The sequence below is a fragment of the Streptomyces sp. NPDC054047 genome (genome assembly GCF_055585065.1).
The window spans coordinates 618,526-676,196 of record NZ_JBVJKV010000003.1; the positions used below are offsets into that span (position 1 = coordinate 618,526).

Sequence of the window (57,671 nt, forward strand, 5' to 3'; positions counted from 1 at the left end):
CCCACCATCGGAGGGCCGCAATCCGGGGCCCAGAAGCAATCGCTGCGGCCGGGATCAGTGCGCCGGGCGATGTCCTACATGAAGGCGCACAAGCCCGCGTTCGCCTTTCTGCTGCTCACCACCGTGGTGGATTCCCTCATCATTGTGTCGACGCCCCTGCTGCTGAAGACGATCATCGACGAAGGAATTCTCAAGGACGATGCGGGCGTCATCACGACCGTCGCCCTCGTCGTGGCCGGACTCGCCGTCGTCGACGCGCTGGCACAGCTCGTGCAGAGCTACTTCTCCGGGCGCATCGGACAGGGCGTCAGCCACGATCTGCGGGTCGAGGCCTTCAAGCACGTGCAGCGGCAGCCGATGGCGTTCTTCACCCGGACCCAGACGGGGCTGCTCGCCAGCCGCCTCAACGGCGACGTCATGCTGGCCCAACAGGCCCTCACCACGATGCTGGTCTCCGCGACCAGCGTGCTGACCGTCGCGCTCGTCCTCGCCGAGATGTTCTATCTGTCCTGGCTCATCAGCCTGATCGCCGTCGCCATGCTGCCCCTGTTCATCGTCCCCGGCATCTACGTGGGACGGCGCCTGCAGCACTACTCCAGGGCCCAGATGCAGGCCAACGGCGAACTGGGCGGCATCATCAACGAACGCTTCAACGTGGGCGGGGCGATGCTCGCCAAGCTCTTCGGACGCCCGCGCGAGGAAGCGGCCGCGTTCGAGGCCCGAGCGGGCGAGGTGCGCCAGGTCGGCATCGTCTGGACGGTCTACAGCAGGCTCTCCTTCATCTTCATGGCGCTGCTCGCGTCCCTGGCGACCGCCCTCGTCTACGGCGTCGGCGGCGGCCTGGTCCTCAACGACGTGTTCCGCATCGGCACACTGGTGGCCCTGGCCGCACTCCTGGGCCGCCTCTACGGGCCCATCACACAGCTGTCCAGCCTGCAGTCCAACGCGCTGACCGCGATGGTCAGCTTCGACCGCATCTTCGAGGTGCTCGACCTCAAGCCCCTCATCGAGGAGAAGCCGAACCCGGTCGCCCTCACCGCTCCGGGCGAAGGACCCGCACCGGAGATCGAGTTCGACCAGGTGTCCTTCCGCTACCCGCGCGCCAGCGACGTCTCCCTGGCCTCGCTGGAGTCCAACGCGCTGTCCGCGGCCGAACGGGCCAAGGAGACGGCGCAGGTGCTCCACGGCATGACCTTCCGGGTGCCGGCCGGCAAACTCACCGCCCTCGTCGGCCCGTCGGGCGGCGGCAAGACCACCACCACCCACCTCGTGTCCCGCCTCTACGACCCGACATCGGGAAGCGTCCGCATCGACGGCCACGACCTGCGCGACGTCAGCCTCGACTCCCTGCGCGACGTCGTCGGCGTGGTCAGCCAGGACGCGCACTTCTACCACGACACGATCCGCGTGAACCTGTCCTACGCACGCCCCGACGCCACGCAGCGCGATCTGCTCCGGGCCTGCGACGCGGCCCAGATCGGCGACCTGATCCGCTCCCTGCCCAGCGGCCTCGACACCGTGGTCGGCGACCGCGGCTACCGGCTCTCCGGCGGCGAGAAGCAACGCCTCGCCCTCGCCCGACTGCTCCTGAAGGCGCCGTCCATCGTGGTGCTCGACGAGGCCACCGCGCACCTGGACTCCGAGTCCGAGGCGGCCATCCAACAGGCGCTGACCACCGCCTTGCGGGACAGGACGTCCCTGGTGATCGCCCACCGCCTGTCCACCATCCGCGAGGCGGACCAGATCCTCGTCATCGACGAGGGCGAGGTCCGCGAGAGCGGCACCCACGACGAACTCCTCGCGGCAGGAGGCCTCTACGCCGAGCTCTACCACACGCAGTTCAACCGCCCCAGCACCAACGGAGCGGGCCCGGCCGCCCCCAAGGAACCGGTGCTCCAGGGCCCGGTCCTCGGAAGCGGCCCCGTCCTGGGCGGCAGCGGACCCGTGCTCGGCGGTGAGCACATCCTGCGCCTGGGTGCCGACCCGGACGAGCGCTGAGCGCCGGCCTGAAGGGGGAAGTGGTGGAGTCGTCGGTGGTGACGGAGCTGATCGCCGCACGGGTGGAGTCATCACCCGGCGCGGTGGCGGTCGAGGGCGAACAGACGGTGTCGTACGAGGAGTTGTGGGACCGGTCGGGCCGATGGGCGGCGTATCTGGCAGGGCTCGGTGTGGGCCGCGGCGAGCGCGTCGCGGTGGTGATGGAGCGGTCGCAGGAACTGCCCGCGCTGCTCCTGGGCGTGTGGCGGGCGGGCGCCGCCTACGTCCCCGTCGACGCGGGTTCCCCGGCCGAGCGCATCGCCTTCGTCGTCGACGACGCCGCTCCCGCGGTGGTGCTCTGCACCGCGGAGAGCCGAGGTGTGGTGCCGGAGCGCGCCGCCGTGCGGGTGGTGGACGATCCGCGGGTGCGGGCGGCGGTGGCCGCCCGCGACGGCGGAGACGTCCGCACAGCGGTGGCCGGGCAGGACGTGGCATACGTGATGTACACGTCGGGATCGACCGGGGTGCCCAAGGGCGTCGCGGTGCCGCACGCGAGCGTGGCGGCACTGGTGGGCGACGACGGCTGGGCGGTCGGCCCGCGCGACGCGGTCCTGATGCACGCCCCGCACGCCTTCGACGTCACGCTGTTCGAGATGTGGGTGCCGCTCGCCGCCGGTGGCCGCGTGGTGATCGCCGAGCCGGGTGCGGTGGACGGCCAGCAGGTGCGCGAGCACGTCGCGGCCGGTGTCACCGCCGTGCATGTGACCGCGGGTTCCTTCCGCGTCATGGCCGAGGAATCACCGGACTGCTTCACCGGGTTACGAGAGGTGCTCACCGGCGGCGACGTGGTCCCGCCCGGCTCGGTGGCCCGCGTCCGCGAGGCCTGCCCGGAGGTGGGCGTCCGGCACCTGTACGGGCCGACCGAGGTGACCCTGTGCGCCACCTGGCATCTGCTGACGCCGGGCGACGCGACGGGCTCCGTGCTCCCGATCGGGCGCCCGCTGCCCCACCGCCGGGCCTTCGTCCTGGACGCGGCTCTGCGGCCGCTGCCCGCCGGTACGGTCGGCGAGCTGTACGTGGCGGGATCGAGCCTGGCGCGGGGCTACTGGAACCGGCCAGGACCGACCGCGGAACGCTTCGTGGCCTGCCCGTACGTCCCGGGCGAGCGGATGTACCGCACCGGTGACCTGGTGCGCGAGACCGAGGACGGCGAGCTGCTCTTCGTCGGCCGCGCGGACGACCAGGTCAAGATCCGTGGATTCCGCGTGGAGTTGGGCGAGGTGGAGGCCGCGCTCGCCGCCCACCCCCGCGTGGCCCAGGCGGTCGTCGTCGCCCGTGCGGACCGGCGGGGCGAGCGGCGCCTGGTCGGCTACGTCGTCCCCGACGAGCCGGAGGCCCTGGACCCCGGACGCGTCCGCGACGCGCTCGCCGAGACCCTGCCCGATTACATGGTCCCCACCGCGGTACTGCCCCTCGCGTCCCTCCCGGTGACCCGCAACGGCAAGGTCGACCGCGACGCCCTGCCCGCCCCCGACTTCGCCGCGAAGGTCACCGGGCGCGCGCCGCGCACCGAGGTCGAGTCGGTCCTGTGCGACCTGATGGCGGAGCTGCTCGGCCTGGAGCGCGTCGGCGCGGAGGACGGCTTCTTCGAGCTGGGCGGCGACTCCATCATGTCGATGCAACTGGCCGCTCGCGCCCGCCGCGCGCACCTGTTCTTCCGGGCCGAGGACGTCTTCGAGCACGCGACACCGGCCGCCCTGGCCACGATCGCCCGCTCCGGCGAGCAGCACGCGACCCCCGCCCGCGACCGCTTCGCGGGCTCGCTCATGGGCGAGCTCCGGGAGGAGGAGACCGACCGGCTGCGGGCCTCGGTGCCGGGCCTTGTGGACGTATGGCCGCTGTCGCCGCTGCAGGAGGGGATTCTCTTCCACGCCACCTTCGACGACGACGGGCCGGACGTGTACGCGAGCCAGCGGACGCTGGCACTGGACGGCCCTCTCGACGCCGACCGGCTGCGCACGTCGTGGGAGACGCTGCTCGCCCGGCACGCCGTGCTGCGCGCGAGCTTCCACCAGCGGGACTCCGGTCGGACGGTCCAAGTCATCACGGCCGGGGCCGAGTTGCCCTGGCGGGAGGCCGACCTCTCGGAGCTGCCGGAGGACGAGGTGCCCGCCGAGGTGGCGCGCATCGCCCGCGCCGAGCGGGCCGAGAAGTTCGATCTCCGGGCCGCGCCGCTGCTGCGGCTGCTCCTGATTCGCCTCGGCGCCGACCGGCACCGCCAGATCGTCACCGTCCACCACTCCCTGGTGGACGGCTGGTCCACCGACGTCGTCTTCGCCGAACTGTCCGAGGTGTACGCGGCGGGCGGCGACGGCCGGACGCTGCCCACGACGACGTCGTACCGCAAGTACCTGGCCTGGCTCGACCGGCAGGACAAGGAAGCGGCGCGCGAGGCCTGGCGCGCGGAGTTCGCCGGGGCCGAGGAGCCGACGCTGGTGGTGCCGGAGGAACCGGCAGGCGCGCGGGTCGTGCCGGACCCGCTGCCGTTCGAGCTGACCGCAGAACTCACGGGTGGTGTGGTGGAGTTGGCCCGCTCCCAAGGGGTGACCGTCAACACGGTCGTGCAGGGCGCGTGGGCGCAGCTCCTCGCCCGGCTCGTGGGGCGCACGGACGTGGTGTTCGGCACTCCGGTGGCGGGCCGCCCAGCGGAGTTGCCGGGGGTCGAGACGGCGGTCGGCCTGTTCATCAACACCGTTCCCGTACGGGTGGGCCTGGCCCCGGACCAGTCGGTCGCCGGGCTGCTGGCGGACCTGCGGGAGCGACAGGTCGGGCTGATGGCCCGGCAGCACCTGGGCCTCCGCGAGATCCGTCAACTGGCTGGTCCCGGCGCGGTGTTCGACACGCTCGTGGTGTTCGAGAACCTCCCGCGGACGCCCGACGGGACCGGCGCCGGCACGGACCTGGTCATCCGCCCCGTCGGGGAGCCCGAGGACAGGGGCCACTACCCGATGGCCTTGATCGTGGTCCCTGACACCCGGCTGCGAGGACTGCTCGTGCACCGCCCGGACGTCGTGGGCCGCGACCGGGCCGGAGCCGTGATCTCCTCGCTGGTCCGCGTCCTCGAACAGATGGTGGCGGACCCGTCGTCGCCCGTGGGGCGCATCGACATCCTCCCCGAGACCGAACGCGCGCTCGTGGCACGGGAACGGACCGCGCCGACGCAGGCCGTGCCCGACGCCACGGCACCGGACCTCTTCGCCGAGCAGGCCGCCTCCGCACCCACCGCGGTGGCGGTGGTGGACGGCGAGCGTTCGCTGACGTACCGCGAACTGGCCGGCCGAGCAGCGCGTCTGGCCCGGTACCTGACGGACAGGGGTGTGGGGCCCGAGACGCGGGTGGCCGTCATGGCGGACCGCTCGGCGGAACTGGTGACCGCGCTCATCGCGGTGTCGACGGCCGGAGGTGTCTACGTCCCCGTGGACCCGGGACTTCCCCCGGCGCGGCTGCGCATGCTCCTCGACGATGTGGCCCCGCCGGTCCTGATCTGCCTGCGGCAGACCCGCGACGCGATACCGCAGCAGTACACCGGGCAACTCCTGCTCCTGGACGACCCGTTGACCGCCCGGACCGTGGACGATTACGCCGACGGCCCGCTGAAGGACACCGAGCGGCGCGCACCGCTGACCGCCTCCCACGCGGCGTACGTCATCTACACATCCGGGTCCACCGGCACCCCCAAGGGCGCGGTCGTCCCCCACCGGGGTCTGCGCAACCTCGTCGCCGACCGCATCGCGCGGTACCGGATCGGCGCGGACAGCGCCGTGCTCCAACTCGTCTCGCCGAGCTTCGACGTCTCCCTGTCGGACATCTGGCCGGTGCTGTGCGCGGGCGGGCGCCTCGTCCTGGCACCGCCCGCGCGGCGGCACGCGACCGGCGACGAGTTGGTCCACCTGATGCGCGCGGAGCGCGTGACGCACGTCGCGATGACGCCGACCCTGCTGGCACAGCTGCCGCCGGAGGACCTGCCCGCGCTGCGCGTCCTGGTCATCGGCGGCGAACCCGTCTCCGACGAACTGCGCCGTCAGTGGTCGGTGAACCGCGAGATCTACAGCGAGTACGGCGTCACCGAGGCCACGGTCGCCTCGACGGTCAGCCGCCCTCTCGAAGCGCACGACGAACCGTCGATCGGCCGCCCGGTCGCCAACACCTCGGCCCACGTCCTGGACGCCTTCCTGCGACCGGTGCCCGCGGGCATGGTGGGCGAGCTGTACGTGGCGGGCGCGGGCCTGGCACGCGGGTATCTGCGGCGGACACAGCTGACGGCACGGCGCTTCGTGGCCAGCCCGTTCGCGCACGGTGAGCGGATGTACCGGACCGGGGACCTGGTGCGCAGGACCGGCACCGGCGACCTCGTCTACGCGGGGCGGGCCGACGCCCAGGTGAAGGTGCGGGGGTTCCGGGTGGAGCTGGGCGAGATCGAGGCGGCCCTCGCCGGACACCCCGCCGTCGACCGGGCCGTGGTGATCCTCCGGCAGGACCGGCAAGGGGAACGCCGCCTGGTCGGCTATGTGGTGGGCACCGACGCCCGAGCCGGGCACCGGGCCGACGCGCGGACCGTGGACGGGCACGCCGTACGCGAGTACGCCGCCGCCGCGCTGCCCGACTACATGGTGCCCGCGGCCGTCCTGGCCCTCGACACCCTGCCGGTCACCCCGAACGGCAAGGTCGACGTCCCCGCCCTGCCCGCGCCCGACTTCGCCGGCCACGTCTCGGGCCGGGCGCCGGAAGGCGAGGCGGAGGAGATCCTCTGCGCCCTGTTCGCGGAGGTGCTCGGCCTCGAACGGGTCGGCGCCGACGACAACTTCTTCCGGCTCGGCGGAGATTCGATCAGCTCGATGCAACTGGTGAGCCGCGCCCGCCGGGCCGGTGCCTTCTTCGGCGCCCAGGACGTGTTCGAGCACGGGTCACCCGAGGCCATCGCGCGGGTGGTCAGGCTCGGCGCCGGAAGCGTGTCGGGGCCGGACGTGGGCGAGGGCGAGGTGGCCTGGACACCGGTGATGCGGGCCCTGGGCGAGCGGGCCCTCGGCGGCGGATTCACCCAGTGGGTGGTGATGGGAACGCCGACCGGTCTCAGCCGCGAGACCCTGGCGGCAGGCCTGGGCGCCGTACTCGACACGCACGACATGCTGCGTGCCCATGCCGTGGCGGACGGCGACACCGGGCCCCGCCTGGTGGTGGGCGAGCGCGGCTCTGTGGACGCCGCCCACCTGATCACCCGGGTCGACGCGGCGGAGGTCACGCAGGGCGACCTGGACGGGCTCGCGGGCCGCACGGCACGGGAGGCGGTCCTGCGCCTGGACCCCTTCGCCGGAGTCATGGTCCAGGCGGTGTGGCTGGACGCCGGGCCTGAGCGGGTCGGCCGACTGGCCCTGGTGGTCCACCACTTGGCCGTGGACGGCGTGTCGTGGCGGATCCTCGTCCCGGACCTGCGCGCCGCGTGCGACACGGCGGCCACCGGGCGGGGGCCGGTGCTCGACCCAGTCGGCACCTCCTTCAGGCGCTGGTCCAGGCTCCTCGCCGAAGAGGCGACCGGCAGGAACCGCGTCGCGGAACTCGACGCATGGACCGCCCTCCTCGGTACGCGGGCGGAACCACCCCTCGGCGACCGGGTCCTGGACCCGGCACGGGACACGGCGGCAGGCATGCGCCACCGGTCCTGGACGGTCCCGGCCCGGCAGGCGGCCACGCTCGCGGGACCGACACCGGCGCTCTTCCACTGCGGTGTGCACGAGGTGCTCCTCGCCACGCTGGCCGGAGCCGTCGTCCAAGGACGGCGGGACACGCAGAGCACAGTCCTGATCGACGTCGAGGGCCACGGACGCAAGCCGGTCGCCGACGCCGATCTGCTGCGCACCGTCGGATGGTTCACCAGCGTGCACCCGGTACGCCTCGACCTGTCCGGCATCGACACGACGGCGGCGGCAGCCGGCGGACCGGCCGTCGGATCGCTCCTGAAGGCGGTCAAGGAACAGGCGCGGGCGGTGCCGGGCGACGGCCTGGGACACGGACTGCTGCGCCACCTGAACCCCGAGACGAGCCCGGTGCTCGCCGCGCTGCCGAGCCCGCAGATCGGCTTCAACTACATGGGCCGCTTCCCCGCCGTCGGTGGAGCGGGCGCCGTCGGCCCCTGGCAGATGGCAGGCGAAGAAGCGATCGGCAGCTCCACCGCGGCGGCCATGCCGGCGACGCACACCCTGGAGGCGGGCGCGACCGTCCGCGACGCCGCCGAAGGGCCCGAGCTGACCGTCTCGCTGAGCTGGCACGGCGCGGTCCTCGACGAGGCGGTGGCCGAGCGCGTCGGCCGCCACTGGCTCGACCTGCTCGCGGGCCTCGCCGCCCACACCACGGACCCGACGGCGGGCGGCCACACCCCGTCCGACTTCCCTCTCATCGAGCTCGCCCAGGACGAGGTCGAGCAGTTCGAAGCGATAGCAGCAGAGCTCGAAGGAGGGCGTTCGCTGTGAAGACCCCGACCCCAAGCCCCGCAACAGGTCACGCCCCCGCCGCCCACCAGCCGTCGCCCCGGACCGGGGGTTCCGCGCTCGCGGAGGTCTGGCCGCTGTCGCCCCTCCAGGAAGGGCTCCTGTTCCACGCCGACTTCAACGGCCAGGGGCCCGACGTCTACACCGTGCAGAACGTACTGGCGGTCGAAGGGCCCATGGACGCCGACCGCTTCCGCGCCTCCTGGGAAGCCCTGCTGGCCCGGCACGCGGCGCTGCGGGCGAGCTTCCAGCGGCGCAAGACGGGCGAGGCCGTGCAGCTCATCACCCGCGAGGTCGTACTGCCGTGGAGCGAGGCCGACCTCTCGGACCTCACCGAGGCCGACGCGGCGGCCGAGACCGAGCGCCTGGCCGCACGCGAACGCGCGGACCGGATCGACCCGGCGGCGGCACCACTGATGCGTCTGCTCCTGATCCGCATCGGCGAGCGCAGGCACCGACTGGTGATGACGAGCCATCACATCCTCATGGACGGCTGGTCGGCCCCGCTCCTGCTCGACGAACTCTCCACGGTCTACGCGGCAGGCGGCGACGCATCCGGGCTGCCCCCGGTCACCTCCTACCGCGAGTACCTGGCCTGGCTCTCCCGCCAGGACAAGGAGGCCGCACGAGCCGCCTGGAAGGCGGAGCTGGCCGGAGCGGAGGAACCGACGCAGGTCGCGGGCCCCACGAGCCCCGCTCACGGCGACACACCTCCGAAGAAACGCTCCTCCCGCCTCACCGAGGAGACGACCGAAGCGCTCACCGCGCTGGCCCGCGCCAACGGCCTGACGATGAACACCGTCGTACAGGGCGCCTGGGCGCTGCTTTTGGCTCGCCTCGCCGGACGTACGGACGTGGTGTTCGGCGCGACGGTGGCCGGCCGCCCCCCGGAGCTGCCCGGCGCCGACTCCATGATCGGCCTCTTCATCAACACGCTGCCGGTACGGGTCCGGCTCGACGGTTCGCAGCCGCTGCTCGACCTGCTCCGAGAGCTCCAGTACCGCCAGTCCATGCTCCTGGCCCACCAGCACCTGGGTCTCTCGGAGATCCAGCAACTCGCCGGCCCCGGCGCCGGTTTCGACACACTCCTGGTGTACGAGAACTACCCCCGGCCACCCGGAAGGCCGCCCACGCCCGACGCGCTCTCCCTCACCACGGTGGAGTCCCGCCAGGCCACGCACTACCCGCTGTCGATCGGCGTCGCGCCCGGCGAGTGCCTCCGGGTGGACGTGACGTACCAACCCGACCTGGTGGACGAGACGGTGGGCGAGGCGCTGGCCGGACTCCTGACACGCGTGCTGGAACGGATGGTGGCGGAACCGTCGGCGGCGGTGGGACGCATCGGTGTGGCCGACGCACTGCCCGAGCGCGGGGTGACGGCGGCTTCGGCGGGTGGGTCGGTGCCGGAGCTGATCGCGCGGCGGGTGGACGCGGCGCCGGGAGCGGTGGCCGTCCAAGGCGGACGAGCCACCCTCACGTACGGCGAGTTGTGGGAGCGGGCAGGGCGCTGGGCGGCACAACTGGCCGCACTCGGGGTGCGGCGGGGCGACCGTGTCGCGGTGGTCATGGAACGGTCGCCGGACCTGGTGGCCGTGCTCCTGGGCGTGTGGCGTGCGGGCGCCGCCTACGTGCCCGTGGACGTCGGCTCGCCGGTGGAGCGGGTGGCCCACGTGCTGGGGGACGCGGCTCCGGCGGTGGTGGTGTGCGCCTCGGAGAGCCGGCGCGGGGTGCCGCGGGGCGCCGGCGGGCGGCTGCTGGTCGCGGATGATCCGCGGGTCACGGAGGCGCTGTCCGCCGTCGATGGCGGGGACTTCGCCGTGCCGGTGACGGGGCGGGACGTGGCGTACGTGATGTACACGTCGGGCTCGACCGGCACACCCAAGGGCGTCGCGGTGCCGCACGGCAGCGTCGCGTCCCTGGTGGGGGAGCGAAGCTGGGCAGTGGGCCCGACGGACGCGGTCCTGATGCACGCCCCGCACGCCTTCGACGTATCGCTCTACGAGCTGTGGGTTCCGCTGGCCGCCGGTGGCCGTGTGGTGCTGGCGGGGCCCGGAGTCGTCGACGCCCAGGAGCTGCGTGAGCACGTGACGGACGGCGTGAGGGCGGCGCATCTGACCGCGGGGTCGTTCCGGGTGCTTGCGGAGGAGTCCCCGGAATGCCTCACGGGACTGCGTGAGGTGCTGACGGGCGGAGACGTGGTCCCGGCCGCGTCGGTGGCGAGGGTCCGGGAGGCGTGCCCCGAGCTCACGGTCCGGCACCTGTACGGGCCGACCGAGACGACGCTCTGCGCGACCTGGCACGTACTGGAGCCGGGCGACGCGATGGGCCCCGTACTGCCGGTCGGGCGACCGCTGCCCGGGCGCCGGACGTTCGTCCTGGACGCGTTCCTCCAGCCCCTGCCGCCAGGTGTGACCGGCGAACTGTACGTCGCGGGCAAGGGGTTGGCGCAGGGCTACTGGGATGGTCCAGGCCTGACCGCGGAGCGCTTCGTGGCGTGCCCGTACGCGCCCGGCGAGCGGATGTACCGCACCGGCGACCTGGTGCGCGAGACCGACACCGGCGAGCTCCTGTTCGTCGGCCGCGCGGACACCCAGGTCAAAGTCCGGGGATTCCGCGTCGAGTTGGGCGAGGTGGAGGCGGCCCTGGCCGCCCATCCTTCCGTCGCGCAAGCCGTGGTCGTCGCCCGCGAGGACGGTCCGGGTGAGCGTCGGCTGGTCGGCTACGTCGTCCCGGACGGCCGGGCGCCGGACCCCGGGCGCCTGCGCGACGACATCGCCCGGGCGCTGCCCGACTACATGGTGCCCGGCGCCGTGCTCGTCCTGGACGCCCTGCCGGTGACCCGCAACGGCAAGGTCGACCGCGCGGCTCTGCCCGCGCCCGACTTCGCGGAACGCGTCGTCGGCCGTGCGCCCAGGACCGAGGCCGAGGAGACGCTGTGCCGCCTCTTCGCCGAGGTGCTCGGCCTGGAGCGGGTCGGCGTCGAGGACAGCTTCTTCGAGCTCGGCGGCGACTCGATCATGTCGATGCAACTGGCCGCACGGGCCCGCCGCGCGAACCTGCTCTTCAAGGCGCAGGACGTCTTCGAGCACGAGACACCCGCCGGGCTCGCGGTCGTCGGCCGCCCGGCGGACGAGGTGTCGGCTCCGCCGGACGTGGGTGTGGGCGAGGTGCCCTGGACGCCCGTGATGCGGGACCTGGGCGAGCGAGGCCTGCGCGGCAGGTTCGCCCAATGGGCGGTCGTCAGTGCTCCCTCCGCGCTCCAACGGCACGCCCTGGTGGCCGCGTTGAGCGCGGTCGTGGACACCCATGACGTACTCCGCTCCCTGGTGGTCGGCGGCGCGGAGGCGCCGAGGCTGATCGTCCGCGAGCAGGGATCGGTGGATGCCGGGCCGCTGGTCACCCGCGTGAACGCGACCTACGCGGTGGCCGGCACCCTCGACGACATCGCGGACGAGGCGGCACAGGAGGCGGCGGAGCGCCTCGACCCCTCGGCGGGCGTGATGCTTCAGGTGGCGTGGGTGGACGCCGGACCCGGACGGGTCGGCCGACTGGCCTTCGTGGTCCATCACTTGGCGGTCGACGGGGTCTCGTGGCGGATTCTGGTGCCGGACCTGAAGGCTGCCTGCGAAGCGGTGGCAGCCGGTCGGGAGCCGCGACTGGACCCGGTGGGCACGTCCTTCCGGCACTGGTCGCGGCTGCTGGTCGAGCAGGCCACCGGGGAGGCACGGGTCGCCGAACTGGCAGAGTGGCGCGCCCTGTTGGGGCGGAAGGAGCCTGCCGTCGGGGAGCGGGAGTTGGACCCGCTCCGCGACACCGCGGCGACCGTGCGCCGCCGTTCGTGGACCGTGCCGACCCCGCAGGCCGAAACGCTGACGAGCCGCACGCCGACGGTCTTTCACTGCGGTGTGCACGAGGTGCTCCTCGCCGGCCTGGCCGGAGCCATCGCCCACTGGCGGCAGGAGGCTGCCCCTGGAGTCCTGCTGGACGTGGAGGGGCACGGCCGGGTGGCGACCGAGGGCGTGGACCTGTCGCGCACGGTGGGCTGGTTCACCAGCGTCCATCCCGTCCGCCTCGACCTCAACGCCCTCGACGTGAGCCAGGTGACGGCCGGTGGCCCGGCGGCCGGAGCACTGCTCAAGACGGTCAAGGAGCAGGCACGGGCGATACCGGGCGACGGCCTTGGCTTCGGTCTCCTGCGCCACCTCAATCCCGCCACCGCGCCGACCCTGGCGGCCCTGCCGCGCCCGCAGATCGGCTTCAACTACCTGGGCCGCTTCACCGCCGACGCGTCGAGCGCCACGATCGGCGGCACACTCGACCCCGCCATGCCCGCCGGTCACACCATCGAGGCGGGCGCGGTCATCGTCGACACGGCCGCGGGCCCCAGGCTCACCCTCACGCTGAGCTGGGCCGCCGCGCTCCTCGACGAGGCGGCGACCGAACGCCTCGGCCTGCTCTGGCTCGACCTGCTCGGCGGTCTGGCCGCCCACACCGCCGATCCCGCCGCGGGCGGACACACCTCCTCCGACTTCCCGCTCCTCGACCTCGCGCAGGACGAGGTCGAGGAGCTCGAAGCCGGTTTCGCCGACGACATCCCGTGACCGTCACGTCCTGGACGAACCGTCCTGCCCGTGCCCTGGAACCCGTTCGAAGCAACTCGCTCTGAGGAGAGAAGCGATGACCCGATCCCTTGTCGAGGACGTGTGGCCGCTGTCGCCCCTCCAGGAAGGGCTGCTCTTCCACGCCGCCTTCGACAGCGAGGGTCCCGACGTCTACCAGGGGCAGCGACTGCTCGAACTGACCGGTCCGCTGGACGCCGACCGGCTGCGGGCGTCCTGGCAGGCGCTCCTCGCCCGGCACGCGGCGCTGCGGGCGAGCTTCCGCCGACGCAAGACGGGCGATGCGGTACAGGTCATCGCACGGGACGTGGAGCTGCCCTGGCGCGCGGCCGACCTCTCCGGGCTCGCGGAGGCGGACGCGCTGGCCGAGGCGGACCGGCTCGCCGGCCGGGAGCGGGCCGAGCGCTTCGACCTCGCGGCGGCGCCGCTGCTGCGGCTCCTGCTGATCAGGATCGGAGCGCGGCGCCACCGCCTGGTGGTCACCAGCCACCACGTCCTGATGGACGGCTGGTCCATGCCGGTGCTGCTGGACGAACTCTCGGCGACCTACGCGGCGGGCGGCGACACCTCCGGGCTCCCACCGGTGACGTCGTACCGGGAGTACCTGGCCTGGTTGTCGCGCCAGGACAAGGACGCGGCGCGGGCCGCCTGGCAGGCGGAACTGGCGGGGGCCGACGAGCCGACCCTCGTGGCCCCGGCGGACCCGGCCCGCTCGCCCCTGCCCCCGGAGAGCCTGATCAACGAGTTCCCCGCGGAACTGACCGACGGCCTGGTGCGGTTCGCCCGCGGCCAGGGTCTGACCGTCAACACGGTGGTGCAGGGCGCGTGGGCACTGGTCCTCGCACGGCTCGCGGGACGCACGGATGTGGTGTTCGGCGCCACCGTGGCGGGACGGCCGATGGAGCTGCCGGGCGTCGAGTCGATGGTCGGCCTGTTCATCAACACACTGCCCGTGCGCGTGCGACTCGACGCCGATCAGCCGGTCGCGCGCATGCTGGCCGAACTCCAGGAGCGACAGTCGTCCCTGATGGCACATCAGCACCTGGGACTGCCCGAGGTGCAAGGGCTCGCCGACTCCGGCGGCGCGGTCTTCGACACCCTCGTGGTGTACGAGAACTATCCGAGCCCGCCCGCGGAACCCCCGTCGCCGGACACCTTCACCGTGCGCATAGCCGCCGGTCAGGAAACCGCGCACTACCCCTTCACCCTGGTGGTGGCGCCCGTCGGCGACCGGATGCTCTGCAAGCTCGACCACCGGCCCGACCTGTTCGACCGCGAGACCGCCGAGTCGGTGTACGCGTGGCTGGTGCGGGTGCTAGAGCAACTGGTCGCCGATCCGTCGGTCCTCGTGGGCCGGGTCGAGGTGCTCGCGGCGCCCGAGCGCGGCCTGGTCGTGGAGGGCTGGGGCGGCACGGCCGGCGAGGCGCCGGGCGCCCTGGTGCCCGAGCTGATGGCCGGACGCGTGGAGACGTCGCCGGACGCGGTGGCCGTCGAGGGCGAACGGACGCTGTCGTACGCGGAGTTGTGGGCGGAGTCCGGCGCCTGGGCCCGGTACTTGACCGCGGTGGGCGTGCGGCGCGGCGACCGCGTCGCCGTCGTGATGGAGCGATCGCCGGATCTGCTGGCGCTGCTGCTGGGCGTGTGGCGGGCGGGCGCCGCCTACGTGCCGGTCGACGCGGGCTCTCCGCCGGAACGCGTGGGCTTCGTCCTCGACGACTCGGCTCCCGCCGTCGTGCTGTGCACGGAGAAGACCCGGGCCGTCGTGCCGGAAGGCACCGAGCCGCTCGTGGTCGACGATCCGCGCGTGCGGGAGGCGGTGCTCACCGCACGTACTGCCGACGCTTCCCCCGTGGGCGTGTCCCCGGTGCTGGTGAGCGCGGACGACGTGGCGTACGTGATGTACACCTCGGGATCCACGGGTGTCCCCAAGGGCGTGGCGGTGTCGCACGGCAGTGTCGTCGCGCTGGTGGGGGAGCGGGGCTGGGCGGTCGGCCCGGACGACGCGGTCCTGATGCACGCCCCGCACGCCTTCGACGTCTCCCTCTTCGAGGTGTGGGTCCCGCTGGCCGCCGGAGGACGGGTGGTCGTGGCCGGGCCGGGTGCGGTGGACGCCGAGCGGGTGCGGGAGCACGCGGCCCACGGCGTCACCTCGGTGCATCTGACCGCCGGTTCGTTCCGTGTCCTGGCGGGGGAGTCGCCCGAGTGCTTCGCCGGACTGCGCGAGGTGCTGACGGGCGGCGACGTGGTCCCGGTCGGAGCGGTGGCGCGGGTGCGCGAGGCCTGCCCGGACCTGGTCGTACGCCATCTGTACGGGCCGACCGAGGTGACCCTGTGCGCGACCTGGCGGGTCTGGGGGCCCGGCGACGCGGTGGGATCGGTGCTGCCCATCGGGCGGCCCTTGGGCAACCGGCGGGTGTTCGTCCTGGACGCGTTCCTCCAGCCGGTTCCGTCGGGCGTGACCGGGGAGCTGTACGTGGCGGGCGATGGCCTGGCGCAGGGGTACTGGGGCCGGGCGGAGCTGACGGCGGAACGCTTCGTGGCCTGCCCCTTCGTGCCGGGCGGGCGGATGTACCGCACCGGAGACCTGGTGCGCTGGTCCGACACCGGTGAACTGCTCTTCGTCGGCCGCGCGGACGCGCAGGTCAAGGTGCGCGGCTTCCGGGTGGAGCTCGGCGAGGTGGAGGCGGCGCTCGCCGCCCATCCGGCGGTGGCGCAGGCGGTGGTGGTCGCCCGCGAGGACGGCCCGGGCGAACGCCGCCTGGTCGGCTACGTCGTACCCCGGAGCCCGGAGGGCGTGGACCCTGCCCTCCTCCGCGCCCACGTGGCCAGGACGCTGCCCGACTACATGGTGCCGGCCGCCGTCCTTCCGCTGGACGAACTGCCCGTCACCCGAAACGGCAAGGTCGACCACAGGGCCCTGCCAGCCCCCGACTTCGCGGCGCGGACCACCGGGCGCGCACCGGGCACGGAGACCGAGTCGGTCCTGTGCGGCCTGTTCGCCGACGTGCTCGGCCTGGAGCGGGTCGGCGCCGAGGACGGCTTCTTCGAGCTGGGCGGCGACTCGATCATGTCGATGCAACTGGTCGCGCGAGCCCGCCGCGTCGGCCTGGTGGTGACGCCCCGGCAGGTCTTCGACGAGAAGACCCCGGAGCTGCTCGCACGCGTGGCGGAGACGGCCGAGAAGACGCGCGGCGCAGGAGCGGATCGGGACGCGGGTGTGGGGGAGATGCCCTGGACCCCCGTGATGCGGGAGCTGGGCGAGCGAGGCCTGCGTGCCGGGTTCGCGCAGTGGACGATCGTCGGCGCTCCGGCGGGGCTCGGCCGGGATGTCCTGGTGGGAGGAGTGGGCGCGGTTCTCGACGCGCACGACATGCTGCGGGCGCGGGTGGTGACCGAGGGGAGCGAGCCCAAGATGTCGGTGGGGCCCCGGGGTTCGGTGGCCGCCGAGGGCCTAGTCGTCCGTGTGGGTGCGGAGGACGCGTCGGACGACTCGCTTGATGACGTCGCGGCGAGGGCGGCGCGCGAGGCGGTGGGGAGGCTCGATCCGGCCGCGGGCGTGATGGTCCGGGCGGTGTGGGTGGATGCCGGGCCGGGACGCGGCGGTCGGCTGGCCCTTGTGGTGCATCACCTGGTGGTGGACGGCGTTTCGTGGCGGATTCTGCTGCCGGATCTGCGCGCCGCGTGCGAGGCGGTGGCGGCCGGCCGGGAGCCGCGGCTCGACCCGGTGGAGACGCCGTTCAAGGCGTGGGCCGACGCACTGGTTGAGGAGGCGACCGGCGAGCGCCGGACGGCTGAACTCGCGGAGTGGACCGATCTGCTCGGCAGTCAGGCCGAACCACTGCTCGGGCGAAGGGAGTTGTCTCCGGAGCTGGACACCGCGGCGACCATGCGCCGCCGTACCTGGACCGTGCCGACGCACCTCGCCGCCACGCTGGTGGGCAGGACGCCGACGGTCTTCCACTGCGGGGTGCACGAGGTGCTCCTGGCATCCCTGGCCGGTGCGGTCGCCCACTGGCGGCAGGAGGCTGCCCCTGGAGTCCTGCTGGACGTGGAGGGGCACGGCCGGGTGGCGACCGAGGGCGTGGACCTGTCGCGCACGGTGGGCTGGTTCACCAGCGTGCACCCCGTCAGGCTGGACATCGACGACATCGATGTGAGCCAGGTGGTGGCCGGTGGCCCGGCGGCCGGAGCACTGCTCAAGACGGTCAAGGAGCAGGCACGGGCGATACCGGGCGACGGCCTTGGCTTCGGTCTCCTGCGCCACCTCAATCCCGCCACCGCGCCGACCCTGGCGGCCTTGCCGCGCCCGCAGATCGGCTTCAACTACCTGGGCCGGTTCGCGGCGGACGCGGCGGGCAGCACTGTGGCCCCCTGGCAGCTGTCCGGAACCGAGGCCATCGGCGGCTCGATCGACCCCGACACACCGGCCCTGCACGCCCTGGAAGCGAGCGCCGCCGTACAGGACACTCCCGAAGGGCCCGAGCTGACCGTCACCTTGAGCTGGTCCGCCGGGCTCCTCGACGACGCCGAGGCGGCAGAGCTCGGCCATGCCTGGGAGCAGGCTCTGGGTGGTCTGGCGGCCCACACCGCCGATCCCCTCGCCGGCGGACACACGCCGTCCGACTTCCCGCTCCTGGCCCTCACCCAGCGGAGCATCACCGAACTGGAATCCGCTGAGCCGGAGTTGGTCGACGTATGGCCCTTGTCGCCCTTGCAAGAAGGGATGCTGTTCCACGCCACGTTCGACGAGGAAGGGCCGGACGTCTATCAGAGCCAGCGCCTGATGGCACTGGACGGTCCGCTGGACGTGGACAGGCTGCGCGCCTCCTGGGAGGCGCTCCTGGCCCGGCACGCGGCACTGCGGGCCGGGTTCCACCGCCCCGAGTCGGGCGAGGCGGTACAGGTCGTCGCGCGGCGGGTGGAACTCCCCTGGCGCGAGGCCGACGTGTCGCGGCTGGCGGACGCCGACGCGGAGGCCGAGGCCGAGCGCCTGGCCGAACGCGAGATGGCGGAGCGCTTCGACCTGACGCGGGCGCCGCTGCTGCGCCTGCTGCTCATCCGCTTCGGCGAGAACCGGCACCGCCTCGCCGTCACCAGCCACCACATCCTGGTGGACGGCTGGTCGATGCCGGTCATCCTCAACGAGGTGTCATCGCTGTACGCGGCGAGCGGCGCCGCGGCGCACCTCTCGCAGCTGTCGCACCTCAGGCCGACTGCCTCCTACCGCGACTACCTGGCCTGGCTGGAGCAGCAGGACAAGGAGGCCGCACGGGCCGCCTGGCGGACGGAACTGACCGGCGCCGACGAACCGACGCTGGTGGCACCGGCGGACCCGGGCCGACCGCCGGTGGTGCCGGAGGTCAGCTCCGCGGAGCTCTCCCAGGAGAAGACCCGGGCGCTGACCGAGCTGGCCCGCGCCCATGGGCTGACGGTGAACACCGTGGTGCAGGGCGCCTGGGCGCTGGTCCTTGCGCGCCTCGCCGGGCGCACGGACGTCGTGTTCGGCGGCACCGTGGCCGGGCGGCCCCCGGAGCTGCCCGACGCCGAGTCGATGATCGGCCTCTTCATCAACACCCTGCCGGTACGCGTGCGGCTCGACCCGGGCGGGCCGGTCCTGAAGATGCTCGCCGAACTCCAGGAGCACCAGTCGGCCCTCATCGCCCACCAGCACCTGGGCCTGTCCGAGATCCAGCAACTGGCCGGTCCCGGAGCGGTCTTCGACACCATGCTGATGTTCGAGAACTACCCCCGGAACTCGGCCACCCTGCCCGGCCCGGCCGATGCACCGGCGGACGACGCGGTCGCGATCACCCAGTTGAACACGCTGGCCGGGACGCACTACCCGCTGGCGGTGGGCGTCATCCCCGCCGAGCGGCTACGCGTCCTGGTGACCTACCGGCCCGATCTGATCGAGCGGGCGACCTCCCTCAGGACGGCACGCCAGGTCGTCCGGGTCATCGAGGAACTGGTCGCAGACCCAAAGGTGTTGGTGGCGCGGGTGTGCGCGCTGGACGCCGAGGATCGCGCGTCGGTCGTGGAGGAGTGGAACGCCACCGAGGCGGAGGCTCTTGGCGGGACCGTGCCGGAGCTGATCGCGGAACGGGTGGAGTCGTCACCCGGTGCGGTGGCGGTCGAGGGTGAACGGACGCTTTCGTACGAGGACTTGTGGACCGAGTCCGGTCGCTGGGCGGCGTATCTGGCCGGTCTTGGCGTGGGCCGCGGTGATCGCGTCGCGGTGCTGATGGAGCGGTCGCCCGACTTGCCCGCGCTGCTTCTGGGCGTGTGGCGGGCGGGCGCGGCCTACGTGCCGGTGGACGTGGGCTGGCCGCAGGAGCGGATCGCGTTCGTCGTGACGGACGCGGCTCCGGCGGCGGTGGTGTGCACCTCCGAGAGCCGAGGCGTGCTGCCGGACGCCGGAGTTGCCGCCAACGCCGTGATCCTCGACGACCCGCAGACACGGGCGGCGCAGGCCACGCATGAAACCGACCAGCGGACCGTCCCCGTGGCGGGGCGGGACCTGGCGTACGTGATGTACACGTCGGGCTCGACGGGCGTGCCCAAGGGTGTCGCTGTGCCGCACGGGAGTGTGGCGGCGCTGGTGGGGGAGCGCGGCTGGTCGGTCGGCCCGACGGACGCGGTCCTGATGCACGCCCCGCACGCCTTCGACGTATCGCTGTACGAGATGTGGGTCCCGCTGGCCGCCGGTGGCCGTGTCGTCACCGCCGAGAGCGGCGTCGTCGACGCCCAGCGGATGCGCGAGCACGTGAAGCGCGGGGTGACGTCCATCCATGCCACGGCCGGCCAGTTCCGTGCGCTGACGGAGGAGACGCCGGACTGCTTCACCGGGCTGCGTGAGGTGCTGACCGGCGGGGACGTCGTCCCGGCCGGGGCGGTGGCCCGGCTGCGCGAGGCTTGCCCGGAGGTCGCCGTCCGGCACATGTACGGGCCGACCGAGGTGACCTTGTGCGCGACCTGGCAGGTGCTCGGTCCGGGCGACGCGATGGGCTTCGTACTGCCGATCGGGCGTCCGCTGCCCCACCGCCGGGCCTTCGTCCTGGACGCTTTCTTGCAGCCGGTTCCGCCGGGTGTGACCGGCGAACTGTATGTAGCGGGCGCCGGGTTGGCGCAGGGCTACTGGAGTCGCGCGAGCCTGACCGCCGAGCGGTTCGTGGCCTGCCCGTACGTGCCGGGCGAGCGGATGTACCGCACCGGAGACCTGGTGCGGTGGACCGAGCGTGGCGAGCTGCTCTTCGTCGGGCGTGCGGACGCCCAGGTCAAGATCCGTGGCTTCCGTGTGGAGCTGGGCGAGGTGGAAGCCGCCCTGGCCGCTCACCCCTCCGTGGCCCAGGCGGTCGTCATCGCCCGCGATGAGGGCCGGCAGGCTGAGCGCCGCCTCGTCGGATATGTCGTCCCCGACGGTCCGCCGCCGGACCCCGAACACATCCGCGCCCACGTGGCCGAGACGCTGCCCGACTACATGGTCCCCACTGCCGTGATCACCCTGGAAACCCTCCCGCTGACCCGCAACGGCAAGGTCGACCGCGACGCCCTGCCCGCCCCCGACTTCGCGGGCAAGGTCACCGGTCGCGCGCCGCGTACGGAGACCGAGGCGGTCCTGTGCGCGCTGATTGCCGAGTTGCTCGGCCTGGAGCGGGTCGGGCCCGACGACAGCTTCTTCGAGCTGGGCGGCGACTCGATCATATCGATGCAGCTGGTCGCCCGTGCCCGCCGCGCCGACCTGCTCCTCAAGGCGCAGGACGTCTTCGAGCACGAGACACCCGCCGGTCTCGCGGCCGTGTCCCAGCACGTGGGCACGGGCACGGCCACGGCGACAGCGGAGTCAGGCATCGGTGACGTGCCCTGGACGCCGGTGATGCGGGAGCTGGGCGAGCGGGGCCTGCGCGGCAAGTTCGCACAGTGGACGATCGTCGGCGCTCCGGCGGATCTCGGCAGGGATGTGCTGGTGGGCGGTGTGGCCGCCGTCCTCGACGCGCACGACATGCTGCGGGCCCGCGCAACGACTGGTGGGGCCGACGGGGGCGGGTACAAGTTGGTCGTGGGGCGGTGCGGTTCCGTCGATGCCGCCGCCCTGGTCACGCGTGTCGACGCTTCGGATGCGCCGGCCGACTCGCTGGATGGTCTCGCGGACGAGGCGGCCCGCGAGGCCACCGAGCGGCTCGATCCGTCGGCGGGCGTCGTGCTCCAGGCCGTCTGGGTCGATGCCGGGCCGGAGCGGACCGGTCGACTGGCCCTGGTGGTGCACCACTTGGTCGTCGACGGGTTGTCGTGGCGCATCCTCGTCCCGGACCTGCGGGCCGCGTGCGAGGCGGTGGCGGCCGGACGTGAGCCCGAACTCGACCCGGTGGGTACGTCGTTCAAGCAGTGGACGGACATCCTGGCCGACCAGGCCACGAGCGAGGGCCGGGCCGCCGAGCTCGCGGACTGGACCGCGCTGCTGGGATCGGTCGAAACCCCGCTCGGAAAGCGGGAATTGGACCCCGCGCTGGACACTGCGGCCAGCATGCGCCGCCGTACCTGGACCGTGCCGACGCACCTCGCGACCACGCTGGTGGGCAGGACGCCGAAGGTGTTCCACTGCGGGGTGCACGAGGTGCTCCTGTCGACGCTCGCAGGCGCGGTCACGCAGTGGCGGCGCGGCGAGGGCGGGCACGTACTGCTGGACGTGGAAGGCCACGGCAGGGACCCGCTCGCGGGCGCCGAACTGTCGCGCACGGTCGGCTGGTTCACGACCACACACCCGGTCCGCCTCGACGCGGCCGCGATCGACCTGGACGAAGCACGCGCCGGTGGCCCGGCGGCGGGAGTATTGCTGAAGACCGTCAAGGAGCAGGCGCGGACGATCCCCGGCGACGGGCTCGGCTTCGGACTCCTGCGTCATCTCAACCCCGACACCGCACCGACCCTGGCGGCTCTGCCGCGCCCGCAGATCGGCTTCAACTATCTGGGCCGGTTCACGTTCGACACGGCGAAGGCAGTGGATACGGCGGCAGGCCGGGCCACCCCCTGGCAACTGGCCGGCGGCGACGCGATCGGCGGTTCGGTGGACGCGGACATGCCCGCCCCGCACGCCCTGGAAGCGGGCGCCGCAGTACAGGACTCCCCCGAAGGGCCGGAGCTGACCGTCACGCTGACGTGGCCCACGGGTGTGCTGGACGAGACCGAGGCGGAACACCTCGCGCATACCTGGCTCGACCTGCTCGCCGGTCTGGCCGCCCACACCACCGCCCCCGACATCGCCTCCGACACCGGTCCCGGCACCCACTCCACCGTGGGCGGACACACCCCTTCCGACTTCTCCCTCCTCGACCTCACCCAGCACGAAGTCGACGAACTCGAAGCAGCGGTGCCGGACGTGGCCGACGTGTGGCCGCTCTCGCCGTTGCAGGAAGGGCTGCTGTTCCACGCGGGATTCGACGACCATGGCCCGGACCTCTACGAAGGTCTGCGCGTCCTGGACCTGGACGGGCCGCTGGACGTGGACCGGCTTCGGGCCTCGTGGGAGGCGATCCTCGCCCGGCACCCCATCTTGCGGGCGAGTTTCCACCGACGTGCGTCGGGCCAGGCGGTCCAGGTCATCGCACGGCAGGTGCAACTCCCATGGCGCGAGATCGACTTGTCGACCCGTTCGTCCGCAGACGCGCGCGCCGCACTCGACCGCATCGTCGAGGACGAGCGCACCCGGCGGCTTGACGTGACGCAGGCCCCGCTGCTGCGGCTGCTCCTTGTCCGGCTCGGCGAGAACCGGCATGCCCAGGTGGTCGTCAACCACCACATCGTCACGGACGGCTGGTCGCTGCCGGTCCTCATCGCCGAGATGTCCGCGATCTACGAGGCAGGCGGTGACGGGCGTGCGCTGCCCGCCGCGACCTCGTACCGGGAGTACCTGGCATGGCTGGAACGCCAGGACAAGGAAGCGGCGCGCGAGGCCTGGCGCACGGAGTTCGCGGGCGCGGACGAGCCGACGCTGACAGCGCCCGACGATCCGTCCGTCGCACCGGCCCTACCGGCACGCGTGCCCTACGAGTTCGGCGAGGAACTCACCCGAGCGGTCGTCGGCTTGGCGCGCGGCCACGGCCTGACGGTGAACACGGTCGTGCAGGGCGCCTGGGCGCTGCTCCTCGCCCGGCTCGTCGGGCGCACGGACGTGGTCTTCGGAGCGACGGCGGCCGGACGGCCCGCCGAGCTGCCGCGTGTGGAGTCGATGGTCGGCCTGTTCATCAACACGCTTCCCGTACGGGTCGACGTGCTCGGAGAGCAGTCGGTCGCCGCCATGCTGACCGGTCTCCAGGAGCGGCAGGTCGCGCTCATGTCCCACCAGCACATCGGCCTCTCCGAGATCCGCAGGCTCGCGGGTCCCGGCGCGGCCTTCGACACGCTGGTCGTGTACGAGAACTACCCACGCCCACCCCTCCGTGAGCCCGCGCCCGACACCTTGTCCCTTCGCCCCGGCGGCACACCGGAGGACACGGGCCACTACCCGCTGACCCTGATCGCGGTGCCCGGCGAGCGGCTGCACGGCGAGTTCATCTACCGGCCCGGAGTGTTCGACCGCGCCTGGGCCGAGGAGATGGTGGCGGCACTGGGCACTGTGCTCGAAGGGATGGCGGCTGATCCGTCGGCGCCCGTGGCGCGGGTGGGCGTACTGGGCGGGGCTCGGCACGACCTCGTCGTGGGCGAGTGGAACCGTACGCAGGTGCCGGTGACCGCGGAAACGCTGCCCGAGCTGTTCCGGCGGCAGGTGGAGCGATCGCGGGATGCCGTCGCCCTGGTGTCGGGAACGTCGGGAACGGCGGGGGCTTCGGAGACGTCGGGTGAGCAGTCGCCGACGTACGGAGAGCTGGAGGCCGAAGCCGGGCGCTGGGCGCGCTGCCTGATGGAGGCGGGCGTGGGGCCGGAGTGCCGGGTGGCCTTGCTGGCGCCGGGGTCGGCGGCGACGGTGGTCGCCGTCCTCGCGGTGTCCATGGCGGGCGGGGTCTTCGTGCCGGTGGACCCGGGATACCCGCGGGAGCGAGTGGCGTTCGTCCTCGCGGACGCGGACCCGGCGGTGCTGCTGTGCACGCGGGAGACGCGCGCCCTGGTGCCGGAGGGGTTCGCCGGCCACCTGATCGTCCTCGACGACCCGGAGGACGCCGCAGCGGTCGCCGCCGCCGGGAAGACGGCCGGGCCCATCGGCCAAGAGGAGCGGACCGGACCGCTCACCGCGGACAACGCCGCGTACGTGATCTACACCTCGGGGTCGACCGGGGCGCCGAAGGGCGTGGTCGTGCCGCATGCGGGGCTCGCCAACCTGGCGCGGGCGCAGATCGAGCGGTTCGCGGTGGGGCCGGATGCTCGGGTGCTCCAGTTCGCCTCGCCGAGCTTCGACGCGGCGGTGTCCGAACTGTGCATGGCGTTGCTCTCGGGAGGTGCGCTCGTGGTGCCGGGGGCCGACGCGCTGCCGCCCCAGGTGTCGCTCGGGCAGGCGGTGCGCAGGTGGGGCGTGACCCATGTGACGGTGCCGCCGAGCGTGCTCGCCGTGGAGGAGGAACTGCCGGCAGAACTGCGGACATTGGTCGTGGCAGGAGAGGCGTGCCCCCCGGCGCTCGTGGACCGGTGGTCCGCGGGGCGGCGGATGGTGAACGCGTACGGGCCCACCGAGCTGACGGTGTGCGCGGCCATGAGCGCGCCCCTGTCGGCGGACGGGGACGCAGGCGGGACTGTAGGCCGTCAGGACGCGGTGCCGATCGGGCGACCGATGGCCAACGTCCAGGTGTTCGTCCTGGACCGGTTCCTCCAGCCCGTCCCGCCCGGAACGCCGGGCGAGCTGTACGTCGCGGGCGCGGGCGTGGCCCGTGGCTACTGGGCGCGGCCCGGTCTGACCGCCGAGCGGTTCGTGGCGTGCCCGTATGCACCCGGCGAGCGGATGTACCGGACCGGGGACCTGGTGCGCTGGACCGACGGCGGTGAACTCGTCTTCATCGGGCGCGCGGACACCCAGGTGAAGGTGCGGGGCCACCGCGTCGAACCGGGCGAGGTCGAAGCGGTTCTCGGCGCGCATCCAGAGGTCGCCCAAGTGGTGGTCGTGGCGCGCGACGACCGGCGGTCCGGGGAGCATCAGCTGGTCGCGTACGTGGTCGCCGCCGCCTCGGTCGTCACCGATCCGTCAGGCGTCGCTGACCCGTCGGCCAGCACCACCCCCTCACCCGTCACTACCCCCTCACCCGTCCCCGCCCCTTCATCCGTCACCGCCACGTCGGAGACCTCGCGCACCGATCAACTCCTCAGCGCCCTCCGCGACATCGCGGCGCAGCGTCTCCCCGCCTCCATGGTCCCGTCGGCGTTCGTCCCGCTGGAGCGGCTGCCCCTCACCGCCAACGGGAAGGTGGACCGGCGCGCGCTGCCCGCGCCCGACTTCGCGGGGAAGGTCTCGGGACGGGAGCCGCGCACGGAGACCGAGGCGCTGCTGTGCGGTCTGTTCGCCGAGGTGCTCGGCCTGGAACGGGTCGGCGTCACCGACAGCTTCTTCGAGCTGGGCGGCGACTCCATCTCCTCGATGCAACTGGCCTCCCGCGCCCGCCGCTCCGGCCTGGTGGTGACACCCCGGCAGGTCTTCGAGGAGAAGACCCCCGAGCGCGTCGCGACGGTGGCACAGGCGGCCGACGGCGCCGGGCGCGACGCCGTCGAGGACATCGGGGTCGGCGAGGTGCCCTGGACCCCGGTGATGCGGGAGCTCGGCGAACCCGCGCGCCGCCCGAGGTTCGCGCAGTGGGCCCTCGTCGGCGCTCCGGCCGGTCTCGAACGCGACGTACTCCTGGCCGGTGTGGGGGCCGTACTCGACACCCATGACATGTTGCGTGCCCGCGTGGCCCCGGCGGACGGCGACGGCAACGAACCACGCCTGGTCGTCGGCGAACCAGGTTCCGTGCACCCCGCGGACGTGGTCACCCGCGTGGCCGCCGAGGGCACGGCGACCGCAGCGCTGGACGAGGCCGCGGAACGGGCGGCGAAGGAGGCCGCCGAGCGCCTCGACCCGTCGGCGGGCGCGATGTTCCAGGTGGTGTGGGTGGACGCGGGCCCGGAGCGGGTCGGCCGACTGGTCCTGATGGTCCACCACCTGGCCGTGGACGGCATGTCCTGGCGGATTCTGGTGCCCGACCTGGCCCTCGCCTGCGAGGCCGCGGCGGCGGGCCAGGAACCCGTGCTCGATCCCGTGGGCACATCGTTCAGGCGCTGGGCGAACCTCCTGGCCGCACAGGCGACGGAACCGGACCGGGTGGCGGAGCTCGACGCGTGGACGGCCCTGCTCGACGGCGTGGAACCGCTCCTCGGCCGACGTGCGCTCGACCCGGCGGTGGACACCGCCGGGACCACGCGCCGCGCGTCCTGGCAGGTCCCGCGAGAAGAGGCGGCCACGCTGGCGGGCCGGACCCCCGCGCTGTTCCACTGCGGGGTCCACGAGGTGCTCCTGGCGACGCTCGCGGCAGCCGTCACGCGCTGGCGCGGCACGGGCGGGCACGTCCTGCTCGACGTGGAGGGCCACGGCCGGGAACCGGTCGAAGGCGCCGAACTCTCGCGCACGATGGGCTGGTTCACCAGCACCCACCCGCTCCGCCTCGCCGTCGCCGCCGTGGATCTGACCGAAGCGGCGGACGGCGGTCCGGCGGCCGGAGCACTCCTGAAGGCGGTCAAGGAACAGGCGCGAGAGGTGCCGGGCGACGGACTGGGCCACGGCTTGCTGCGCCACCTGAACCCCGAGACGGGCCCGGTGCTCGCCGCCCTGCCCGGCCCGCAGATCGGCTTCAACTACCTGGGCCGATTCACGGCGGGCAACGCGGGGGACGCGGACGCGGGCGACGTGGGTGACCCGTCCGCCGGCCGCACCGTCACGGCGTGGCAGCTGGCCAAAGACACGGCGATCGGCGGGTCGGCCGACCCGGACATGCCGTCCATGCACGCCCTGGAGGCGGGCGCGGCCATCGTGGACACTGCTGACGGGCCCGAGCTGACCATCTCGCTCAGCTGGGCGGGCCAGGTCGTCGAAGGCGCCGCGGCCGAACGCATCGGCCGGCTCTGGCTGGACATGCTCGGCGGCCTCGCCGCCCACACCACCGATCCCACGGCCGGTGGACACACACCCTCCGACTTCCCCCTCCTCGGCCTCGCGCAGAGCCAGATCGAGGAGCTCGAAGCCGGATTCAACCCGCTCTGAAGCCCTGGAGCCTGAAGCCCCGGCCAAGAGGCGCCGAGGCCCAGAGGCTCCGAAGCTCCGAAGCTCCGAGGAGAGAAGAGATGACCCGATCACCGGTCGAGGACGTGTGGCCGCTGTCGCCGCTACAGGAAGGACTGCTCTTCCACGCCGCCTTCGACGACCAGGGTCCGGACGTGTACACCGTGCAGTCCGCGTTGGACATCGAAGGCACGGTGGACGCGGACCGGTTACGGGCATCGTGGCAGGCGCTCCTCACCCGGCACGCCGCGCTGCGCGCCTGCTTCCGGCAGGTGAGCGGGGCGCAGATGGTGCAGGTCATCGCGCGTGACGTGGTGCTGCCCTGGCGTACGGAGGACGTGTCGGGCCTGGCCGAGTCCGATGAGCCCGCCGCGCTGGAACGCCTGGCGGTGAGCGAGCGCTCGGAGCCCTTCGACCTGGCTGTGCCGCCCCTGCTGCGCCTCCTCCTGATCCGACGCAGCGAGCACCGGCACCGCCTGGTCGTCACCAGCCACCACATCCTCATGGACGGCTGGTCGGCCCCGATCCTCATCGGCGAACTCTCCGAGATCTACGCGGCGGGAGGAGACGCCTCCCGACTCGCGCGCACGACCTCCTACAGTGCGTACCTGAAGTGGCTCGGCCGCCAGGACAGGGAAGCCGCACGGACCGCCTGGCAGGCGGAACTCTCCGGCACGGACGAACCGACGCTGGTGGCACCGGCCGTCCCGGACCGGCTCCCCGTCTTCCCCGACAACGTGAGCTCGGACCTTCCCGAGGAGGTCACGCGGGGCGTGGTGGAACTCGCCCGCGCGGGCGGCCTCACCGTGAACACCGTGGTGCAGGGCGCCTGGGCGCTGGTCCTGGCACGGCTCGCCGGGCGCACGGACGTGGTGTTCGGCGCGACGGTGGCGGGACGGCCTCCCGAGCTGCCGGGCGTGGAGTCGATGGTGGGGCTGCTCATCAACACGCTGCCGGTGCGGGTCCGACTCGACGGCGATCAGCCGGTGCTGGAGATGCTCCGTGAGCTGCAGGAGCGCCAGTCCGCGCTGATGGCCCATCAGCACCTGGGTCTCCCGCAGATACAGAAGGCCGCGGGCCCGGGGGCGGGCTTCGACACGCTCCTCGTGTACGAGAGCTTCCCCCAGCCCCCGGCCGACTCCGCGTCTCCGGACCGCGAGAGCCTCGCGCTCAGGCCCGCGGGGTTCACACGCGAGGCGGCGCACTATCCGCTGACGCTGGTGGTCGGCCCCGGCGCACGCATGCACCTGAAGCTGGAGTACCGGCCGGACCTGTTCGACCGCGGTGTCGCCGCATCGGCGCTCGACGCGCTTGCGGGGGTGCTGGAGCGGGTCGCCGTCGATCCCGCGGTCGTGGCGGGACGCCTCGGGGCGATGACGACGGCCGACCGTGAGGCGGCTGTTGCACCGCCGCGCGAGGTCGTGTCCGAGCTGATCGCGGGGCGGGTGGTGTCCGCGCCGGGCGCGGTGGCCGTCCAGGGTGCACGGACTCTCTCGTACGGGGAGTTGTGGGCCGAGTCCGGCCGCTGGGCCCAGTACCTGGCGGGCCTGGGGGTGCGGCGGGGTGACCGTGTCGCGGTGGTGATGGAACGTTCGCCGGACCTGGTGGCGCTGCTCCTGGGGATCTGGCGGGCGGGCGCCGCCTACGTGCCGGTGGATGCGGGCTGGCCGGGGGAGCGGGTCGCCTTCGTGCTGGAGGACGCGGCTCCGGTGCGGGTGGTGTGCACGTCGGAGAGCCGTGGCGTGGTGCCGGACGGAGCTGCCGGGCGCCTGGTGAACCTGGACGATCCGCAGGTGCGGGCGGCGCTGGAGGCGTGCGGCACCGACAAGCCGATCGTGCCGGTGGCGGCGCAGGGCCCCGTGGCGGCGCAGGATCCCGTGGCGGCCCAGGACGTGGCGTACGTGATGTACACGTCGGGCTCGACGGGCGTGCCCAAGGGTGTCGCTGTGCCGCACGGGAGTGTGGCGGCGCTGGTGGGGGAGCGCGGCTGGTCGGTCGGCCCGACGGACGCGGTCCTGATGCACGCCCCGCACGCCTTCGACGCGTCGCTCTTCGAGGTGTGGGTCCCGCTGGTCGCGGGTGGCCGGGTGGTGATCGCCGAGCCTGGCGTGGTCGACGCCCCGCAGGTGCGCGAGCAGGTGAAGGGCGGCGTGACGACGGTGCACCTGACCGCCGGTTCCTTCCGGGTGATGGCCGAGGAGTCGCCCGACTGCTTCACCGGACTGCGTGAGGTGCTGACCGGCGGCGACGTCGTCCCCGCCGGGGCGGTGGCCCGCGTGCGCGAGGCCTGCCCGGACGTGGCCGTCCGCCATCTGTACGGGCCGACCGAGACGACGCTCTGCGCGACCTGGCACGTGCTGGAGCCGGGCGACGCGATGGGCTCCGTATTGCCGATCGGGCGTCCGCTGCCCCAGCGGCAGGCCTTCGTCCTGGACGCTTTCTTGCAGCCGGTTCCGCCGGGTGTGACCGGCGAACTGTACGTAGCGGGCGCCGGGTTGGCGCAGGGCTACTGGAACGGGCAAGGGCTGACCGCCGAGCGGTTCGTGGCCTGCCCGTACGTGCCGGGCGAGCGGATGTACCGCACCGGAGACCTGGTGCGCCGGACCGAGAACGGCGAGCTGCTCTTCCTCGGCCGTGCGGATGCCCAGGTCAAGATCCGTGGCTTCCGTGTGGAGCTGGGTGAGGTGGAGTCGGCTCTGGCCGCTCACCCCTCCGTGGCCCAGGCCCTGGTCGTCGCCCGCGACGACGGCCCGGGTGAGCGTCGCCTCGTCGGCTACGTCGTCCCCGAGGGAGCGGAGGCCATAGACCCCCAACTCGTCCGCGCCCACGCCGCCGAGACCCTGCCCGACTACATGGTCCCGGCCGCCGTACTGGCCCTGGGAGCCCTGCCCGTGACCCGCAACGGCAAGGTCGACCGCAAGGCCCTGCCCGCCCCCGACTTCGCCGACCGCGTCTCCGGTCGCAAGCCGCGGACAGCGGCCGAAGAGGTGCTGTGCCGCCTGTTCGCCGAGGTGCTCGACCTGGAGCGGGTCGGGCCCGACGACAGCTTCTTCGACCTGGGCGGCGACTCGAGCCTCGCCATGCGCCTGGCGGGACGGGTCCGCGAGGAGTTCGACGCCGAGCTCGGCATCCGGCAATTCTTCGGCTCGCCGACCCCGGTCGGAGTGGCCCGGCTGCTCGCCACGAAGGCGCGGCCCGTCCTCCAGCCGGTCGAGCGTCGCGATGAAATCCCTGTCACGACAGGGCAGTTCCGCACCTGGCTGATGTCCCGGCTCGACGACGAGGCGGGCACCGACCGCATCCCGGTGGCGCTGCGGCTCGGCGGCGAGCTGGACCAGGAAGCCCTGCGGGCCGCCCTCGGCGATGTCGCCGCGCGACACGAGATCCTGCGCACCACCTTCGACGGCATGCGGGGCGGCGACATGCGCCAGCGTGTCCTGGACACCGCCGCGTCCCGTCCGGAGCCCGCGGTGGTGCGGGCGACCGAGGCGGAGCTGCCGGGCCTGCTGGCCGCCCGCACCGGGCAGGCCTTCGACCTCGGCCGGGAGGCGCCGTGGACGCAGACGCTCGTCTGCCTCTCGGAAACCGAGCACGTGCTGCTCCTCGTGGTGCACCGGATCGTCGCCGACGACGCGTCGCTGGACGTCCTGGTCCGCGACCTGGCGACCGCGTACGGCGCGCGCCGCGAGGGCAGGGTGCCGGAACGGGCTCCGCTGCCCCTCCAGTTCGCCGACTACGCCCTATGGGAACAGCAGCTGCTCCAGGGAGAGCGGGAGCCCGAGAGTCTGGTCAACGACCAGCTCGCCTACTGGCAGGACGCCTTGGCGGGCATCGACGCCGAGATCGAGCTGCCGGCGGACCGGACACGGCCGTCCGTCGCGTCGCACCGGGCCGGGACCGTACCGCTGCACCTCGACACCGAAGCGCACGGCCGTCTCGCCGATCTGGCGGATCTGGCCGACGGCGACGGAACGACGACGTTCATGGTGGTGCAGACGGCCCTCGTGATGCTCTTCGCCCGGCTCGGCGCGGGCACCGACGTCACCATCGGCACGCGGATCCCGCGCCGGGACGAGCCCGGCCTCGAAACGCTGGTGGGACCTTTCGCCGGGGCTCTCGCGCTGCGTACGGACGCGTCCGGCGACCCCACGTTCCGGGAACTGCTCGGCCGCGTACTGAGGGCCGACCAGGAGGCGCACGAGCACCGTGACGTGCCGTTCGAACGCCTCGTGGACACGCTGGAGTTGCCGCCCTCGCTCGCACGCCACCCGGTGTTCCAGGTCCTCCTGGAGGTCGACGACAGCGTCGACGAGCCATGGGACCCCTGGGAGCTGCCCGGCCTGTCCACCACCCGCCTGGACCTCGGCGCCGAAGCCACCGAACTGGACCTGTCGTTCAGTCTCACCGAGCGGTACGAACCCGACGGCGACCTCGGCGGCATCGACGGTCAACTCCGCTACGCCACCGAGCTGTTCGACCGGCAGACCGCGGAGGCGCTCGCGCGGCGGCTCGTCCGCGTCCTCGAGCAGGTGACGGCCGATCCGCAGCTGCGCCTGAGCGAGGTCGACGTGCTGCTGGACGCGGACGAGCGCCGTCGGCTCGTGGCGGGCGTGAACGACAACGACACGACGGTGGAGCCGCCCACGCGCACCGTGGTGGAGCTGCTGGCCGAGCAGGCGGCACGTACGCCGGACGCGGTCGCCGTCACGGACCTGCACGGCCCCCTGACGTACGGGGCGTTGGACGCGGCGGCGGAGGGGCTCGCCCGTCGGCTGATCGGGCAGGGGGCGGGCCCGGAGAGCGTCGTCGTCGTGGCACAGCCGACCGGGAACGCCTGGGTCGTCGCGCTGCTCGGGGTGCTGAAATCCGGCGCGGCCTGCTCCTTCGCCGAAGATCCCGCACGCCCGCTGGAGGGCGTCGACCTCGCGTCCTGCGCGATGGTGGTCTGCTCCGAAGCAGTCGCCGCGGCCCTGCCCGACGGTGCCGGAATTCCGGTGGTGGTGCTCGACGGCCCGACGCAGGACGAGACCGACAAGACTTCGGCGGGACACCGGGCCCATCCGGGACACCCGGCGCTCGTCCTCGCGGGCGCCGTCATCGAACACCGCACGCTCGCCTCCCACGCGACGTACCGCATGCATGCCTCCCCGGCGTTGGGAGCGGCACCGCTGTTGGACTCCAGGGCCCCGTTCGCGGCGCTCGCGACGCCTTTGCTCGCGGCGCTCTGCGCGGGAGGGAGCGTGCGGCTCTGCATCCCGGGCCAGGACCTCGCGGCCGAGGAGCCCGGGACGCTGGTGGTCACCACCCCGGAGCTGCTGGACTCCGCCCCCGAGGCCCTGGTCGTGGACCTGGCGGGCGAGCCGCAGGCAGTGGACCGGCTGCGCGACTGGCGGGCGCGGAACCCCTCGACCCCGCTGGTGAGCGGCTACGGATCACCGGAGACGGGCGGCGCCTGGCTGGAGGACAGGACGGGCGTTGAGGCGATGGACGCGTGGGAACCCCGGACCGGCGGCCCGGTCCAGGACACCCGCGCCTTCGTGCTCGACGAATGCCTGCGCCCGGTGCCGCCCGGCGTCCCGGGCGATCTCTACCTGGCGGGCGGCACCCTGGCGCGCGGCTACGCGGGCAGCCCAGGACGCACGGGCGAACGGTTCGTGGCGTGCCCCTTCGGCGCCGCCGGCGAGCGCATGTTCCGGACCGGCGAGCGGGCGAAGCGGACGTACGCGGGCCGCATCGCCGTACAGCCCGAGGGCCAGGGGCACAAGGGGGACGTCGGCGTGGGGCGCCGCCTTGGCAGGCACCGCGGCGACCTGGGAGTCCTGCTGCCCCTGCGGCGGGAAGGCAGCCGCTCCCCGCTGTTCTGCGTGCACACCGGCATGGGCCTGAGCTGGACCTACGCGGCCCTCCTGCCGCACCTCCCGCAGGACCAGCCGGTGTACGGCGTGCAGGCGCGCGGCATCGCGCAGCTCGGGCAACTGCCGGGCAGCATCGAGGAGATGGCGGCCGACTACGCGGACGAGATCCGCACCGTGCAGCCGGTCGGCCCCTATCGACTCCTGGGGTGGTCCGTCGGCGGAACCATCGCGCAGGCCGTCGCCGCCCGCCTGGAGGAACTCGGCGAAGAGGTCTCGCTCCTGGCGCTGCTCGACGCCTATCCCGGCAGCGGCGCCCCCAAGTCGCGCTTCCGCGGCGAGAAGGGGGAGGCGGGACAGGAGACGGAGGGCTACGGCGTGCTGCGGCCGGGGGAGCAGGGGCAGGGCGCCGACGTGGCCTCCCTCTACCGCTCGTCGGGCATGAGCGAGCAGGCCCTGTCGAACCTGGAGACAGTCGTTCGCAACATGTCCGGGTTCGTGCCGGACCACACGCCGCGCCCCTCCCACGGCGACCTGCTGCTCTTCGTGGCGACCGCCGAATCGGCCGGTAGGCGGCCCGTGGCGGATGCCGTCGCGAGCTGGCGGCCCTTCATCGGGGGCGACATCGAAACGCACGAAGTGCCCGTCGGTCATTACGACATGCTCAAGCCCGAAGCCCTGTCGCGCATTGTGCGCGTCGTCGCGCGCAAACTCGGCGCGACGAGGGAGAAGGCAATGGAAGAGAATCCCGAACACCGGAACAGCGGACAGTGGACATCGAACGAAAAGGACTGAACGATGACCAACCCGTTCGACAACGAAAACGGCACCTTCCTGGTTCTCGTCAACGACGAGGGACAGCACTCCTTGTGGCCCGCGTTCGCCGAGGTCCCCGAAGGCTGGACCACCGCGCACGGCGAAGGCACCCGGCAGGAATGCCTCGCGTACATCGAGGAGAACTGGACGGACATGCGCCCGAAGAGCCTCGTCGCGGACATGAACAGGAACGAGACGGCGGTGCCCTAGGTGGACACGGAATCACTGGTGACCGTGGCGATCGGCGATGTGGCCGTCATCGTCATCGTCTCCCGCCTCCTCGGAGCGCTGGCGCGCCGCTGCGGCCAGCCGGCGGTCATCGGCCAGATCGTCGCCGGTATCGCCCTGGGCCCGACCCTCCTGGGCCGGCTGCCCGGAGATCCGACCTCGCGGCTCTTCCCGCCGGAGGTGCTGCCGTTCCTGACCGTGCTCTCGCAGATCGCCATCGTGATCTTCATGTTCGTGGTGGGGTACGAGATGGACTGGCGGCAGCTGCGCCAGGGCGGCAGAGCGGCGGCCACCGTGGCCCTGTGCGCGTTCCTGGTGCCGGCGAGCCTCGGCGTGGGCGCGGTGGGGGTGTTCCACGGCGCGTTCGACGCGGTCCAGCCCGCTCACGCGGACGGCAGGACGTTCTGGCTGTTCATGGCCGTGGCGGTCTCCGTCACCGCGCTGCCCGTGCTCGCGGCCATCGTCCGTGAGCGGGGGCTCGCGGGCAGCGCCGAGGGCACCGTGGCCACCACCGCCGCCGGGCTCATGGACGTGGTGGCGTGGCTCGTCCTCGCCGCCGCTCTGGCCGGTACCGGGCATGCCACCGGCCGCTCGTGGCAGCTGACGCTGCTGCTGATCTCCCTGTTCGTGGCGGCCCTCTTCCTGGTGGTGCGCCCGGTGCTCGGATGGTGGCTGCGGCGCTCCCGGGTGGTGATGGCCAACCAGCTCACGATCGCGCTCGGCCTCGCCCTGGGCAGTGCCTGGGTGACCGCTGAGCTCGGCCTGCACCCCGTGTTCGGCGGTCTGCTCGCGGGCCTCGCGATGCCCCGCAGGGACGGCGTGCCGGACGCCGACGTGCTGCGGCCGATGGAGCAGACATCCGATCTGCTGCTCCCGCTGTTCTTCGTGACGACGGGACTGTCCTTCAACATCGGCTCGCTGGACGGCGACGGCGGCATCCTGCTCCTGCTGATCCTCGCCGTCGCCATCCTGGGCAAGCTGGGACCGGCGTACGCGGCATCCCGGATCAGCGGCATGGACACGCACCGGTCGGCGACCGTGGCCGTGCTGGTGAACACCCGCGGGCTCACGGAACTGATCGTCCTGAACGTCGCGTTGGACGCCGGGATCATCGGCCCGGCGCTATTCACCGTTCTCGTACTCATGGCATTGGTCACCACCTTCATGACGGGACCTCTGCTGACTCTGATAGGGCGCAGGCAGAAACGGGAAACCCCGAGCGGTCCGGAAAAGGGGCCGAAAGGGAAGGTCGTTCCCGCGCTGACGGATGGACAACCTTGACGCTCGGGCAGTGCGATTTCAGACTCGATTGAGCAATGGGCTCCCTGGGCGGGTGCCGCACCTTTCGGTTTTCCCGTCCGGGAGAAAAGGGGAGGAGGGATGACCTTGCCGGATTCCGAGGAATTCGACGTGGTGGTGGTCGGCGGAGGGCCCGCCGGATCGACACTGGCCGCACTGGTGGCCATGCAGGGGCGGCGGGTGCTGGTCCTGGAGAAGGAGTTCTTCCCGCGCCACCAGATCGGTGAGTCGCTGCTGCCGTCCACCGTGCACGGCGTGTGCAGGCTGACCGGTGTCGCGGACGACCTGGCCGAGGCGGGCTTCCCGCGCAAGCGCGGCGGCACCTTCCGGTGGGGCGCCAATCCGGACCCCTGGACCTTCTCCTTCTCCGTCTCCCCGCGCATGAGCGGGCCGACGTCGTTCGCGTACCAGGTGGAGCGCTCCAAGTTCGACGACATCCTGCTCAAGCACGCCCGCAAGGTGGGCGCCGAGGTGCGCGAAGGCTGCGCGGTGCTCGACGTCGTCGCCGACGACGAGCGGGTCCGAGGCGTCACGTACACCGACGCCGACGGCAACGAACGCCGGGCGCTCGCCACGTTCGTCGTGGACGCCTCGGGCAACAAGAGCCGCGTGTACCAGCGGGTGGGCGGCAGGCGCGAGTACTCGGAGTTCTTCCGCAGCCTCGCCCTGTTCGGCTACTTCGAGGGCGGCAAGCGGCTGCCGGAACCCAACTCGGGCAACATCCTCTCGGTCGCCTTCCCGAGCGGCTGGTTCTGGTACATCCCCCTGAGCGACACCCTGACGAGCGTCGGCGCCGTGGTGCGGCGCGAGATGGCCGAGAAGATCCAGGGCGACCAGGAGAAGGCGCTCATGGCGCTCGTCGACGAGTGCCCCCTGATCGGCGAGTACCTCGCGAACGCCAAGCGGGTCACCACCGGGCAGTACGGCCAACTGCGGGTCCGCAAGGACTACTCGTACCACCAGACGACGTTCTCGCGCCCCGGCCTGGTCCTCATCGGCGACGCGGCGTGCTTCGTCGACCCGGTGTTCTCGTCCGGCGTCCACCTGGCGACCTACAGCGCGCTGCTCGCGGCACGCTCCATCAACAGCGTCCTGTCCGAACGCGTCGACGAGGAGCGGGCGTTGAAGGAGTTCGAGTCCCGCTACCGGCGCGAGTACGGCGTCTTTTACGAGTTCCTCCTCTCCTTCTACGAGATGCACCACGACGAGGACTCCTACTTCTGGCAGGCCAAGAAGGTCACCAAGACCGAGCGTCCCGAACTCCAGTCGTTCGTCGAGCTCATCGGAGGTGTCTCCTCCGGCGATCGCGTCCTGACGGACGCCGAGATCCTCGCCAAGCGGTTCTCGTCGGACTCCGCGGAGTTCGCCGCCGCGGTCGACGACCTGGCCGGCAGCGAGGACGGCAGCATGGTGCCGCTCTTCAAGTCCTCGGTGGTGCGCGAAGTCATGCAGGAGGGCGGCCAGGTCCAGATGCGGGCGCTGCTCGGGGAGGATGCCGAGGACGAGGCGCCCCTGTTCAGCGGCGGTCTGGTGCCGTCGCCGGACGGCATGTTCTGGCAGCTGCCCGTGTCCGCCGCCCAGAGCCCGGCCGAGTAGCGGCCGACCGAAAGCCGGTAGAAGCCGAGCAGAAGGAGGTCCGCGCATGGCGCGGCCGTCAGACCTCTCCATGCACAACCGCAGGGACCGCCTGGACCCGTTGCCCGAGCTCAGCGAACTCAGCGCGCGGGCGCCGCTCTCCGAGGCCGAACTCGGCGACGGGCCCGGCTCGTCGACGGGCTGGCTCGTCACGGGCCACGACGAGGTGCGCGCGGTCCTGGGCGACGCGGAGCGGTTCAGCACGGCCCCGCCCGCGGGCGGCAGCAGGCCGATCCAGGCGGGCAACCTCATCCAGTACGACCCGCCCGACCACGCCCGGCTGCGGCTGCTGCTCACACCGGAGTTCACGGTCCGCCGGATGCGCGGCCTTCAGCCCGCCGTCGCATCCGTCGTCGCGGACTGCCTGGACTCCCTGGAGAAGGCAGGTCAGCCCGCCGACTTCATGCGGCACGTGGCCTGGCCCGTGCCGGGCCTGGTCATGTGTGAGCTGTTCGGCGTGGAGCGCGACGACCGGGCGGAGCTCGCGCGGCTGCTCAAGGTCAGCAGGCCCGCCTTCCGCGGCCGGCGGTTGCAGATGACCGCGGGCGCGGCCTATCTCGCGTACGTCGACCAGCTCGTCGCCCGCAACCGGCGCGCACCGGGCGACGACCTGCTCGGCAGGCTGGTGCGCGAGCACGGCGACGACATCGACGACGACGAACTCGTCGGCCTCACCGCGTTCGTCATGGGCTCGGGCGTCGAGAACATGGCCAGCATGCTGGGCCTCGGCATCCTCGCGCTGCTCGAACACCCCGACCAGCTGGACCTGTTGAGGCAGTGCCCGCACCTGATCGACCAGGCGGTGGAGGAGTTCATCCGCTACCTGTCGATCATCCCGACGGCATCGCCGCGGACCGCCCGCGAGGACGTACCCCTCGCGGGCAGGGTGATCAAGGCCGGGGACCAGGTGGCCTGTTCGCTGTTCGCGGCCAACCGCGTCCGGCCGCCCGGCACACCGCCGGACGTCCTGGACATCACCCGTGAGCCCGCCGCCCACGTGGGGCTCGGCCACGGCATCCACTACTGCATCGGGGCGTCGCTGGTGCGGATGGAGCTCAGGAGCGCCTACCTGGCGGTCCTTCGCCGCTTTCCCGGGCTGCGCTGTGCCGTGCCGCCGGAGGAGATCCGCTTTCGGACGCAGGCGCCGTACGGCGTGGAGACACTGCCGGTCACCTGGTAGGGGAGAGATGACACCGACGACGGAGACGAACAATGCGACCGGGGAGACCGACGCGACCGCGACCGGACTCGTGCACACCCGGCGCGCACGCTTCGGCCCGGCCGAGGAACTGCGCCGGCTCTCCGAGGGGCGCCCCGTCACCCGGATCGACGTGGGCCCCGGCACGGACGGGATGACCGTCTGGCTCGTCACGGGCCACGCGGAGGTGCGCCAGGTCCTCGCCGACCACCGGCGGTTCTCCACCCGGCGCCGCCTCGGACCGCGCCCGGCGGCGGGACGGGACGAGGGCAAGCGGCCCGACGAACTGATCGGGCAGCTCATGGACTACGACCCGCCCGAACACACCCGGCTCCGGCAGATCCTCACCCCCGAGTTCACCCTGCGCCGCATGCGCAGGATCGAGCCGGGCATCACCGGCATCGTCACCGAGCACCTCGACGCCATGGAGCGCACGGGCCCGCCCGCCGAACTGGTCGCGGCCTTCGCCTCGCCCGTCCCCGGCGCCGCCCTGTGCGAACTGATCGGGGTGCCCCGCGACGACCGCGGCGACTTCCTGCGCCGCTGCCACGCCTTCCTCGCGCCCGGCCGGGGACGGCAGCGGCGGGCGGCATCCGGAGAACTGCTCTCGCGGTACGTCGCAGCGATGGTCGCCCGGCAGCGCACCGACCCCGACGAGGGCTTCCTGGGCATGCTGATCCGCGACCACGGAGACGAGGTCACCGACAAGGAACTGCGGGGCGTCTGCGTCCTGTTGGTGCTGGCGGGCCTCGACAACATCTCGGGCATGCTGGGCCTGGGAGCCCTCCTGCTGCTCGACCACCCCGACCAGCTCGCCGCCGTGCGCGACGACCCCGCGGCGGTGGACGGCGCGGTCGAGGAACTGCTGCGCTACCTGACGGTGCCGCACGCCCCGACGCCCCGGACCGCCCTGGAGGACGTCACCGTCGGGGAGCAGCTCATCAAGGCCGGTGAGCACGTCCTGTGCTCGCTGCCGACGGCCAACCGCGACCCCGCGCTGCTCGCCCGGCCCGACCGCTTCGACATCACGCGCGAGCCCGTGCCCCATGTCGCCTTCGGCCACGGCATCCACCACTGCCTGGGCGCGGCACTGGCCCGGATGGAACTGCGGATCGCCTACCCGGCGCTGCTGCGGCGCTTCCCCGGCCTGCGCCTGGCCGTGCCCGAGCACGAGGTGCCGTTCCGCGTGCACGCGCTCGCCCACGGCGTGGACCGGCTGCCGGTCACCTGGTGAGCGGGTACCAGCGAACACTTGGTGCATCCAGTGAAAGAGAACGCGGAGGAGGAGCACATGCACGTACGGGTCGACCGCGATCGATGCGCGGGTTCCGGGCTCTGCACGGCCCAGGTCCCCGCCGTCTTCGACCAGTCGGACGAGGACGGCAAGGTCCTGCTCAACGCCCCGGCCCCCGGCCCCGAGCTGGCCGGTGCCGTGCGCGCGGCGGCCGCGCGGTGTCCGTCCGGCGCGATCACGCTGCACGAACACGACACCGCCGGCCACTGACGCCCACTCAGGCGCCCGTTCAGGCGCTCACTCACGCCCGGCCGCCCCGCCGCCCTTCGGCAGACGCACCGTACGCAGCCGCCTGGCCGCCCCGACACCGGCGCAGCCCGCGAGCCCCAGCGCGTCGCGCAGCTCGTCGGCCAGCAGGTCGAGCACGTGGCGCACGCCGGCCTCCCCGGCGGCGGCGAGGCCCCACACGGGCGGGCGCCCCACCAGGACCCCGTCGGCCCCCGACGCCAGTGCTTTGAGCACGTCCGTGCCGCCGCGCACGCCGCCGTCCACCATGACCTCGCACGCGCCGCCGACCGCGTCGACCACCTCGGGAAGGGCGTCGATGCCGGGCAGCGCGCCGTCCAGCTGACGGCCTCCGTGGTTCGACACGACGACGGCGTCCGCGCCGATGCCGGCCGCCCGCACCGCGTCCTCGGCGGCCAGGACGCCTTTGACCACCAGCGGGAGCCGGGTGGCGGCCCGCAGCTCCTCCACGCACGACCAGGTCACCGCCGGCGAGAACGCCTCGGCGGTGTGGGCGGCCACCGCCGAGCCGTTCCCGGCGGAGCGGTGCGCCGCCGATGCCGCACCGCCGTCCAGATGCGCGGCCCGCACATGGCCGGGCAGCGCGAAGCCGTTGCGCACGTCCCGCAGCCGGCGGCCCATCCAGGGCACGTCGACGGTGAGCATCAGCGCCTCGCAGCCGGCGTCCTCGGCCCGGCGCGCCAGGTCCAGGGTGCGCCGGCGCTCGCGCAGCCAGTAGAGCTGGAACCACACCGTGCCGCCGACCGCCGTGACCTCCTCGACCGGGACGCTGCTCAAGGTGGCCACCGTGAAGGGCACGCCCGCCGCCTTCGCCGCCCGTGCGGTGGCCAACTCGCCCTCGGGGTGCACCAGGCGGTGGTACGCCACCGGGGCGACCGCCACCGGCATCCGCACCGGACGCCCCAGAAGCGTCGCGTCCGTGGTGCACCCCGAGACGTCCCTGAGCACCCGGGAGGCGACGAAGACGCGGTCGAACGCCTCCCGGTTCGCGCCAAGCGACCGCTCGCGCCCGCTGCCACCCGCGACGAAGTCCCACACCTCGGGTGGCAGGGCCGCGGCCGCGGCTCTCTCGACGTCGCTCAGATCACGCGCGGCCGCGGGATCAGCGCGCCGCACGCTGCCCGGTCCGTTCCAGCTCCACGGCCTCGTACAGCGCCTTGATGTTGGAACTGCCGAAGGTCTGCGCGCCCTGGCGCTCGATGACCTCGAAGAAGATCGTGCCCCGTGGGTGCGTGGACGCGGTGAAGATCTGGAACAGCTGGCCGTCGTGGTCCTCGTCGACGAGCAGATTCGTCGCCCGCAGTTCGTTCAAGGTGTGCGACTTGAGCCCGATCCGTTCGGAGAGCAACTCGTAGTACGCCGACGGGGTCTGAAGGAATGCGACACCGCGCGCGGACAGCGTGCGCACCGAACGCACGGCGTCCTTGCTGGAGAAAGCCAGATGCTGCACACCGGCGCCGTGGTGGCTCTTGAGGAATTCGTCGATCTGACCGGGCTGCGCCAGCGGATCGGGCTCTATGAGCGTCAGCGTCACCGCCCCGGTCGACGCGCTCTGCACGACCTTGGAGTCCATTGCCTGGGCGCCGACGACGATGTGCTCCTCGAAGACCTCACGGAAACCCAGGGCCTGTTGATAGAAGAGGGCCGTCGATTCGAGATCACCCGCGTTCAGGCACACCGCGACGTGGTCGATGTCGAGAAGCCCCACCTCGCTGGTGCGCGCCTCGCGCGAGCCGAGCGCGGGAACGAATCCGGGCGGGAGCCCGGGGCCTTCCCCCGGCGTCCGCTCGACCAGCGTGTGCACCACGTCGCCGAAGCCCGAAATGGCAGCTGTGACCGCCGGTCCTTCGCCCGCGTGCCGGGTCGGTTTCCGCAGGGGACGCGCGCCGCCCGCCACCGCGGCGGCGAAGGCCGCGGACACGTCCGCGGTGCGCAGGGCGATGTCGGCGACGCCGTCGCCGTGCGTGCTGACGTACGTGGTGGCGGGGTGGCGCCCCGCCGTCGCCTCGGTGAGCACCAGGGTCATCCGCCCCTGGCGCAGGGCGATGCTGCGGTGCTCGGCGGAGCCGCCGGTGCCGACCACCGTGAAGGCGTACTTGTCGACCCAGGCGAACACCGCCGCCTCCAGGCCGTCGACGTACATCTCGACATAGTCGATCGCGAGATCCGCGAGATCGTTGTTCGAAGCCGTTGCGGGTAAATCCGTCATCGGAGTCCTCGTGGGAAGAAGAATGCGGATTCATGCCCTCGCGCCGGATCGCGGAATGCCGGACCACAAAGGTGCTGCGGAAATCCGGGCCATTGCCGCCGGCCGCGAGGCAGAATTCTCTTTGCGGCCCCGATGGTACGACCGCCTTCGCGCTTCCCGCACCTGTCAAGCCATTGCTGTGGAGCTGCTCTCGGTGGACGCTGAAGCGATGGAAATCCTGCAAACGGAAATCGCCGTCGCCGAGTTGAACGCGGCCACGCTGCACGCGTCGCTCGCCGATGTGTCGATGGAGTCCATGAACCTCCTCAACCAGGTCGCCGACACCTATCCCGACGCGATCTCGTTCGCGGCGGGGCGTCCCTACGAGGGCTTCTACGACGTGGCCCAGATCCACGAACACCTCCAGGTCTTCTGCGACCACCTCCGCACCCGCCGCGGCCTGGGCGAGGCGGAGATCGCCCGCACGCTGTTCCAGTACGGCGCGACGAAGGGGATCATCGGCGACCTCGTGGCGCGCAGTCTCGCCGTGGACGAGGGCATCGACGCCGACCCCTCGTCCGTGGTCGTCACGGTCGGCTGCCAGGAGGCGATGTTCCTGCTGCTGCGCGCGCTGCGCGCCGACGACCGCGACGCCGTGCTCGCTCCGAGCCCGACCTATGTCGGCCTGACGGGCGCCGCGTTGCTCGCCGACATGCCCGTGCTCCCGGTGCGCACCGCGGCGCACGGCATCGACCTCGACGACCTGCTGCGCCGGCTGCGCACGGCACGCGCCGAGGGAAAGCGGGTCCGCGCCTGCTACGTCACGCCCGACTTCGCCAACCCGGTGGGCGTCAGTCTGCCGCTCGCCGACCGGCACCGCCTCCTGGACATCGCCGCCGGCGAGGACCTCCTGCTCCTGGAGGACAACGCGTACGGCCTCCTGAACAGCGCCGCCGACCGCCCGCCCACGCTGAAGTCCCTCGACCGGCACCGACGCGTCGTCTATCTCGGCTCGTTCGCCAAGACCGGGATGCCGGGCGCCCGCGTGGGCTACGTGGTCGCCGACCAGCGGGTGACCGGCCACGGCGGTGGTGACGTCCTGCTCGCCGACGAGCTGTCGAAGCTCAAGAGCATGCTGACCGTGAACACCTCACCGATCGCCCAGGCGGTGATCGGCGGCAAACTCCTCGCCCACGACTGCAGCCTGGTCGCCGCCAACCGCCAGGAGACGGAGGTCTACCGGCGCAATCTGCGCCAGGTGCTCGACGGCCTCGAACAGCGCCTGGGCGATCACGCCGGAGTCACCTGGAACGCACCGACCGGCGGGTTCTTCATCGTGCTCACCGTGCCGTTCACGGTCGACGACGCCCTCCTGGAGGACGCGGCGCGCCACCACGGCGTGCTGTTCACGCCGATGCACCACTTCTACGGCGCGTCGGCCGGGTTCCGCCAACTCCGCCTTTCGATCAGTACGTTGACGTCCGACCGGATCGAGCAGGGCCTGGACCGCCTGGCCGCGCTGATCGAGGAGCGGCTCGACGAGGGGACGGGGGAGCGGCCGGGGGAGTTCGAGGCGCCTGGGGCGCAGGAGGGGGCCGGGGAGCCGCTCCCGGGTGAGGTCGCGTGACGCTCCGCACCCTGGCCGTCGTCGGCACCGGCCTGATCGGCACCTCCGTGGCCCTGGCGGCCCGCCTGCGCGGCGTGACCGTCTACCTCTCCGACCGCGACGAGTCCGCCGTCCGCGCCGCGGCGGTGCTCGGCGCCGGGCGGCCGGAGCTCCCCGCGGCGCCCGTGGACCTGGCGGTGCTCGCGGTCCCGCCGAGCCAGATCGCCCCGGTGCTCGCCGAACTACAGGCGCGCGGACTCGCGTTGAGCTACACGGATGTGGCGAGCGTGAAGGCGCACGCCGAGCGGGAGATCCTGGACACCGCCCCCGACCCCTCCCGCTACATCGGCGGACACCCCCTGGCGGGGCGCGAGCGCTCGGGCCCGCTGGCGGCCCGCGCGGAACTGTTCCGCGACCGGCCCTGGGTGCTCACTCCGACCCGCCTCACCTCCCGGGCCGCCTTCGGCCGCGCCCTGGACCTGATCGCGCTGTGCGGCGCGGTGCCGCGCGTGATGCGGGCCCGCGCCCACGACGACGCGGTGGCGCTGACCTCCCACGCCCCGCACCTGGTGGCCAGCCTGATGGCGGCGCGCCTGGGCGATGGCCCCGCGGAGGCGGCCCATCTCGCGGGGCAGGGGCTGCGCGACACCACCCGCATCGCGCGCGGCGACTCCCGGCTGTGGAGCGACATCGTCGAGTCCAACGCGGCGGCGGTCGCCGACATCCTCACCCGGCTCCAGGAGGACCTCGCCAGCATCGTCGCCGCCCTGTACGATCTCGCCGACCCCGAGCGGGGGCGGGAGCTGTCCGGCAAGAGCAGGCACACCCTGGTGGACCTCCTGGACCGCGGCGCCGCCGGGGTGGGGGAGCTGGACGAGCCCCGCCCGGCCGGTCCGCTTCCTGGACGGGCCGTCCCCTGCCGTCCGAGGTGAACTCCCCGAATCCGCAGGTTAGTTGGGGTGCCGTCCGTGTCGGCGTCCAGGGTCCGGGCGAGCCTGTACGGGCGGCGCCGCTTGTATCCGCCGTGTGACCGGTGCCCGCGTAGAACTTGGCCCCATGTCCACCACACACAAGCGAACCGCACAGACACTGATAGCGGCGTCGGCGCTCGTCGCCGGCGTCTTCCTCAGCGGCTGCTCCGACGACTCGTCGGACGCGTCGTCGGACGACGCGAAGAAACCGGACGCCTCACCCACCAGCCCCTTCGACCAGGCCCTCGCCTTCTCCGAGTGCATGCGCGAGAACGGCGTGACCGGATTCCCCGACCCGCAGAAGGACGCGGGCGGCGGCATCGCGCTCACCCCCGGCGGCGACGTCGACCCGAACTCGCCGGAGTTCCAGTCCGCCACGGAGGCCTGCCGCGACAAGATGCCCCAGGGCGGCCAGCTCGGCGGAGGCGGAGGCGGCGGTGAACCGCTGGACTCGGCCAAGGTCGCGGCATGGGCCAAGTGCATGCGCGAGAACGGCCTGCCCAAGCTGCCCGACCCGGAGATCAACGGCGGCAACATGTCGCTCGACTTCGGCGCGAGCGGCATCGACCCCGGCAGCGACGAGTTCCAGAAGGCCAGGATCGCCTGCCAGGACAAGTGGCCCGGCGGCGGCCTCACCGGCTCGGGCGGCGGCGCCTGATGACCGCACCGGACGAGACACGCGAGCGGGAACGGGACGAAGAGACAGGGGAGTTCGAGGAGACGGGAGAGCGTCAGGGGACAGGGCGGTTCGAGAAGACCCAGGAGTCGGCCCGCGGCTCAGGAGCCCTCGAACTGCACACCCCCGGAGAGGTCTCCGAGCGGACCCCCGACGGCCTGGAACCCGACCGCGAGGAGACCGCCCCCGAGCCGGGCGACGACGATGGCGGTGAGGGCGACGACGGCGGCGAAGGGACCACACCCCCGCCCGCGGGCCCCCGCAGGCGCCGCCGCCCCCTGCGGATGTCGCTCATCGTCGTCGCCGCGATCGCCGTGGTCGCGGCCGCGGGCGCCGCCACCACCGGGGTCTTCGGGGACGACGGCTCCGGATCGGCGGGCGACGCCCCCTCGGCGCCCCCGAAGACCGCCGAGGTGGAGCGGACCACGCTGACGCGCACGGAAACCGTGGACGGGAACCTCGGCTACGGCGACGCGACGGCCGTACAGGCCCCGGCCGTCACCAAAGCGGGCGCGGGGATCATCACCTGGGTGCCGGGCGAGGGCGACACCGTCAAGCGCGGCGGGGCCGCCTACAAGGTGGAGGAGCAGAAGGTCCCGCTGCTCTACGGCTCCACCCCCTTCTACCGCCCGCTGAAGACGGGCACCGAGGGCAAGGACGTCGAGATCCTGGAGAAGAACCTCTCCGCCCTCGGCTACACCGGCTTCACCGTCGACGACACGTACGACGCCGCGACCGCCGAGGCCGTACGGGACTGGCAGGACGACCTGGGCCGTGCGGAGACCGGCACCGTGCAGCCGTCGGACGCCGTGGTCGCCCCCGGCGCCAGGCGTGTCGCCGACGTGAAGGCCACGGCCGGCGCCCCGTCGAACGGACCCGTCCTCACCTGGACCGGCACCGAACGCACCGTCACCGTCGACCTCGACGTGCAGTACGAGGACATGGTCGAGAAGGGCACCAAGGCCACGGTCACCCTCCCCGACGACTCCACCGTCCAGGCCGAGGTGACCGACATCGGCACCCCCTCCACGCCTCCCCAGGAGGGCGGCTCCGAGGACGCCGGAGGCCAGGCGGGCGGCGACGACAAGCCCACCCTGCCCGTGGAGTTGAAGGTCGACGACCAGAAGGGCCTGGGCCGCTACCAGGCGGCGGCCGTGCAGATCTCCCTGAAGGCGGAGACCCGCAAGGACGTGCTCGTCGTCCCCGTCAACGCCCTGGTGGCACAGCGCGGAGGCGGCTACGCCGTGGAGGTCGTCGGAGCGGACGGCGACGTGACCTCGAGGACGGTCGAGGTCGGCATGTTCTCCGACAGCATGGTCGAGGTGTCCGGCACCGGTATCACCGACGGCACGGTCGTGGGGGTCCCCAAGTGACCCGAGCGCCCCAAGTGCCCCGAGCGCACCAAGTGACCACGGCGGCGCACCCGGTGGTCGAGCTCGCCGGAGTCTCCAAGACGTACGGAGAGGTCGAGGCGCTCAAGGGCGCCGATCTCGTCATCCGGCGTGGGGAACTGCTCGCCGTCGTCGGCCCCTCCGGCTCGGGCAAGTCCACGATGCTCAACATCATGGGCACCCTCGACCGCCCCACCACCGGCACCGTGCGCATCGACGGGCACGACGTCGACCGGCTCAGCGACCGGGAGCTGTCCGCGCTGCGGGCCGGGACGATCGGCTTCGTCTTCCAGCAGTTCCACCTCGCCCCCGGCGTCCCGGCGCTGGACAGCGTCGCGAACGGGCTGCTCTACAGCGGCAGGCCCCGGGGCGAGCGGCGCAGGCTCGCCGAGCGCGCCCTGCGCCGGGTCGGCCTCGGCCACCGGCTGTTCCACGAGCCGCATCAGCTCTCCGGCGGCGAGAAGCAGCGCGTGGCCATCGCCCGCGCGGTCCTCGGCGATCCTCCGCTGCTCCTCGCCGACGAGCCGACCGGCGCCCTCGACTCCCGTTCCGGGGCGGTGGTGATCGAGCTCCTGCACGAGCTGCACCGGGCCGGGACCACGGTGGTGGTCATCACCCACGACCGGGACATCGCGGGCTCGCTGCCGCGCGAGGTCCGCATCAAGGACGGCCGCATCGAAGAGGACGCGACCGGTGCGACCGGCACGGCCGGTGGGACCGGTGCGGCTGGTGCGATCGACGTGACCGACGCGTCCCACCTGCTCCCCGTCCCCGAGGAGGCCCTGCGATGAGCCCGACGAAGGAGCTGAGCACGACGGGGGAGCCGGGCGCGGCGCACGAGCTGCCCCGCCCCGCGCCCCCGCCGCGCCCCAAGCCGGCCCGGATGGGCCCGGCCGACGTGCTGCGGGTCGGTGGCTCGGGGCTGCGCTCGCGCCCGATGCGGGTCTTCCTCTCGGCGCTCGGCATCGCCATCGGCATCGCGGCGATGGTCGGCGTGGTGGGCATCTCCACCTCCAGCAGCGAGGACCTCGACCGGCGGCTCGCCGCCCTCGGCACCAACCTCCTCACCGTCTCGCCGGGCCAGTCCTTCGCCGGTGACGCGGCCCATCTGCCCGACGCGTCCGTCGACATGATCGGCAACATCAAGGACGTCGAGTCGGTCTCCGCCATCGGCAAGACGCAGGCCAAGGTCTACCGCAACGACCACATCAAGAAGGAGGAGACCGGCGGCCTCAACGTCTACGCGGCCCGCACCGACCTGCCGAGGACGGCGGGCGCACGGATCGTCGAAGGCCGCTGGCTGAACGCCGCGAACCAGCGCTACCCGGCCGTCGTGCTCGGCCCCAAGGCCGCCGAACAGCTGGGCGTCTTCCGGGCCGGTCCCGACACGAAGGTGTGGCTCGGCGGGCAGTGGTTCACCGTCGTGGGGCTGCTCGCGCCCAACGAGCTCGTGCCCGACCTGGACTCGGCCGCGCTGGTCGGCTGGCCCGTCGCGGAACAGGAGTTGGACTTCGACGGCTACCCGACGACGGTCTACACCCGTGCCGAGGAGGCCGCCGTGGGCGACGTCCAGTCCGTGCTCGGCGCCACCGCCAACCCGGAGAACCCCAGCGAGGCCAACGTCTCGCGCCCCTCCGACGTCCTGGAGGCCAAGGAGGCCACCGACGACACCCTCAGCGGTCTGCTCCTCGGTCTGGGCGCGGTCGCCCTGCTCGTCGGCGGGGTCGGGGTCGCCAACACCATGGTCATCTCGGTCCTGGAACGCCGCTCAGAGATAGGCCTGCGCCGCTCCCTCGGCGCCACCCGCGGCCAGATCCGTACGCAGTTCCTCTGCGAGGCACTGCTGCTGTCCGCGCTCGGCGGTCTGGGCGGCGTCCTGCTCGGCATCGCCGTCACCTCCGGCTACTCCACCTACCAGGGCTGGCCATCGGTGGTGCCGGTCTGGGCGATGGCGGGCGGCGTCGGCGCGACCCTGGTCATCGGCGGGCTCGCCGGCTTCTATCCCGCCGTCCGTGCGGCGCGGCTGCCTCCCACGGAGGCGCTGGCGACGACGTGACCCCACGAAGCTGTGACCCCACGAAGCTGTGACCCCATAGAAGGAGCTGCGAACCCAGAGAGCTGCAACGCCATCAGACGCGGTGCCTTCGTCAGCCTAAATCCCCCGCGGGCGACGAGGGCATCGCTTTGCGCCGCTCGCGATGCTTGCGCCCGCGTGCCCTGGCTCCGCCGCCTGGACGGCCCCCGCCTCTCGTATTCTCGCCGCATGACTGAGCACTTAGGGAAAGTCGACGAAAGTGCCCTGCTCGACCTGCTCCAAGAACAGCGCATCGGCACGCTCGTCACCCTCAAACGCGACGGCCGCCCGCAGCTCTCCAACGTCGGCTACGCCTACGACCCCGAGGAGCGCGTCATCCGCCTCATGGTCACCGACAGCCGGGCCAAGACCCGCAATCTGCGCCGCGATCCGCGCGCGAGTTTCCTCGTCACCGACGGCGCGGGATTCTCGTACATGATCGCCGAGGGCGACGCCGAGCTCACGCCGGTCGTGACCGACCCGCACGACGCGGTCGCCGACGAACTGGCCCTGGTCTTCCGGGGGTTCCAGGGCGAGCACCCCGACTGGGAGGGGTTCCGTGCCGCGATGGTGAAGGAGCGGCGCCTGGTGATACGGCTGCACGTCAAGCATCTGTACGGAGCCGCCGGGAAGCGCGTCCTCGTGGGCCCGGGCCCCCAGGGCCCCGGCCCCGCCGTGGCGGTGGCGGGGCGTCCCGGTCTTCAACTCGGCACGGACGGGCCGCCGCCTCACGTCCGGTAGAGGTCCGTCAGGAGCGCCACGGCCGCGTGCGTCACCGGATGCGGGTCGTGGCGGCGCCAGATGAGATGTACGGCGATGGGGTCGGCGTCCCGCAGCGGGCGGAACACGACGCCGTCGCGGCGGTACTGGTTGGCGGTGCTCTCCGGGGTGAGGCCGATGCAGCGGCCCGACGCGACGATGGCCAGCCAGTCGTCGATGTCCTGGGTGTACTCCACCGGTGGGCGGGCCTCTTCGGGCCACAGCTCGGCGCTGGTGGTGCCGGTGCGCCGGTCCACGAGGAGCGTCCGGTCCCGTATGTCGGCCAGCGGAATGGAGCGCCGCCTGGCCCACGGGTCGTCGCTCGCCAGCGCGCAGAAGCGCCGCTCATGACCGACGACGGCACTGGCGAAGCGTGCCTCGTTGAAGGCGGTGCGGACGACGGCGAGGTCGCAGAGGCCCTCGGCGAGGCCGCCGGTCGCGGAGTTCGTCCGGATCAAGTACAGCTCCACGTCGGGGTGTCCCGCGGCCCAGCGGCGCTGGAACTCCGCGGTGTGGCGGCCCATCGCCGACCAGGCGTGGCCGATGCGCAGCCGGGTGTGTCCGGTGGTCGCCTCGCGGATGAGGTCCTCGGCCTCGGCGAGCAGATGCCGGGCCCGCGCGAGCACCTGCACCCCGGCCGTCGTGGGCGTGACGCTCCGGCTGGTGCGGTGCAGGAGGCGCACCCCGAGCACCTCCTCGAGCCCGCCGAGGGTGCGCGAGACCGCGGCTTGCGAGACGCCCAGCTCGGCGGCGGCATCGGTGAAGCCGCCGGTGTCGACGATGGCGACCAGGCAGCGCAGATGCCGCAGTTCCAGATCCATGGCCACAGCGTAGGAACAACCGGAGCCAATGAATAACCAGGCCGTATGGATAACCAGAGCGTATAGATGAACGCCGGCATGCATTTTTCGTATGCCCGCGGGTGACGCATCCTGCGGTGCATGCGAACGTCTCGGAGCGAAGGCAGGACCACCGCGAACCTGGGGGAACCGGCGGAGAGTTCCCGAGGTCGGCTGCCGGGCATGGCGATGATGTTCGGCAGCGGCCTGTCCAACCAAGTCGGCGCCGCCACGGGCGCCTTGGCGTTCGACGCCATCGGTCCCGCCGGGGTCGTGGCCGTGCGGCAATGGGTCGCGGGAGCCGTACTCCTCGCGGTCGGCAGGCCCAAGGTGCGCGCCTTCACCTGGCGCCAGTGGTGGCCGCTGCTGTGCCTGGCCGCTGTCTTCGCCACCATGAACCTCTCCCTGTACACCGCGATCGACCGCGTGGGCCTCGGCCTGGCGGTGACCCTGGAGTTCCTGGGCCCGCTGACGGTCGCCCTCGCCGCCTCCCGCCGTGCGGTGGACCTCGGCTGCGCGGTCGTGGCGGGGGCCGCGGTGGTCGCCCTGGCCCGCCCGCGACCCAGCGCGGATTACGTCGGCATCGGGCTCGGCCTGCTCGCCGCGGCCTGCTGGGCCTCGTACATCCTGCTCAACCGCACGGTCGGGGCCCGCCTCCCGGGCGTCGAGGGATCGGCCGCCGCCGCGGGAGTCTCCGGGCTCCTCTACGTGCCGGTCGGCATCGCGGTGCTGGCCCACCACCCGCCGACGGCGACGGCCCTGGCCTGCGCGGTGACCGCGGGCGTCCTCTCCTCAGCGGTCCCGTTCCTCGCCGACCTGCTCGCCCTGCGCCGGGTCGACGCCCGTTTCTTCGGGATCTTCATGAGCGTCAACCCGGTCCTCGCGGCGCTGGTGGGCATGGTCGTCCTGGGGCAGTCCCTGGAGGGGGTGGAGTGGCTGGCCATCGCGGCGATCGTCTCGGCCAACGGGGTCAGCGTCCTGAAGTAGGCGCGAGGCGAGCGTGATCGGTACGTGGGCGCGAGGCGCCCGCGATCAGTCCAGGCCGAGCTGCCGCTTCGCCGCCTCGACCGTCTGGGCGAGGAGCACGGCGATGGTCATGGGACCGACACCGCCGGGCACGGGAGTGATCAGGCTCGCGCGCTCCCGGGCGGAGTCGAAGTCGATGTCGCCGACGTTGCCCGGGTTGTAACCCGCGTCGATCACCACGGCGCCGGGCTTGATGTCCGCGCCGCCGATGAACCGCGGCCGGCCGACGGCGGCGATCAGGACGTCGGCCTGCCGGACGATCGAGGAGAGGTCGGCGGTGCGCGAGTGGCAGTACGTGACCGTGGCGTCCCTGCCCAGGAGCAGCATGCCGGCGGGCTTGCCGAGGATGGCGCTGCGGCCCACGACGACGGCGTGCTTGCCGGTGAGGTCGACGTCGTACGCGTCGAGCAGGCGCATGATGCCGCCGGGCGTGCAGGACACGAAGCCGGGCAGGCCGAAGCCCATCGCCGCGAAGGAGTGCATGGTCACTCCGTCGACGTCCTTGGCCGGTGCGATCGCCTCGAAGGCGGCGCGCTCGTCGATGTGGGGCCCCACGGGGTGCTGCAGCAGGATGCCGTGCACGGTCGGGTCCTGGGAGAGGCCGGTGATCGTCGCGACCAGTTCCTCGGTGCCGACCGAAGTGGGCAGGGCCACGTGCCGTGACTCGATGCCCGCCTTTTCGCAGCGGGCGCGCTTCATGCGGACGTAGGTCACCGAGGCGGGGTCGTCGCCGACCAGGACGGTCGCCAGGCAGGGGGAGTTCCCGGTGCGACGGCGGATGTCCGCCGCGGTCGCGGAGGTGGTGTCGACGAGGCGGCGGGCGAGGCCGGTGCCGTCCATCAGGCGAGCAGTCTGAGTCTGGGGCATGTGCCACTCCTGGACTTCAGGGTGAGTCGCCCAGGCGCGCGGCATCGACACGATGTCAGGCCGCTCCCCGGTGGTACTCCACCTCAGCGCCAGTCACGGCCCGCCTCTCACCCTAAGGGACGGGGCGGGGCGGGAAGCGGCCGGCATTGAGGATGTAGTTGAGCTTAATGAAAGTTCAAAACTTGTTGCTTGTCCTTTCGTGTCGGCGACGGCATCGTTCCCTGACAACGGCCCGAGGGCGAGGGCCCGCCATCAAGGCCCCGACCAAGGAGAGCGACAGTGAACGGCGTCCCCGGACGAACGTGGGCAGCGGCCAGGGTGGGCGTACTCGCCCTCCTCTGGGGATCGACCTTCCTCTGGATCGAACTGGCCCTGGAGGGCCTGTCTCCCGTGCAGGTCACCCTCCTGCGCTGCACCCTGGGGGCCGCGACCCTGACGGTCGTGCTCTTCGGTACGCGCAACCGCCTGCCCCGCGGCCTCAAGACGTGGAAGCACGTCTTCGTCGCCGCCTTCTTCTGCAACGCCCTGCCCTTCGGCCTCTTCAGCGTCGGCCAGCAGACCGTCGACTCCGGAGTGGCGGGCGCGCTGAATGCCACGACCCCGCTGTGGTCGGTCCTGATCGGCCTCGCCATCGGCACGGAACGCGGACTGCGCCCCGTACGCCTCGCCGGACTCCTCATCGGTTTCGCGGGTACGTCGCTGATCTTCGCCCCGTGGCAGCAGTCGGGCATGACGAGTTGGGGCGCCCTCGCGATCGTGGGCGCGGCGGCGAGCTACGCCGTCGGCTTCGCGTACATGGGGCACCACCTCGTCGGGAAGGGCATGCCCACCCTCTCCCTCTCCGCGGCCCAGCTCATGGCGGCCACGGGCCTGACGTCGCTCGCCCTGCCGGTCGGCGGCCTGGAGGCGATCCACGTGGACCGCACCGCCCTGATCGCCGTCGTGGTCCTGGGCGTCTTCGCCACCGGTGTCACCTTCCACCTCACCTACCGGATCATCGCGGACGAGGGCGCGACCAACGCCGCGACCGTCGGCTATCTGCTGCCGGTGGTCTCCGTGGCGCTGGGCGCGGTCGTGCTCGACGAGGCCTTCAGTCTTCGGGTGGCCGCGGGCATGGCGGTCGTACTCGTCGGGGTCGCCATGACGCGACGGCAGAAGCGCGACCCGGCACCGACGCGCCAGGTGGCGGCGGCTCCGGCAGGCGCCGCGGAGGCCCGCAGGGCGTGAACGCCCCGTCCGAATCCCGCCAGCACGCGCGATCGCGACACCTCAGTGTGGGAGGTGGAAAGAAGCGAAGAAGCGCGGAACGGAAAGGGAAGAGGGTGGCCACGATGACCGTCCACACGACCGTCAGCAGCCCGCTCGGCGAACTGCTGCTGGTGGGGGAGCCGACATCGGACGGCGTCTCGCTGACGTCACTGTCCATGCCGGGCCAGCGGAACGCCCCAGCCGTGCACGGGAGTTGGATGCACGACCCGGATCGATTCCCGGAGATCGCACGGCAGCTCGCCGCCTACTTCGCCGGTGAACTCACCCGGTTCGACATGGAGTTCACCCCCGGCGGCACTGACTTCCAGCGGCGCGTCTGGAGCGCCCTGGAGGAGATCCCGTACGGCACGTCGACCACCTACGGCGCGCTCGCCGAGCGGCTCGGCATCGAGCGCGGGCGGGTCCAGGCCCTGGGCGCCGCGATCGGCGCGAACCCGTTGCTGCTGGTGCGCCCGTGCCACCGCGTGATCGGCGCGGACGGCTCGATGCGTGGGTATGCGGGCGGCGTGCGGCGCAAGGTCGAACTCCTCACCCATGAGGGCGCCCTCCAGCCCACCCTCGTCTGACCCGCACGACCGCGAAGGACCTCATCATGATCGACACCACTCACCCGGCGGACGCCCGCGTCGGCGAACGCGTGGCGGCCGGGGACTGGGACGCGCTGACCGCCGAGCTCGACGAGCACGGCAACGCCCTCACCGGCCGGCTCCTGACCCCCGGCGCCTGCCGCGACATCGCCGCCCTGTACGACGAGACCGACCGCTTCCGCACCACCATCGACATGGCCCGCTACCGCTTCGGTTCCGGCCAGTACCGCTACTTCACCCATGAACTGCCCGATGCCGTACGAGAGTTGCGCGAGGCGTTCTACCCGCGGCTGCTGCCCGTCGCCCGCGGCTGGGCCGCGAAGCTCGACAAGCCGGCCCCCTGGCCCGACAGCCTGGGGGAGTGGGTGGAGATGTGCCACGCGGCCGGGCAGGCCAAGTCCGCGCAGATCCTGCTCCGTTACGGACCCGGCGACTGGAACGCCCTGCACCGTGACGTCTTCGGCGACATGCTCTTCCCGCTCCAGGTCGTCGTCGGTCTCGACGCCCCTGGAACCGACTTCACCGGCGGCGAGTTCATCATGACCGAGCAGCGCCCCCGCGCCCAGTCGCGCGGATCGTCCACGACGCTGCCGCAGGGCCACGGGCTCATCTTCACGACCCGCGACCGGCCCGTGGCCTCCAAGCGCGGCTGGTCGAACGCGCCGATGCGGCACGGCGTGAGCACCGTGCGCTCCGGGCGGCGGCACACGCTCGGCCTGGTCTTCCACGACGCGGCGTGAACCCCGCCCCGGCCGGGCGGCCGGACCCGCGCAGGTACACGCTGTGCGGCCCGGACGGAGAGCCGTACCCCAGCGGCACACCGGGCACCCTGGGCGGACACCGCCGCGGACGGCTGTACGGCCGCCTCGACTGCCCCTCGGCGCTGCGGGCCGTCGCCCGCGGCGGCTACGCCACCCACCGGGTGTTCTTCCCCGACGAGGCCACCGCGCTCGCCGCCGGATACCGCCCCTGTGCGGTCTGCCTGCCCGATCAGTACGCTCGCTGGAAGGCAGACCCAGAAAGCACCGGCACACCATGAGCATCCTGACGGAGCGGGAGTCATCCCGCTCGCCCCTGATCGGCGCCGCCGAGCAGGCCGCCCACGCGGACCTGCCCGCGCCCGCCCCGCACACCGACGCCGAACTCGCCGCCCTCATCGGCCTGTTGACGCTCCCGAAGGCGCGGATCGAGACCGTCACCATCGGCCACGGCCGCGACACGGCCTCCCGAGCCGCCGCCGAAGCCTTCACCGCGGCATGGACGGCCCGCGGCGGCACGGTCCTGACCACGGTGAGCTGGCCCGAGACGGCCGCGTCCTGGCTGCGCCCCGCGATCCGCCTGACCGCGGCGGCGCCGGACGCCTGGGTCCTGGCCGCGGCCCCGCTCGGCCTCGCCCAGCTGGCCCGCCGTCTGCGCCACTCCACCGACTGGGACCCGGCCCGCAGCTACGCCTTCGCCTCACTCCAGGACTCCCGCGTCCCCGCGCTCGCCGGGGACGACGTGCTCCACGGCCTGCGGGGCGCCACCGCCGACGGCGCCACCTGGCACGTACGCCACCGCTGGGTCACCACCTGTCCGCCCGCCGAGGTGACCGCGTGAGCGCCCTGATTCCCCGCCCCACCACGGAGATCGCGCCCGGCGCGGTGCACGTGCCGCAGTGGCTCACCCCGGACCAGCAGCGCGCACTCGTCACGGCGTGCCGGGAGTGGGCCACCGGGCCGGTGCCGATCCGCCACACCGAGCTGCCGCGCGGCGGGGTCATGTCGGTGCAGACGGTGTGCGTCGGCTGGCACTGGCGGCCCTACCAGTACACGCGCACCGCCGGTGACGTGAACGGCCGGCGGGTCGCCGCGTTCCCGGACTGGATGGTCGACCTGGGCCGCCGGGCGCTGACGGCGGCGTACGGGGACGTCTCGTCCACGGCCGACTACACCCCGGACACGGCGCTGATCAACTTCTATGACGGGCAGGCCAAGATGGGCATGCACCAGGACAAGGACGAGCGGTCGTCGGCCCCGGTGGTCTCCCTGTCCATCGGCGACAGCTGCGTCTTTCGCGTGGGCAACACCCAGACCCGCACCAAGCCCTACACCGACATCGAACTGGCCTCCGGCGACCTGTTCGTCTTCGGCGGGCCCTCGCGCTACATCTTCCACGGCGTGCCCAAGGTCCACGAGGGCACCGCGGACCCCGCCACCGGCCTGACCTCGGGCCGCCTGAACATCACGATGCGGGTCACCGGCCTCACCGGCTGAGCCCACGCCTGGCCGGAGGGGCTACTCGAACCGCGAGGTGTCGCCCGCTCCGTGGCGCACGATCTGGGCCTCGCCGTCGGAGAAGTCAATGACCGTGGTGGGGCTGGTGCCGCAGTCGCCCGAGTCGACCACGGCGTCCACCACGTGGTCGAGCCGTTCCTTGATCTCCCAGCCCTGCGTCAGCGGCTCCTCCTCGTCGGGCAGGAGCAGCGTGCTGGAGAGCAGCGGCTCGCCGAGCTCGGTGAGCAGGGCCTGCGTGACGACGTGGTCGGGGATGCGGACGCCGACGGTCTTCTTCTTCGGGTGCAGGAGCTGGCGCGGCACCTCCTTCGTCGCGGGAAGGATGAAGGTGTAGCTGCCCGGCGTCGCGGCCTTGATCGCACGGAACACGTCGTTGTCGATGTGCACGAACTGACCCAGCTGCGCGAAGTTCTGGCACACCAGGGTGAAGTGGTGGCGATCGTCCAGGTTCCGGATCTTCCGGATGCGGTCGAGTCCGTCGCGGTTGCCCAGCTGGCAGCCCAGCGCGAAACAGGAGTCCGTCGGATACGCGATCAGCGCGCCGGAGCGGATGCTGTCGGCCACGGTGCTGATGCTGCGGGGCTGGGGGTTGTCGGGGTGCACGTCAAAATACTTCGCCATCCGCCGAGCGTACGTGATCGCACCAGTGGTCCCCGGCTTCTCGGTGGGCACGACCGGCCGGGCGGCTAGTCGTCGTCGACGACGCTGATCAGCGCGAGCGTGATGTTGTCGGGGCCACCGGCGTCGATGGCGGCCTTCCACAGTTCGAAGACCGCCCGGCCGCCGTCGTGGGCCGTGAGGATCTCGTCGAGGGTGTCCTCGGGCACGGGGTCGGTCAATCCGTCGGAGCAGACCAGGAAGCGTTCACCCCCGACGAGCGGCACCGTGCTGACGTGCGGTGTGACCGCGCTGAACCGGAGGGCACCGCCGAGCGCCTGCGTGACGATCGACGTGGTGCGCCGGCCCGGCGCGGGCGGCGGGCTGTCGTCGACGCTCATCCGGCGAAGCGTCTCGCGGGCGCCGCCGCGGCTCACGTCGAGCACCCTGCTGTCACCGACGTTGAACACCAGGAGTTCCTTGCCGAGGACCACGACACCCGCGACCGTCGTCCCCATGGTGGTCAGCTCCGGGTCGATCTCGGCGGCCGCGTACACGGCGTGATTGCAGACGTCCAGCGCGTCACGAACGGCTTGTTCGCCGTCCAGCGAG

31 protein-coding genes and 1 riboswitch (1 of these 32 running past the window's edge) are annotated in these 57,671 nt (G+C 72.6%); of the genes, 25 read left to right on the forward strand and 6 right to left on the reverse strand.

Features of this window, described 5'->3' with window-relative positions:
- The first annotated feature begins 69 nt into the window (after positions 1–69).
- The 11 genes from ACZ6ZP_RS14510 (at position 70) to ACZ6ZP_RS14560 (ending at position 39,897) form a co-directional block, all read left to right on the forward strand.
- On the forward strand, positions 70–1,998 hold the full coding sequence (locus ACZ6ZP_RS14510; RefSeq protein WP_383816932.1) for an ABC transporter ATP-binding protein: 1,929 nt from the start codon (positions 70–72) through the stop codon (positions 1,996–1,998).
- 23 nt (positions 1,999–2,021) lie between these two features.
- Complete coding sequence (locus tag ACZ6ZP_RS14515) at positions 2,022–8,501, forward strand: amino acid adenylation domain-containing protein (RefSeq protein ID WP_469406914.1); 6,480 nt, start codon at positions 2,022–2,024, stop codon at positions 8,499–8,501.
- Positions 8,498–13,120: an amino acid adenylation domain-containing protein gene (locus ACZ6ZP_RS14520; RefSeq protein WP_469406916.1), complete on the forward strand. Its 4,623-nt coding sequence runs from the start codon at positions 8,498–8,500 to the stop codon at positions 13,118–13,120. Before ACZ6ZP_RS14515 ends, ACZ6ZP_RS14520 begins: the two co-directional genes overlap by 4 nt.
- 76 nt (positions 13,121–13,196) lie before the next feature.
- Positions 13,197–27,347, forward strand: coding sequence for an amino acid adenylation domain-containing protein (locus ACZ6ZP_RS14525; protein WP_469406917.1), 14,151 nt, complete (start codon positions 13,197–13,199; stop codon positions 27,345–27,347).
- Between the two features lie 80 nt (positions 27,348–27,427).
- Positions 27,428–34,012 carry an amino acid adenylation domain-containing protein gene (locus ACZ6ZP_RS14530; protein WP_469406918.1) on the forward strand — a complete coding sequence of 2,195 codons (6,585 nt, stop codon included), beginning with the start codon at positions 27,428–27,430 and terminating at the stop codon, positions 34,010–34,012.
- A gap of 3 nt (positions 34,013–34,015) precedes the next feature.
- Positions 34,016–34,243, forward strand: a complete 228-nt coding sequence (locus ACZ6ZP_RS14535) for an MbtH family protein (protein ID WP_351156669.1) — start codon at positions 34,016–34,018, stop codon at positions 34,241–34,243.
- Positions 34,244–35,542 carry a cation:proton antiporter gene (locus ACZ6ZP_RS14540; RefSeq protein ID WP_469406920.1) on the forward strand — a complete coding sequence of 433 codons (1,299 nt, stop codon included), beginning with the start codon at positions 34,244–34,246 and terminating at the stop codon, positions 35,540–35,542.
- Between the two features lie 99 nt (positions 35,543–35,641).
- Positions 35,642–37,156, forward strand: coding sequence for a tryptophan 7-halogenase (locus ACZ6ZP_RS14545; RefSeq protein ID WP_351156665.1), 1,515 nt, complete (start codon positions 35,642–35,644; stop codon positions 37,154–37,156).
- 46 nt (positions 37,157–37,202) lie between these two features.
- Positions 37,203–38,375, forward strand: a complete 1,173-nt coding sequence (locus ACZ6ZP_RS14550) for a cytochrome P450 (RefSeq protein ID WP_469406923.1) — start codon at positions 37,203–37,205, stop codon at positions 38,373–38,375.
- Between the two features lie 7 nt (positions 38,376–38,382).
- Positions 38,383–39,627: a cytochrome P450 gene (locus ACZ6ZP_RS14555; protein WP_469406925.1), complete on the forward strand. Its 1,245-nt coding sequence runs from the start codon at positions 38,383–38,385 to the stop codon at positions 39,625–39,627.
- Between the two features lie 57 nt (positions 39,628–39,684).
- Positions 39,685–39,897, forward strand: coding sequence for a ferredoxin (locus ACZ6ZP_RS14560; RefSeq protein ID WP_468613068.1), 213 nt, complete (start codon positions 39,685–39,687; stop codon positions 39,895–39,897).
- 27 nt (positions 39,898–39,924) lie between these two features.
- On the opposite strand, the gene ACZ6ZP_RS14565 is transcribed toward ACZ6ZP_RS14560, so the two are convergent.
- Both ACZ6ZP_RS14565 and hppD read right to left on the reverse strand, forming a co-directional pair.
- The gene (locus ACZ6ZP_RS14565; protein ID WP_469406928.1) at positions 39,925–41,049 is read right to left on the reverse strand and encodes an alpha-hydroxy acid oxidase; all 1,125 of its coding nucleotides are present in this window, start codon (positions 41,047–41,049) and stop codon (positions 39,925–39,927) included.
- On the reverse strand, positions 41,036–42,142 hold the full coding sequence (hppD, locus tag ACZ6ZP_RS14570) for a 4-hydroxyphenylpyruvate dioxygenase (RefSeq protein ID WP_351156653.1): 1,107 nt from the start codon (positions 42,140–42,142) through the stop codon (positions 41,036–41,038). Before hppD ends, ACZ6ZP_RS14565 begins: the two co-directional genes overlap by 14 nt.
- Before the next feature lie 208 nt (positions 42,143–42,350).
- Here hppD and ACZ6ZP_RS14575 point away from each other — a divergent pair, with 208 nt between their 5' ends.
- The 7 genes from ACZ6ZP_RS14575 to ACZ6ZP_RS14605 all read left to right on the forward strand — a co-directional run bounded on the left by ACZ6ZP_RS14575 (position 42,351) and on the right by ACZ6ZP_RS14605 (position 49,580).
- Complete coding sequence (locus tag ACZ6ZP_RS14575) at positions 42,351–43,748, forward strand: aminotransferase-like domain-containing protein (protein WP_469406930.1); 1,398 nt, start codon at positions 42,351–42,353, stop codon at positions 43,746–43,748.
- A complete protein-coding gene (locus tag ACZ6ZP_RS14580; RefSeq protein ID WP_351156648.1) occupies positions 43,745–44,659 on the forward strand; it encodes a prephenate dehydrogenase in 915 nt (304 codons plus the stop codon). Before ACZ6ZP_RS14575 ends, ACZ6ZP_RS14580 begins: the two co-directional genes overlap by 4 nt.
- 124 nt (positions 44,660–44,783) lie before the next feature.
- Positions 44,784–45,356 (forward strand): hypothetical protein, encoded by a 573-nt coding sequence (locus tag ACZ6ZP_RS14585; protein WP_351156645.1) that lies wholly within the window; start codon positions 44,784–44,786, stop codon positions 45,354–45,356.
- A complete protein-coding gene (locus tag ACZ6ZP_RS14590) occupies positions 45,356–46,747 on the forward strand; it encodes a peptidoglycan-binding protein (RefSeq protein ID WP_469406934.1) in 1,392 nt (463 codons plus the stop codon). The genes ACZ6ZP_RS14585 and ACZ6ZP_RS14590 overlap by 1 nt, the downstream gene beginning before the upstream one ends.
- Positions 46,748–46,779: 32 nt before the next feature.
- On the forward strand, positions 46,780–47,556 hold the full coding sequence (locus ACZ6ZP_RS14595) for an ABC transporter ATP-binding protein (RefSeq protein ID WP_399972058.1): 777 nt from the start codon (positions 46,780–46,782) through the stop codon (positions 47,554–47,556).
- Between the two features lie 92 nt (positions 47,557–47,648).
- Entirely contained in the window at positions 47,649–48,821 is a 1,173-nt protein-coding gene (locus ACZ6ZP_RS14600; RefSeq protein ID WP_351157949.1) for an ABC transporter permease, read from the forward strand.
- Between the two features lie 207 nt (positions 48,822–49,028).
- Entirely contained in the window at positions 49,029–49,580 is a 552-nt protein-coding gene (locus ACZ6ZP_RS14605; RefSeq protein ID WP_351156638.1) for a PPOX class F420-dependent oxidoreductase, read from the forward strand.
- Here the strand turns inward: ACZ6ZP_RS14605 and ACZ6ZP_RS14610 are convergent.
- A complete protein-coding gene (locus ACZ6ZP_RS14610; RefSeq protein ID WP_469406937.1) occupies positions 49,568–50,419 on the reverse strand; it encodes a LysR family transcriptional regulator in 852 nt (283 codons plus the stop codon). The genes ACZ6ZP_RS14605 and ACZ6ZP_RS14610 overlap by 13 nt on opposite strands.
- 120 nt (positions 50,420–50,539) lie before the next feature.
- Between ACZ6ZP_RS14610 and ACZ6ZP_RS14615 the strand changes: the two genes are divergently transcribed.
- Positions 50,540–51,424 carry an EamA family transporter gene (locus ACZ6ZP_RS14615; RefSeq protein WP_383816970.1) on the forward strand — a complete coding sequence of 295 codons (885 nt, stop codon included), beginning with the start codon at positions 50,540–50,542 and terminating at the stop codon, positions 51,422–51,424.
- Between the two features lie 45 nt (positions 51,425–51,469).
- Here ACZ6ZP_RS14615 and ACZ6ZP_RS14620 read toward each other — a convergent pair whose 3' ends face one another.
- A complete protein-coding gene (locus ACZ6ZP_RS14620) occupies positions 51,470–52,330 on the reverse strand; it encodes a bifunctional 5,10-methylenetetrahydrofolate dehydrogenase/5,10-methenyltetrahydrofolate cyclohydrolase (RefSeq protein ID WP_351156633.1) in 861 nt (286 codons plus the stop codon).
- A 21-nt stretch (positions 52,331–52,351) separates the two neighbouring features.
- Positions 52,352–52,437: riboswitch (ZMP/ZTP riboswitch) on the reverse strand.
- Between the two features lie 172 nt (positions 52,438–52,609).
- On the opposite strand from ACZ6ZP_RS14620, the gene ACZ6ZP_RS14625 reads away from it, so the two are divergent.
- The 6 genes from ACZ6ZP_RS14625 (at position 52,610) to ACZ6ZP_RS14650 (ending at position 56,441) form a co-directional block, all read left to right on the forward strand.
- Positions 52,610–53,557: a DMT family transporter gene (locus ACZ6ZP_RS14625; protein ID WP_351156631.1), complete on the forward strand. Its 948-nt coding sequence runs from the start codon at positions 52,610–52,612 to the stop codon at positions 53,555–53,557.
- 104 nt (positions 53,558–53,661) lie between these two features.
- Positions 53,662–54,165, forward strand: a complete 504-nt coding sequence (locus ACZ6ZP_RS14630; RefSeq protein ID WP_366463538.1) for a methylated-DNA--[protein]-cysteine S-methyltransferase — start codon at positions 53,662–53,664, stop codon at positions 54,163–54,165.
- Positions 54,166–54,191: 26 nt separating this feature from the next.
- On the forward strand, positions 54,192–54,926 hold the full coding sequence (locus ACZ6ZP_RS14635) for a 2OG-Fe(II) oxygenase (protein ID WP_469406940.1): 735 nt from the start codon (positions 54,192–54,194) through the stop codon (positions 54,924–54,926).
- Complete coding sequence (locus tag ACZ6ZP_RS14640) at positions 54,923–55,225, forward strand: Ada metal-binding domain-containing protein (RefSeq protein ID WP_361463900.1); 303 nt, start codon at positions 54,923–54,925, stop codon at positions 55,223–55,225. The genes ACZ6ZP_RS14635 and ACZ6ZP_RS14640 overlap by 4 nt, the downstream gene beginning before the upstream one ends.
- Positions 55,222–55,785, forward strand: coding sequence for a hypothetical protein (locus tag ACZ6ZP_RS14645; protein ID WP_469406943.1), 564 nt, complete (start codon positions 55,222–55,224; stop codon positions 55,783–55,785). Before ACZ6ZP_RS14640 ends, ACZ6ZP_RS14645 begins: the two co-directional genes overlap by 4 nt.
- A complete protein-coding gene (locus tag ACZ6ZP_RS14650; protein ID WP_469406945.1) occupies positions 55,782–56,441 on the forward strand; it encodes an alpha-ketoglutarate-dependent dioxygenase AlkB family protein in 660 nt (219 codons plus the stop codon). The genes ACZ6ZP_RS14645 and ACZ6ZP_RS14650 overlap by 4 nt, the downstream gene beginning before the upstream one ends.
- Before the next feature lie 21 nt (positions 56,442–56,462).
- Here ACZ6ZP_RS14650 and ACZ6ZP_RS14655 read toward each other — a convergent pair whose 3' ends face one another.
- Entirely contained in the window at positions 56,463–57,083 is a 621-nt protein-coding gene (locus tag ACZ6ZP_RS14655) for an L-threonylcarbamoyladenylate synthase (protein WP_351156616.1), read from the reverse strand.
- A 65-nt stretch (positions 57,084–57,148) separates the two neighbouring features.
- Positions 57,149–57,671 carry the 3' portion of a PP2C family protein-serine/threonine phosphatase gene (locus ACZ6ZP_RS14660; RefSeq protein WP_469406947.1) on the reverse strand. It continues 236 nt past the right edge of the window, so only the last 523 of its 759 coding nucleotides appear in the window; the start codon falls outside the window, past its right edge — the gene reads right to left on this strand; the stop codon is at positions 57,149–57,151.

Coding starts and splice junctions, on each gene's coding strand:
- ACZ6ZP_RS14510 (WP_383816932.1), top strand. CDS start 70: ATGTCCTACATGAAGGCGCACAAGCCCGCGTTCGCCTTTCTGCTGCTC.
- ACZ6ZP_RS14575 (WP_469406930.1), top strand. CDS start 42,351: ATGGAAATCCTGCAAACGGAAATCGCCGTCGCCGAGTTGAACGCGGCC.
- ACZ6ZP_RS14615 (WP_383816970.1), top strand. CDS start 50,540: ATGCGAACGTCTCGGAGCGAAGGCAGGACCACCGCGAACCTGGGGGAA.
- ACZ6ZP_RS14620 (WP_351156633.1), bottom strand. CDS start 52,330: ATGCCCCAGACTCAGACTGCTCGCCTGATGGACGGCACCGGCCTCGCC.
- ACZ6ZP_RS14645 (WP_469406943.1), top strand. CDS start 55,222: ATGAGCATCCTGACGGAGCGGGAGTCATCCCGCTCGCCCCTGATCGGC.
- ACZ6ZP_RS14535 (WP_351156669.1), top strand. CDS start 34,016: ATGACCAACCCGTTCGACAACGAAAACGGCACCTTCCTGGTTCTCGTC.
- ACZ6ZP_RS14545 (WP_351156665.1), top strand. CDS start 35,642: ATGACCTTGCCGGATTCCGAGGAATTCGACGTGGTGGTGGTCGGCGGA.
- ACZ6ZP_RS14585 (WP_351156645.1), top strand. CDS start 44,784: ATGTCCACCACACACAAGCGAACCGCACAGACACTGATAGCGGCGTCG.
- ACZ6ZP_RS14655 (WP_351156616.1), bottom strand. CDS start 57,083: ATGGCGAAGTATTTTGACGTGCACCCCGACAACCCCCAGCCCCGCAGC.
- ACZ6ZP_RS14605 (WP_351156638.1), top strand. CDS start 49,029: ATGACTGAGCACTTAGGGAAAGTCGACGAAAGTGCCCTGCTCGACCTG.
- ACZ6ZP_RS14560 (WP_468613068.1), top strand. CDS start 39,685: ATGCACGTACGGGTCGACCGCGATCGATGCGCGGGTTCCGGGCTCTGC.
- ACZ6ZP_RS14530 (WP_469406918.1), top strand. CDS start 27,428: ATGACCCGATCACCGGTCGAGGACGTGTGGCCGCTGTCGCCGCTACAG.
- ACZ6ZP_RS14630 (WP_366463538.1), top strand. CDS start 53,662: ATGACCGTCCACACGACCGTCAGCAGCCCGCTCGGCGAACTGCTGCTG.
- hppD (WP_351156653.1), bottom strand. CDS start 42,142: ATGACGGATTTACCCGCAACGGCTTCGAACAACGATCTCGCGGATCTC.
- ACZ6ZP_RS14525 (WP_469406917.1), top strand. CDS start 13,197: ATGACCCGATCCCTTGTCGAGGACGTGTGGCCGCTGTCGCCCCTCCAG.
- ACZ6ZP_RS14600 (WP_351157949.1), top strand. CDS start 47,649: ATGGGCCCGGCCGACGTGCTGCGGGTCGGTGGCTCGGGGCTGCGCTCG.
- ACZ6ZP_RS14590 (WP_469406934.1), top strand. CDS start 45,356: ATGACCGCACCGGACGAGACACGCGAGCGGGAACGGGACGAAGAGACA.
- ACZ6ZP_RS14555 (WP_469406925.1), top strand. CDS start 38,383: ATGACACCGACGACGGAGACGAACAATGCGACCGGGGAGACCGACGCG.
- ACZ6ZP_RS14550 (WP_469406923.1), top strand. CDS start 37,203: ATGGCGCGGCCGTCAGACCTCTCCATGCACAACCGCAGGGACCGCCTG.
- ACZ6ZP_RS14610 (WP_469406937.1), bottom strand. CDS start 50,419: ATGGATCTGGAACTGCGGCATCTGCGCTGCCTGGTCGCCATCGTCGAC.
- ACZ6ZP_RS14635 (WP_469406940.1), top strand. CDS start 54,192: ATGATCGACACCACTCACCCGGCGGACGCCCGCGTCGGCGAACGCGTG.